The 56760-nt window shown below is 73.6% G+C and carries 47 protein-coding genes and 3 pseudogenes (1 of these 50 only partly in view); 24 read left to right on the forward strand and 26 right to left on the reverse strand.

Annotated elements, in window-relative coordinates; all coding sequences use genetic code 11:
- From AB0E07_RS28425 to AB0E07_RS28440, 4 genes and pseudogenes are all read left to right on the forward strand, one after another.
- Window positions 1–141: pseudogene (locus AB0E07_RS28425) on the forward strand (ABC transporter permease); the annotation flags it as partial.
- 8 nt (window positions 142–149) lie between these two features.
- Complete coding sequence (locus AB0E07_RS28430) at window positions 150–881, forward strand: sirohydrochlorin chelatase (protein WP_362258177.1); 732 nt, start codon at window positions 150–152, stop codon at window positions 879–881.
- Between the two features lie 123 nt (window positions 882–1004).
- Window positions 1005–2279: pseudogene (locus tag AB0E07_RS28435) on the forward strand (GTPase-associated protein 1-related protein); the annotation flags it as partial.
- A 272-nt stretch (window positions 2280–2551) separates the two neighbouring features.
- Window positions 2552–3574, forward strand: coding sequence for a GTPase-associated protein 1-related protein (locus AB0E07_RS28440; RefSeq protein ID WP_362258179.1), 1023 nt, complete (start codon window positions 2552–2554; stop codon window positions 3572–3574).
- On the opposite strand, the gene AB0E07_RS28445 is transcribed toward AB0E07_RS28440, so the two are convergent.
- A complete protein-coding gene (locus AB0E07_RS28445; protein ID WP_362258182.1) occupies window positions 3546–4094 on the reverse strand; it encodes a DUF1697 domain-containing protein in 549 nt (182 codons plus the stop codon). The genes AB0E07_RS28440 and AB0E07_RS28445 overlap by 29 nt on opposite strands.
- A 340-nt stretch (window positions 4095–4434) precedes the next feature.
- Between AB0E07_RS28445 and AB0E07_RS28450 the strand changes: the two genes are divergently transcribed.
- Window positions 4435–6702 (forward strand): MMPL family transporter, encoded by a 2268-nt coding sequence (locus AB0E07_RS28450; RefSeq protein ID WP_362258185.1) that lies wholly within the window; start codon window positions 4435–4437, stop codon window positions 6700–6702.
- 104 nt (window positions 6703–6806) lie between these two features.
- Here the strand turns inward: AB0E07_RS28450 and mgt are convergent.
- Window positions 6807–8067 (reverse strand): annotated as a pseudogene (mgt, locus tag AB0E07_RS28455) (macrolide-inactivating glycosyltransferase).
- A gap of 72 nt (window positions 8068–8139) precedes the next feature.
- Here mgt and AB0E07_RS28460 point away from each other — a divergent pair.
- Entirely contained in the window at window positions 8140–9003 is an 864-nt protein-coding gene (locus tag AB0E07_RS28460) for an aminoglycoside phosphotransferase family protein (protein WP_362258187.1), read from the forward strand.
- Between the two features lie 73 nt (window positions 9004–9076).
- Here the strand turns inward: AB0E07_RS28460 and AB0E07_RS28465 are convergent, their stop codons facing one another.
- Window positions 9077–9979, reverse strand: a complete 903-nt coding sequence (locus AB0E07_RS28465; protein ID WP_362258190.1) for a LysR family transcriptional regulator — start codon at window positions 9977–9979, stop codon at window positions 9077–9079.
- An 80-nt stretch (window positions 9980–10059) separates the two neighbouring features.
- On the opposite strand from AB0E07_RS28465, the gene AB0E07_RS28470 reads away from it, so the two are divergent.
- A complete protein-coding gene (locus AB0E07_RS28470; RefSeq protein WP_362258193.1) occupies window positions 10060–11085 on the forward strand; it encodes a DMT family transporter in 1026 nt (341 codons plus the stop codon).
- The gene (locus AB0E07_RS28475; RefSeq protein WP_362258196.1) at window positions 11025–11555 is read left to right on the forward strand and encodes a YbaK/EbsC family protein; all 531 of its coding nucleotides are present in this window, start codon (window positions 11025–11027) and stop codon (window positions 11553–11555) included. Before AB0E07_RS28470 ends, AB0E07_RS28475 begins: the two co-directional genes overlap by 61 nt.
- A 25-nt stretch (window positions 11556–11580) precedes the next feature.
- Here the strand turns inward: AB0E07_RS28475 and AB0E07_RS28480 are convergent, their stop codons facing one another.
- The 4 genes from AB0E07_RS28480 to AB0E07_RS28495 form a co-directional block, all read right to left on the reverse strand.
- Window positions 11581–12306 carry a 3'-5' exonuclease gene (locus tag AB0E07_RS28480; protein WP_362258200.1) on the reverse strand — a complete coding sequence of 242 codons (726 nt, stop codon included), beginning with the start codon at window positions 12304–12306 and terminating at the stop codon, window positions 11581–11583.
- Window positions 12307–12449: 143 nt separating this feature from the next.
- Window positions 12450–13700, reverse strand: a complete 1251-nt coding sequence (locus AB0E07_RS28485; protein ID WP_362258203.1) for an SAV2148 family HEPN domain-containing protein — start codon at window positions 13698–13700, stop codon at window positions 12450–12452.
- A gap of 112 nt (window positions 13701–13812) precedes the next feature.
- Window positions 13813–15135 (reverse strand): copper amine oxidase, encoded by a 1323-nt coding sequence (locus AB0E07_RS28490; RefSeq protein WP_362258206.1) that lies wholly within the window; start codon window positions 15133–15135, stop codon window positions 13813–13815.
- 55 nt (window positions 15136–15190) lie between these two features.
- Window positions 15191–16018 carry a Tat pathway signal sequence domain protein gene (locus AB0E07_RS28495; protein WP_362258210.1) on the reverse strand — a complete coding sequence of 276 codons (828 nt, stop codon included), beginning with the start codon at window positions 16016–16018 and terminating at the stop codon, window positions 15191–15193.
- A gap of 181 nt (window positions 16019–16199) precedes the next feature.
- On the opposite strand from AB0E07_RS28495, the gene glgX reads away from it, so the two are divergent.
- The 3 genes from glgX (at window position 16200) to AB0E07_RS28510 (ending at window position 22417) form a co-directional block, all read left to right on the forward strand.
- Window positions 16200–18317: a glycogen debranching protein GlgX gene (gene glgX / locus AB0E07_RS28500; protein ID WP_362258212.1), complete on the forward strand. Its 2118-nt coding sequence runs from the start codon at window positions 16200–16202 to the stop codon at window positions 18315–18317.
- A 72-nt stretch (window positions 18318–18389) separates the two neighbouring features.
- Window positions 18390–20732 carry a malto-oligosyltrehalose synthase gene (treY, locus tag AB0E07_RS28505; protein WP_362258215.1) on the forward strand — a complete coding sequence of 781 codons (2343 nt, stop codon included), beginning with the start codon at window positions 18390–18392 and terminating at the stop codon, window positions 20730–20732.
- A gap of 437 nt (window positions 20733–21169) precedes the next feature.
- Window positions 21170–22417, forward strand: a complete 1248-nt coding sequence (locus tag AB0E07_RS28510) for a M14 family zinc carboxypeptidase (RefSeq protein WP_362258400.1) — start codon at window positions 21170–21172, stop codon at window positions 22415–22417.
- Between the two features lie 40 nt (window positions 22418–22457).
- On the opposite strand, the gene AB0E07_RS28515 is transcribed toward AB0E07_RS28510, so the two are convergent.
- From AB0E07_RS28515 to AB0E07_RS28525, 3 genes are all read right to left on the reverse strand, one after another.
- The gene (locus AB0E07_RS28515; protein WP_362258219.1) at window positions 22458–22880 is read right to left on the reverse strand and encodes an SSI family serine proteinase inhibitor; all 423 of its coding nucleotides are present in this window, start codon (window positions 22878–22880) and stop codon (window positions 22458–22460) included.
- Window positions 22877–24229: a M14 family zinc carboxypeptidase gene (locus tag AB0E07_RS28520; protein ID WP_362258403.1), complete on the reverse strand. Its 1353-nt coding sequence runs from the start codon at window positions 24227–24229 to the stop codon at window positions 22877–22879. The genes AB0E07_RS28515 and AB0E07_RS28520 overlap by 4 nt, the downstream gene beginning before the upstream one ends.
- A gap of 153 nt (window positions 24230–24382) precedes the next feature.
- Complete coding sequence (locus AB0E07_RS28525; protein WP_362258222.1) at window positions 24383–24934, reverse strand: DUF1707 and FHA domain-containing protein; 552 nt, start codon at window positions 24932–24934, stop codon at window positions 24383–24385.
- A gap of 173 nt (window positions 24935–25107) precedes the next feature.
- Between AB0E07_RS28525 and treZ the strand changes: the two genes are divergently transcribed.
- On the forward strand, window positions 25108–26853 hold the full coding sequence (gene treZ / locus AB0E07_RS28530) for a malto-oligosyltrehalose trehalohydrolase (protein WP_362258225.1): 1746 nt from the start codon (window positions 25108–25110) through the stop codon (window positions 26851–26853).
- 28 nt (window positions 26854–26881) lie between these two features.
- Here the strand turns inward: treZ and AB0E07_RS28535 are convergent, their stop codons facing one another.
- From AB0E07_RS28535 to AB0E07_RS28550, 4 genes are all read right to left on the reverse strand, one after another.
- Window positions 26882–27820, reverse strand: coding sequence for an aminoglycoside phosphotransferase family protein (locus AB0E07_RS28535; RefSeq protein WP_362258228.1), 939 nt, complete (start codon window positions 27818–27820; stop codon window positions 26882–26884).
- A 52-nt stretch (window positions 27821–27872) separates the two neighbouring features.
- On the reverse strand, window positions 27873–28997 hold the full coding sequence (locus AB0E07_RS28540) for an aminopeptidase P family protein (protein ID WP_362258230.1): 1125 nt from the start codon (window positions 28995–28997) through the stop codon (window positions 27873–27875).
- A gap of 150 nt (window positions 28998–29147) precedes the next feature.
- Window positions 29148–29726 carry a PDZ domain-containing protein gene (locus AB0E07_RS28545; protein ID WP_362258234.1) on the reverse strand — a complete coding sequence of 193 codons (579 nt, stop codon included), beginning with the start codon at window positions 29724–29726 and terminating at the stop codon, window positions 29148–29150.
- Window positions 29727–29801: 75 nt separating this feature from the next.
- Window positions 29802–30683, reverse strand: coding sequence for a LysR family transcriptional regulator (locus AB0E07_RS28550; protein ID WP_362258406.1), 882 nt, complete (start codon window positions 30681–30683; stop codon window positions 29802–29804).
- A gap of 88 nt (window positions 30684–30771) precedes the next feature.
- On the opposite strand from AB0E07_RS28550, the gene AB0E07_RS28555 reads away from it, so the two are divergent.
- A complete protein-coding gene (locus tag AB0E07_RS28555; RefSeq protein WP_362258237.1) occupies window positions 30772–31485 on the forward strand; it encodes a hypothetical protein in 714 nt (237 codons plus the stop codon).
- A gap of 28 nt (window positions 31486–31513) precedes the next feature.
- Here the strand turns inward: AB0E07_RS28555 and cyc2 are convergent, their stop codons facing one another.
- A complete protein-coding gene (gene cyc2, locus AB0E07_RS28560; RefSeq protein WP_362258240.1) occupies window positions 31514–33670 on the reverse strand; it encodes a germacradienol/geosmin synthase Cyc2 in 2157 nt (718 codons plus the stop codon).
- A gap of 282 nt (window positions 33671–33952) precedes the next feature.
- Between cyc2 and AB0E07_RS28565 the strand changes: the two genes are divergently transcribed.
- Both AB0E07_RS28565 and AB0E07_RS28570 read left to right on the forward strand, forming a co-directional pair.
- Entirely contained in the window at window positions 33953–34783 is an 831-nt protein-coding gene (locus AB0E07_RS28565; protein WP_362258243.1) for an alpha/beta hydrolase, read from the forward strand.
- A complete protein-coding gene (locus AB0E07_RS28570; RefSeq protein ID WP_362258246.1) occupies window positions 34780–36036 on the forward strand; it encodes a cytochrome P450 in 1257 nt (418 codons plus the stop codon). Before AB0E07_RS28565 ends, AB0E07_RS28570 begins: the two co-directional genes overlap by 4 nt.
- 1 nt (window position 36037) lies before the next feature.
- Here AB0E07_RS28570 and AB0E07_RS28575 read toward each other — a convergent pair whose 3' ends face one another.
- From AB0E07_RS28575 to AB0E07_RS28585, 3 genes are all read right to left on the reverse strand, one after another.
- Window positions 36038–37297 (reverse strand): damage-control phosphatase ARMT1 family protein, encoded by a 1260-nt coding sequence (locus AB0E07_RS28575; protein WP_362258249.1) that lies wholly within the window; start codon window positions 37295–37297, stop codon window positions 36038–36040.
- Between the two features lie 36 nt (window positions 37298–37333).
- On the reverse strand, window positions 37334–37981 hold the full coding sequence (locus AB0E07_RS28580) for a ScbR family autoregulator-binding transcription factor (RefSeq protein WP_362258252.1): 648 nt from the start codon (window positions 37979–37981) through the stop codon (window positions 37334–37336).
- A gap of 70 nt (window positions 37982–38051) precedes the next feature.
- Window positions 38052–38966: a ScbA/BarX family gamma-butyrolactone biosynthesis protein gene (locus AB0E07_RS28585; RefSeq protein WP_362258255.1), complete on the reverse strand. Its 915-nt coding sequence runs from the start codon at window positions 38964–38966 to the stop codon at window positions 38052–38054.
- 176 nt (window positions 38967–39142) lie between these two features.
- Between AB0E07_RS28585 and AB0E07_RS28590 the strand changes: the two genes are divergently transcribed.
- Window positions 39143–39835, forward strand: coding sequence for a ScbR family autoregulator-binding transcription factor (locus AB0E07_RS28590; RefSeq protein ID WP_362258258.1), 693 nt, complete (start codon window positions 39143–39145; stop codon window positions 39833–39835).
- Window positions 39832–40692: an NAD(P)H-binding protein gene (locus tag AB0E07_RS28595; protein WP_362258261.1), complete on the forward strand. Its 861-nt coding sequence runs from the start codon at window positions 39832–39834 to the stop codon at window positions 40690–40692. The genes AB0E07_RS28590 and AB0E07_RS28595 overlap by 4 nt, the downstream gene beginning before the upstream one ends.
- A 91-nt stretch (window positions 40693–40783) precedes the next feature.
- Here AB0E07_RS28595 and AB0E07_RS28600 read toward each other — a convergent pair whose 3' ends face one another.
- On the reverse strand, window positions 40784–42577 hold the full coding sequence (locus AB0E07_RS28600) for a S8 family serine peptidase (protein ID WP_362258264.1): 1794 nt from the start codon (window positions 42575–42577) through the stop codon (window positions 40784–40786).
- A 377-nt stretch (window positions 42578–42954) separates the two neighbouring features.
- Between AB0E07_RS28600 and AB0E07_RS28605 the strand changes: the two genes are divergently transcribed.
- Together AB0E07_RS28605 and AB0E07_RS28610 are read left to right on the forward strand one after the other, a co-directional pair.
- On the forward strand, window positions 42955–43872 hold the full coding sequence (locus AB0E07_RS28605; protein WP_362258267.1) for a lytic polysaccharide monooxygenase: 918 nt from the start codon (window positions 42955–42957) through the stop codon (window positions 43870–43872).
- 447 nt (window positions 43873–44319) lie between these two features.
- Entirely contained in the window at window positions 44320–45720 is a 1401-nt protein-coding gene (locus AB0E07_RS28610) for a glycoside hydrolase family 43 protein (RefSeq protein ID WP_362258270.1), read from the forward strand.
- A gap of 49 nt (window positions 45721–45769) precedes the next feature.
- On the opposite strand, the gene AB0E07_RS28615 is transcribed toward AB0E07_RS28610, so the two are convergent.
- Window positions 45770–46729: an ABC transporter substrate-binding protein gene (locus AB0E07_RS28615; RefSeq protein ID WP_362258273.1), complete on the reverse strand. Its 960-nt coding sequence runs from the start codon at window positions 46727–46729 to the stop codon at window positions 45770–45772.
- Between the two features lie 251 nt (window positions 46730–46980).
- Here AB0E07_RS28615 and AB0E07_RS28620 point away from each other — a divergent pair, with 251 nt between their 5' ends.
- From AB0E07_RS28620 to AB0E07_RS28635, 4 genes are read left to right on the forward strand one after another with little or no spacing between them, the layout of a single operon-like run.
- Window positions 46981–49461, forward strand: coding sequence for an ATP-binding protein (locus tag AB0E07_RS28620; RefSeq protein WP_362258275.1), 2481 nt, complete (start codon window positions 46981–46983; stop codon window positions 49459–49461).
- On the forward strand, window positions 49458–49919 hold the full coding sequence (locus tag AB0E07_RS28625) for a roadblock/LC7 domain-containing protein (protein ID WP_362258278.1): 462 nt from the start codon (window positions 49458–49460) through the stop codon (window positions 49917–49919). Before AB0E07_RS28620 ends, AB0E07_RS28625 begins: the two co-directional genes overlap by 4 nt.
- Before the next feature lie 28 nt (window positions 49920–49947).
- Complete coding sequence (locus AB0E07_RS28630; protein ID WP_362258281.1) at window positions 49948–50364, forward strand: DUF742 domain-containing protein; 417 nt, start codon at window positions 49948–49950, stop codon at window positions 50362–50364.
- On the forward strand, window positions 50312–50929 hold the full coding sequence (locus tag AB0E07_RS28635) for an ATP/GTP-binding protein (protein ID WP_362258284.1): 618 nt from the start codon (window positions 50312–50314) through the stop codon (window positions 50927–50929). The genes AB0E07_RS28630 and AB0E07_RS28635 overlap by 53 nt, the downstream gene beginning before the upstream one ends.
- Before the next feature lie 76 nt (window positions 50930–51005).
- Here AB0E07_RS28635 and AB0E07_RS28640 read toward each other — a convergent pair whose 3' ends face one another.
- The 3 genes from AB0E07_RS28640 to AB0E07_RS28650 are packed head-to-tail and all read right to left on the reverse strand — an operon-like array spanning window position 51006 to window position 53475.
- On the reverse strand, window positions 51006–51680 hold the full coding sequence (locus AB0E07_RS28640) for an ABC transporter permease (RefSeq protein WP_362258287.1): 675 nt from the start codon (window positions 51678–51680) through the stop codon (window positions 51006–51008).
- A complete protein-coding gene (locus AB0E07_RS28645) occupies window positions 51677–52327 on the reverse strand; it encodes an ABC transporter permease subunit (RefSeq protein WP_362258289.1) in 651 nt (216 codons plus the stop codon). The genes AB0E07_RS28640 and AB0E07_RS28645 overlap by 4 nt, the downstream gene beginning before the upstream one ends.
- Complete coding sequence (locus tag AB0E07_RS28650) at window positions 52324–53475, reverse strand: ABC transporter ATP-binding protein (RefSeq protein ID WP_362258293.1); 1152 nt, start codon at window positions 53473–53475, stop codon at window positions 52324–52326. Before AB0E07_RS28650 ends, AB0E07_RS28645 begins: the two co-directional genes overlap by 4 nt.
- Before the next feature lie 272 nt (window positions 53476–53747).
- On the opposite strand from AB0E07_RS28650, the gene AB0E07_RS28655 reads away from it, so the two are divergent.
- Complete coding sequence (locus AB0E07_RS28655) at window positions 53748–54548, forward strand: methyltransferase domain-containing protein (protein WP_362258296.1); 801 nt, start codon at window positions 53748–53750, stop codon at window positions 54546–54548.
- Window positions 54549–55129: 581 nt separating this feature from the next.
- Here AB0E07_RS28655 and AB0E07_RS28660 read toward each other — a convergent pair.
- The 3 genes in view from AB0E07_RS28660 to AB0E07_RS28670 are tightly spaced (at most 10 nt apart) and all read right to left on the reverse strand, a layout consistent with a single transcriptional unit that may run on beyond the window.
- Entirely contained in the window at window positions 55130–55864 is a 735-nt protein-coding gene (locus AB0E07_RS28660) for an FAD:protein FMN transferase (protein WP_362258298.1), read from the reverse strand.
- Between the two features lies 1 nt (window position 55865).
- On the reverse strand, window positions 55866–56306 hold the full coding sequence (locus AB0E07_RS28665; protein ID WP_362258301.1) for an FMN-binding protein: 441 nt from the start codon (window positions 56304–56306) through the stop codon (window positions 55866–55868).
- A gap of 10 nt (window positions 56307–56316) precedes the next feature.
- A protein-coding gene (locus AB0E07_RS28670; RefSeq protein ID WP_362258304.1) for a ferredoxin reductase family protein crosses the window boundary here: on the reverse strand, window positions 56317–56760 show its end. The gene runs 897 nt beyond the window's last position; only the last 444 of its 1341 coding nucleotides appear in the window; its start codon lies beyond the right edge, outside the window; the stop codon is at window positions 56317–56319.

Genomic DNA, 56760 nt, shown 5'->3' on the forward strand with positions numbered 1-56760 from the left:
GGGCGCAACAACGCGAGCATGTCCCAGGTCTTCCTGGCCATCTTCCTGATCCTGCTCGTCGGCATCGCCATCGACCTGCTGATCTTCAGCCCGCTGGAGCGCAGGGTGCTGCGCGGCCGCGGGCTGCTGGCGAAGGGCTGAGGTACGCCATGCCGGTCCTCCTCGTCATCGCGCACGGCAGCCGCGACCCGCGGCACGCCGCGACCGTGCACGCCCTGGTCCGGCGGGTGCGGTCGACGCGCCCCGGGCTCCGGGTGGAGACCGGCTTCCTCGACTTCAACGTCCCCTCGGTGCCGGCCGTCCTGGAGTCGCTCGCGGCGGAGGGCGTCCGGGACATCGTCGCCCTGCCGCTGCTGCTGACCCGCGCCTTCCACGCCAAGGCGGACATCCCGGCCGTGCTCCGGGCCGCGCCGGCGCGGCTGCGGATCCGGCAGGCGGAGGTGCTCGGCCCCTCCCCGCTGCTCCTCACGGCGCTGGAGCGGCGCCTGTACGAGGCGGGCCTGACGCCCGCCGACAAGTCCTCGACCGGGGTCGTGCTGGCCTCGGCGGGGTCCACCGACCCGGAGGCGGGCGCGGTGATCGCAGAAATCGCGCGGGAGTGGCGGCACACCGGTTGGTGCGCCGTGCGGCCCGCGTTCGCCTCCGCGTCCCTGCCCCGCACCGAGGACGCGGTGCGGGAACTGCGCGCCCTCGGCTGTGCCCGGGTGGCCGTGGCGCCCTACGTCCTGGCGCCCGGGTTCCTGCCGGACCGCATCGCGCGGGGCGCCGCCGAGGCGGACGTCCTCGCCGAGGTGCTCGGCCCGGCACCGGAAGTGGCCCGGCTGCTGCTGGAGCGGTACGACGCGGCCCGGGTGCCGACGCTGGCCGCGCTCGGCGCCTGATCGCCCGGTCGGCCCGGTCGGCCGGCGGATCGGACCTGGGCGGATTCGGCGAAACTCCCCCTGTTCCGGGGGCCGTTCTGCTGGGATGGTGCCCCGAACGGCGATGCGAGAAGGAGCGGGCGAGTGACGCCGGCGCAACTGCACTACACGTCGGCTCCGGCCGGGCCGGACGGTCCGGGTCCCCGCTTCACGGCCGTCGGCCCCGAGGTGCCCCGGGACGTGCTGGCGGAGGCCGAGCTGCTGGTCCGGTACGAGCCGCCCGGGGACGCCCCGCGGCGGGCGGACGCCGAGCGGCTCAGGAGCTTCCCGAAGGCGCTCAGTTTCAGCGAACTCTCCGACGGCGGACGGCTGCTGAGCCGCTCCGTGCACACCGGTGCGGACGGATTCGGGAGCCGGGGCGGCTTCCACGCGCACGCCCTGTACCTGCCGCCCGGTGCGCGGCTCCCGGACGGCGCGCTGCCCATCACCGCGTGGGAGTCGGCCCGCTGGAGCGACACCGCGCCATCGGACGGACGTGCCGAACCGATCGGCCGGTTCGAGCCGTCGGAACCGCTGCGCACCGAGCGGCTGGTGTCGTTCGCCCGGTCCCGGGCCGCCCGGCTGGCGTGGTTCTTCGCCGACCTGCGCGCGGTGGCGGGCGATCCGGGCGCCGGGAGCATCGTGCTCGTGGAGCACGACAGCGCCGACGTGGCCCGGTGGATCGCGCTCGCCTGCTCGGTGCTGCCCCGGGAGCAGGCCCACCGGCTGACGTTCACCACGTACGCGCGGCGCCCGGGGGAGGCGCGCCAGCGGATCGTGGGGGCGCTGCCGTCGTCGGAGCGGGTGCCGGAGGGCCGCGGCCGCCGGGTGCACGACTGCACGGCCGAGTCGCCGTCCGGGCCGGTACCCGACGCCTGGGCCGACGTGTACGCCCGGGTCTGGCTCGCGGGCCGGCCCGACCTGCTGCGCGAGCCGGCGGACGGGCTGGGCGCGCTGTCGGTGCGGGCGCTGACGGCCGGTGTCGGGCTCCGGCCGGACGCGCGGGCCGCCGCGGCACGCTGGGCGGCCGGGCAGGAGCTGCCCGAGCCGACGCTGACCGCGCTGATCGGCGCGTTGTGCGCGGCCGTGGAGGACGACCGGGAGGAGACCGCGGCGGGCGCCGCGCTGCTGGAGCGGCTGGACGGGCGGGTGTCGGCCGCGGTGTCCGCTCCGCTCGCCGCGCGGGTGCTGGCCGCCGCGGTGCTCGGGGGCGGCGCGGTGCCCGCGCTGCGGGCCGGGGCCCTGACCCCCGAGGACCGCGCCGGGCTGGCCCGGCGGCTGGCGCCCGCCCTGCGGGCCGGTCTGGCGGACCCCGGCGCCGTCGACGGCCGGGCGCTCGCCCTGCTCCGGGTCGCCGATCAGCTCGACGTCGACTGTCAGGACCGACTCCCCGAGCTGGCGGACCGACTCGCCCGCGCCCTCATCCCGGCCCCGTCGCAGGCCCGGCCGGCCGAGCCGACACCGGACCACCCCCTGCCACCCCCCTCCTGGCCCACCCCGGAACGGACCGGCCGGACCCCGGGACGCCCCACGACACCGCCCACTTGGCCCGCCCCGGAACGGACCGGTGAGACCCCGGAGCCGCCCCCCGCGGCGCCCGTGCCGGAGGCAGTCGTCACGGGGGCGGCGGCGCGGGCGCGCTGCTCGACGCGGTGCGCGATCACCCGGCGCTGCGGATCGCCCTGTTCACCGCGCTGGACGCGCTCGCCGCCGCCGATCCCGGCGGCGCGGCAAGGGCGTTGGCCGGGTCGGAGCTGCCGGTGCGGTCCCAGCCGGCGTTCCCGCATCTGCGGATGTGCGTACTGCTGGAGGAGTCGAACGAGGGGGAACGCCCGGCCCGCTTCCACCACTTGCTGCGCACCGGCGGGGTGTCCCCGCACGCGGACAGCACGGTGCTGCGGACCGCGCTCGCCCTGGTGTGGGCCGGCGCGCTCCCGTCGGGCCGGGAGGCACGGCTGCTCCTCGACGAACTGGGGTCGGACCTGCACCGGTCCGCCGGCACCCGGGAGCGGCTGGTCGACGCGGCCCTCGGTGCCCCTTGCGACGACCCCGACGTCCCGGCGCTCGCCGCCGATCTGCTGCGCTGCTTCGGCCCGGAGCTGCCGCCGGGACAGCGGGCGGCGCTGCGGCGGCTGGAGTTCGCGGGCCTGCTGGGTACGCCCGCCGAGGGGGAGAACTGGGTCGAGCGGGCGCTGACGCCGGGCCCGGAGGGGGACGAGCCGGTACCGGACCGGATCACCGCCCGCGTCCACGAGGCCCTCGCCCGCCGGCTCGTCCGGCCGGACGCGCCCGAGAGCGAGCTGTACGCCCTGGCCCGCTCGGACCGGGCCGCGCCGCACGCGGCGTACGCGCGGGCGGGGCGCTCCGAGGAGGTGGGCGCACGGCTGCGTTCCGAGCCCTCGTACGTCGCCTTCTGCTTCTGTGCCTGGAGCGCCTGGCCGGGGACCAGCCCGGCCTGGGACAGGACCGGTCCTGAGCTGCTCCAGAAGGTGCTGCGGCCGGTGGTGCGGGCGCTGTCCGCCGAGGACCTGGCGGCGGTGGAGGCGGCGCTCGACCGGGCGGGGCGCGGGAAACTGGACGCCTTCCGCTCCTGGAACCGGCCCGGCAGGCTGGGCCGGCTGACGGGGCGTCTGTCCGGACGCGGGATCAGCCGGCGGTCAACTCCCGGAGCTTGACCACGGTGTTCCAGTTGCGGGTGGTGGCGACGACGCCCTTGTTCACCCGGGGCTTGGCGAGCTGCTCGGCGAGCTTGGAGCGGCCGAGTCCGTTGGGGGCGTGGAGGTACAGGCACCGGTCGCCGAGCCGGAACTCCTCGGGCAGGAAGGCGGCCGGGTCGATGCTGGCGAACCGGTCCTCGGTGACGGGCCCGGAGAAGTAGGTGACGTGCAGTTGCCTGGCCTCCAGTTCGGCGGCCGGGAAGGGGCACGCGTCGACGACGGCGGCGAGGTAGGCGTGGTCGCGCACGAGGACGTCGACCGTGAACCCGAAGTGCTTCTCGATCGCCTCCGAGATCGCGGCGGCCCAGGAGTCCTCGTCGCCCGTCGCGGCGCCGAACACGGCCTGGCCGCTCTGGAGATGGGTGCGCACGTCGTCGAGGCCGAGCCCGCCGAGCAGGGTGCGCAGCTCGGCCATGGGGACCTTCCGGGCGCCGCCCACGTTGATGCCCCGCAGCAGCGCGGCGTACGTCGTCGTCATCCGGACACCATAAGGCGGCCGTCGTGCCCCGTGGGGGTGGGCACGACGGCCGGTGCCGCGGATGCGGACTGCGCTGAACTCTGACCGATCCGGAGGGCGTCGATCAACAGCTACACGCACCTGTGACTTATTCAACAAGGTTTTGTAATAACAAAGAGGCCGGAAATAGATGTAAGGGGCCTCCTCCTCCCCAGTGGGGAGAAGCCGGGGTCCAGGGGGATGATTCCCGCCCCCTCCAGTTCACCGGGGAGCACGACGAGACGGCTTTATCCGCCCCATACCTTCGAAACGAAAGGTGGCGGCAGGGGGCTGCCACCGCACACAAGGGGGCAAGCCCGTCATGGGGAACGGAGACATACGGGTACGGGGCCTGGCCGCCCGGGCAGGCGGCTGGAGCGTCCGGCACCGATGGGCTGCCGTCGGCATCTGGGTGCTGTTCGTCGTCCTGGCGATGGGGCTCGGTTCGGCGGCGGGCCGGGTGGACGTGGACGAGAGCCAGTCGCTGAAGGGTGAGACCCACACCGCCGCGAAGATCATCGAGGACTCGGGGATCGAGGAGCCGGCCGGGGAGACCGTGCTGGTCCAGGCGGAGGAGGGCGGCCCGAAGGCCACCGACGCCGAGTTCCGCGCGGCGGTCACCGCGGTGATGGAGGCGGTGGAGGCGACCGGCGAGGTCACCGACGTCTCCTCGCCGTACGACCTGGACACCGTCTCGGAGGACGGCCGCAGCGCGCTGGTCCAGTTCGACATGCGCGGAGACGCGGAGACCGCGAGCGAGCGGGTCGAGCCGGTGCTGGAAGCCGTCGCCGGGGTGCAGAAGGACCATCCGTCGCTGACGATCGAGGAGATCGGCGCGGCGAGCATGATGAAGACGTTCGACGACGCGTTCGGGGACGACTTCCAGAAGGCCGAGTACTCGGCTGTGCCCGTGGCCCTCGGCATTCTGCTCATCGCCTTCGGCGCGCTCGTGGCGGCGCTGCTGCCGGTGCTTCTCGCGATCACCGCGATCATGGCGACGATGGGTCTGATGGGCATCGTCAGCCATGTGATGCCGATGGGCGACGTCGCCAACTCGGTGATGCTGCTGGTCGGTCTGGCCGTCGGTGTCGACTACTGCCTGTTCTATCTGCGCCGTGAGCGCGAGGAGCGGGCCGCGGGCCGGGACGCGCAGACGGCGCTGCGGATCGCCGCCGCCACCAGCGGCCGCGCGATCGTGGTCTCGGGTGTCACCGTGTGCGTGGCGATGGCGGGCATGCTGTTCACCGGTATCGCCGACTTCGAGGCGATGGGGCTGGCCTCGCTGATCGTGGTCGCGGTCGCCATGGTCGGTTCGGTGACCGTGCTCCCCGCGATGCTGTCGCTGCTCGGCCACCGGGTGGAGAAGGGACGGCTGCCCTACCTGCACCCGGAGAGCAAGCTGCGGCGCAGGCGCGCCGGGGCGAACCAGGACAGCCGGCTGTGGACGGCCGTGCTCGGCGCCGTGCTGAGGCGTCCGGTGGTCGCGGTGGTCGTGGCGACCGGCGCGCTGCTGGCGGTGGCCGCGCCCGCGGTCGGGATGAAGACCCAGAACCTCACCCTGGACCAGGAGTTCGGCGACTCGCTGCCGATCGTGCAGACCTACAACCGGGTCAACGACGCCTTCCCCGGCGGCTCGGAGCCGGCCGAGGTGGTCGTCAAGGCGGACGACATCAACTCCCCCGAGGTGCAGAGCGCGCTCGCCGCCTTCAAGAAGGAGGCCGTGGACTCGGGTGCCTCGCGCGGTCCGGTCGAGATCGAGCTGCACGCCGAGCAGGGCCTGGCCTTCGTGTACGTCCCCCTGGTCGGCGGCTCCGACCTGGACAAGGCGGGCGAGAGCCTGGTGAAGCTGCGCGACGAGGTCCGGCCGGCCACGCTGGGCGGGGTCGACGGCGTCGAGGCGCCGATCACCGGACAGGTCGCGGGCAGCCACGACTTCAACAACCAGCTGGCCGGAGCGGTCGTCCCGGTCTTCGCCTTCGTCGTGCTCTTCGCCTTCCTGCTGATGCTGCTGTCCTTCCGCTCGCTGACGATCGCGATCACCTCGATCGCGCTCAACCTGCTGTCGGTGGGCGCGGCCTACGGCGTCCTGGTCGCCGTCTTCCAGCACGGCTGGGGCGCCTCCCTGGTCGGGGCGGAGGGCGTCGGCGCCATCATCAGCTGGCTGCCGCTGTTCCTCTTCGTGATCCTGTTCGGCCTGTCGATGGACTACCACGTCTTCGTGGTCTCCCGGATCCGTGAGGCCTGGCTCAAGGGCCGTACGACGAACGAGGCGATCAAGCACGGTGTGGTCACCACGGCGGGTGTCGTCACCAGTGCCGCGGTCATCATGGTCGCCGTGTTCGCGATCTTCGGCACGCTGTCGATGCAGTCCATGAAGCAGATGGGCGTGGGTCTGGCGGTCGCGGTGCTGATCGACGCGACCGCCATCCGGGGCGTGCTGCTCCCGGCGGTCATGGCGCTGCTGGGCGAGCGCAACTGGTACCTGCCGAAGTGGCTGGAGCGGCTGCCGGACCTCACGCACGACGAGGCCCCGGAGGAGGTCGCCCGCCCGACGGCCCGGGACGACGAGGGCGAGCGCGTGCCCGTATAGGGCGTGTTGCGAAAGTCCCGGCCCAGGACAGAGGGCCCGTCGGTTCACGGGGGAACCGACGGGCCCTCTTCCGTCGTGCGGGCGTTCCCGGTCGGCGGACTCGTTCAGCGGGTGGGGAGTTCGGCCTCGATCAGGTCGGCGGCCCGGCGGGTGCCGCCCTCCTCCGCCATCTCCGCCTGGATCCCCTTCAGCCGCCCGGCGACCTCGGGGTCGTCCAGGAGGGCGAGCGCGGCCTCGCGCAGCGCCCCGGCGGTGGCCTCCTCGGTGGGCAGCTTCCGCGCCACGCCGAGGGCCTGGAGCATGTCGGCGTTGCCGAACTGGTCCACGGCCTGCGGTACGGCGATCATCGGGGTGGCGGTGGCCAACCCCTCCTGGCTGCCGCCCGCGCCGGCGTGGGTGACGAACAGGTCGGCCTGCTTCAGGACAGCCAACTGCGGTACCCACGACCGCACTTCGACGTTGGCCGGTACGTCACCCAGCTCGGCGGGGTCGACATGCCGGCCGATCTGGAGCACCAGGTGCCAGCCGGGGAGCCCGGCGAAGGCCCGGACGCACTCGCGGTAGAAGGCGGGCCGCTTGGTGAAGGACGAGCCGAGCGAGACGAGTACGACCTTCTCCGCCTCGGCGGGCCGCTGCCATTCCCCCTCCGCGGTGCGGTCGCCCTGGCAGGCGCCGACGAAGGAGTGCACCGTCCCGTCGACCCGGTCGGCGTTCGGCTGGAGTGCCCTGGGGATCAGGACCAGGGAGCGGTCGGGGCGGCCGACGAAGGGGTCGGGGTCCTGGGTGACGCCGTTCTCCTCCAGCCAGCCCCGGAAGCGGGCGTAGTAGGCGCGGCCCCGCTCGGTGCTCTTCGGCTCGGCCCACATCGGCTCGGCGATCTCCTCCTCGTACCCCTCCCAGGCGACCAGGTTCGGCGAGAGGGAGACGGCGGGCACGCCCCAGCGGTGGGCGAGGACCCGGGCCGGGTAGGAGGTGATGTCGTGCAGGACGAGGTCCGGTTCGTCGCCCTCGTAGGCGGCGAGGAGTTGCGGCAGCGCCTGGATCGCGTCGGCGAGGAACGGCTCGACGTTGTCCAGCAGGGTGCTGCCCCAGGCCTCGGGGTCCGCGTCGGGACCGGGCAGGGTGGAGTTCCACAGCCTGGGCTCGGCGCCGGTCTCGGCGACCTTCTCCGCGAACGCGGGCGGGATCGCGTAGGTGACCCGGTGCCCGCGCGCGACGAGTTCCCGGATCACTTCGAGGCTCGGGTTCACGTGGCCGTGGGCGGCGATGGAGAACATGGCGATGTGCGCGGGTGAGGTCATGTGATCGACAGTAAGCGAGACGAGACGTCTCGTGCAACTTCTTTCCGTGTCCTCGCCCGCGCACACCGCCCGACCTGTACGAATGCGAGACTGGCCGCCGCACGACCATTCACCGAGGGCGACACGGAGGCGGACGATGGACGAGACGCGGGCCCGGCGGGTGCTGGCCGCGGCCGGGGTGCTGCCCGGCCCGGCAGGGGACGCGGTGCTGCTCGCCCTCGGGGAGAACGCCGTGTTCGCCGCGGACGACCTGGTCGTCAAGGTGGGCCGCGACGCCGCGCTGCTGGACCGGGCCCGGCGCGAACGGGACATCGCGGTGTGGCTGGCCGAGTCGGGCGTACCGGCGGTCCGGGCGGCGGGGCCCGAGCCGCTGCTGGTCGAGGGACACCCGGTGACCGTGTGGCACCGGCTGCCCGATCCGGTGCGCCCCGCCGAACCCCGCGACCTGGCCGAACTGCTGCGGATCGTGCACGCCCTGCCCGCCCCCTCCTTCGCCCTGCCGCCGCGGGACCTGCTCGGCGGTGTGGAGCGCTGGCTGCGGCTGGCGGGGGACGCGGTCGACCCGGCGGACGCCGCGTATCTGCGCCGGCGGCGGGACGGCTTCGCCGAGGCGGCGGCCGCGCTGACCCCGAGGCTGCCGCTCGGGCCGATCCACGGGGACGCCCTGCCGCGGAACGTGCACATCGGCCCCGACGGGCCCGTCCTGGTCGACCTGGAGACCTTCTCCCTCGACCTCCGCGAGCACGACCTGGTCGTACTGGCCCTGTCCCGGGACCGGTACGGACTCCCGGCCGCTGCCTACGAGTCGTTCGTCTCCGCGTACGGCTGGGACGTGCGGGAGTGGGCGGGGTGCTCGGTGCTGCGCGGCGCCCGGGAGACGGCCAGCTGCGCCTGGGTGGCCCAGCACGCGCCGAGCAACCCCAAGGCACTGGCGGAGTTCCGCCGCCGGGTGGACTCACTGCGCGAGGGCGACGAGACGGTCCGCTGGTTCCCCTTCTGAGCCCCGCCGGCCCCTCGGAGCCCCGCCGGACCCCTCGGAGCCCCGCCGAACCCCTCGCCCCGGGTGGGCGGGCTCAGGGCCGCTCCTGGATCGACCGCGCTGCCGCGCGCAGCGCGCCGAGCACCGTGCGGACCGCCTTGCGCGCGGTGCGTTCCGGGCGGTACAGCGCGTCGATGTGACGCCGGGCCCGCACACCGCTGAGCGGCCGGAGCGTCAGGGCGGGGTGGGGGCGCATCGTCCAGCGGGGCATCAGCGCGATCCCGCCGCCGGCCGCCACCACCTCGGCCACCACGGCGAACTCGTTGATCCGGTGGGCCAGTCGCAGCCGGCGCCCGGCCGCCGCCGCGACGGCGTCGACGGTCGCCAGCACCGGGAAACCGTCGTGCACGGTGATCCAGGGCTCGTCGGCCACGTCCAGCGGGGTGAGCCGGCGCTTCGCGGCCAGCGGGTGCTCCCTGGGCAGCGCCACGTCCAGCGGCTCACGGAGCAGCGTGGTCACCGTGACCGTGTCCGGCCAGGGCGGGGCGTGGTCCAGGCGGTGGGCGAGGACGATGTCGTACTCCCGGGTCAGCCGGGGGAAGTCCTCCTGCGGGACGTCCTCGTCGGCGAGGCGCGGCACCGGGTTCCCCGGACCGGCGAGGGCCCGCAGCAGAAGCGGGAAGAAGGCGCCGCCCGCGCTGTGGAAGGCCGCCACCGACACCTCCCCGTCCGGCCGCTCCACGAACTCCTCGACGCTGCCCCTGGCCCGCGCCAGCGCCTGCTCCACCTCCACGGCCGCGCCTGCCAGCGCCTGGCCGGCGTCGGTCAGCACCAGCCGCCGGCCCTGCCGTTCGGTGAGCGGGACCGGGATCGCCCGCTGGAGCAGTCGGAGCTGCTGGGAGATGGCCGAGGGCGTGACCAGCAGCGCCTCCGCCACGGCCGTGACACTGCCCAGTTCCCCGAGTTCGCGCAGGATCCGCAGCTGCCGTTCGTCCATGCGGACAGTGTAGGAGTTCTAAAAGATCGTTTTAGGAACTGCCTCTGGGCTTCAGGGACGTTCCGGTGCACTGTGGGCGGGTGTCCGACGTCCGCCGTACCGATGCGGTACTCCTGCTGGTCGCGATCGTCTGGGGATCGAGCTATCTCTCCGCCCAGACCGCCACCGCCGCCCTGCCCGTGCTCCTGGTGCTGTTCGCCCGCTACGCCCTGTCCGCGCTCGCCTGCGCCGGCCTGGTCCTCGCCCGGCGCGGCGCGCGCCGGTGGACACGGGACGAACTGCGCGCCGGGGTGCCCCTGGGGCTGACCCAGGCGGCCGTCCTCGTCGTCGAGACGTACGGCGTCGCCCACACCACCGCCGCCAACGCGGGGCTCATCATCAGCCTGACCATCGTGCTGACCCCGCTCCTCGACCGCGCGGGGCGTTCCGGCGCCGGGCTGCCGGCCGCGTTCTACGCCGCCACCGGGGTGTGCGTGCTGGCGGTGGCCGTGCTGATGTCGGGCAACGGCTTCCACGCCCCGCGCCTCGGCGATGTGCTGATGCTCGGTGCCGCGCTGGTGCGGGCGGGCCATGTCGTGCTGGTCGGACGGCTCACCGTCGGCCGGGCGGTCCGCCCGCTGCATCTGACGGCGGTGCAGACGCTGGTGGGCACCGTGCTGTTCCTGCCCTTCGCCGGGGCCGGACTGCCGACGCTCGCCCGCGCCGACGCCGCCACCTGGACGCAGCTGGTGTATCTGGCCCTGTTCTGCAGTGTGTTCGCCTTCCTGGCGCAGACCTGGGCCGTCCAGCGCAGCTCCGCGAGCCGGGCCAGTCTGCTGCTGGGCACCGAGCCGCTGTGGGCCGTCGCGGTGGGCATCGCCCTGGGCGGCGAGCACCTGACCGCGCTGACCTGTCTCGGCGCCGCCCTGATGCTCACCGGCACCTACTGGGGCCAGGCCGTCGAGCGCGCCCACCGTACGGCGGTGCCCTCCGGCCCCGCCTCCCCCGGCCTCCCGCCCCCGCCCCCGACCCCGATCCCGGCGGACCGCACCGAAAAGGACCTCGTATGCCCGAGCAGGACAACCACGGCCAGGCCCCCGGCGAGCACGACACCTACGAGCGGCTGATCTCCCTGCTCGACTCCTCGGGTGCCGGCTACCAGCTTCTCGACCACGCGCCCGAGGGCGCCACCGAGGCCGTCTGCGCGCTGCGCGGCCACCCCGCCTCCGAGGCCGCGAAGTGCATCGTGCTGCGGGTCAAGGTCGACCGTCGCACCACCCGCCATGTGCTGGCGGTCGTCCCCGGTGACCGCCGGGTGGACCTGGACGCCGTCCGGGACCTGTACGCGGCGCGCTATGCGGGCTTCAGCGACGCGGAGACCGCCGAGCGGCTGGCCCGTTCGGTGCCGGGCACGGTCCTGCCGTTCAGCTTCGACCCGGAGCTGGAGGTCGTGGCCGATCCCGGGGTGGTGAGCCGGCCGAAGCTGTACTTCAACGCGGCCCGGCTCGACCGCTCGCTGCTCATGTCGGGCGCCGACTACGCGCGGCCGGCCGAGCCGCGGGTGGAGCCGATCGCCGCACCGGCGGCCACGGGCTGAACCGGGCCCGCCGCGCGGCCGGGGGTCAGACGACCCGCTCGTCCGCGGGCGCGCGCAGCGGCCAGGTGCCGTCCACCACGGCCTGCGGATCGCCCTTGCGGCGCAGGAAGTCCTGGAAGTCCGCCGCCCACGCCGCGTACCACTCGATCTGGCTGCGGTGCAGCTCCGCGGGTCCGAGGGCGGCGATCTTGGGGTGGCGGTCGGCTATCGCGCCGGCGAGCCGGGCGGCGGCCAGGGCGTCGGCCGAGGCGTCGTGCGCGGAGTCGAGCGGGACGCCGTACTCGGCGCAGACCGCCTCCAGGTTGCGCTTGCCCCGGCGGTAGCGGTCGGCCCAGCGGTCGATGGTGTACGGGTCGACGACGGGCGCCGGCTCCCGTCCGCCGAGCCGCTCGCTCAGCGACGGCAGCCCGTGGCGCCGCAGTTCGGCGGAGAGCAGGCTCAGGTCGAAGGCGGCGTTGTAGGCGACGACCGGGACGCCGGTCCTCCAGTAGCCCGTCAGGACCTCCGCGATGGCGTCCGCCACCTGGTCCGCGGGGCGGCCCTCGGCGGCCGCGCGTTCGTTGCTGATGCCGTGCACCGCCACGGCGTCCGCCGGGATCTCCACGCCGGGATCGGCCAGCCACTCCCGGCGCCCCAGCGCCCGGCCCCCTCTGACCTCGATCACGGCCCCGGTGACGATGCGCGCCTCGCTCGGGTCCGTCCCGGTCGTCTCCAGGTCGAACCCGATCAGCAGCTCACGGTGCCAGCCCATGGGCGGTCCCCCTTCTTGGTGGTGCTTTCCCCCAATGGTCTCCACCTTCCCATGAGCCACTGACAACCAGAGGGGCGCGTTCCGCTTGACCGGGGGACAGCTCCGGACAGAGAGGAGCGAATCACCCCCGCCACCCGGCCCGCTCAGGACACCGGCCGGGAGTCCGCCCAGGCCGCCTCGAACTCCTCGCGGTAGGTCGGGAAGAGTCCGCCCTCGTCCGCGTCGCCCGCCTTCACCACCCGGTTCCCGCCGCGCAGCACCAGCACCGGCGCCTCCATGCCGCGGGTCCGCCGCAGATAGGACTGCACCACGGCGACGCCGTCCGAGCCGTCGCCGTCGACCAGGTACGCCGTGAAGCGGGGCGTCTCGTCGTAGACCTGGATCTCGAAGGCGCCGGGGTCGCGCAGCCGGGCCCGGACCCGGCGCATGTGCAGGATGTTCATCTCGACCGAGCGGCTCAGCTCCCCGCGCTTGATGCCCAGCTCCCGCTCACGGCGCTTGACCGCGCTGGAGGCCGGGTTGAGGAACAGCAGCCGCACCCGGCAGCCGGACTCGGCGAGCCGCACCAGGCGGCGGCCGGAGAAGTTCTGCACCAGCAGGTTGAGGCCGATGCCCAGGGCGTCGAGGCGGCGGGCGCCGCCGAAGATGTCCTCGGCGGGGAACTGCCGCAGCAGCCGCACCCGGTCGGGGTGGACGGCCACCACGTCGCCGAAGCGGTCGCCGACCAGTTCCTCGACCGCGTCGACCGGCAGCCTGCGCGCGGAGGGGACGTCGCCGCCCGTGCCGAGGCTCTCCAGCAGCCGCGCGGAGGCCCGTTCGGCCTGGTTGAGCACGGCCTCGGACAGGGCCCGGTTGCGGGAGACGACGTTGCGGGTCACCTCCAGCTCGTCCAGGGCCAGTTCGACGTCCCGGCGCTCCTCCACATAGGGCTCGAAGCACGGCCAGTGCTGGATCATCAGCTCGCGCAGCTGCGGCAGGGTCAGGAAGCTGAGCACGTTGTCGTCGGCCGGGTCGAGCAAGTAGCCCTTGCGGCGGCTGACTTCACGGACGGCCACCGCGCGCTGCACCCACTCCTGGCCGGCCGGACCGGCCGCGGCGACCACCCACTCGTCGCCGTGGACGGGTTCGTAGATGGGGCGGAGCACGGCGGCCACGACCGCGCGCAGCCGCTGCTCGACGAGGTTCAGCCAGATGTAGGCCCGGCCGGCGCGCTGGGCGCGGGTGCGGACCTCGTGCCAGGCGTCGGCGTCCCAGTCCAGCTCCGGTCCGATGGAACCGGCGCCCGTACCGGCGTCCATGGGACGCGCCAGGGACACCGTGCCGGGCGGGACGTCTGTGGAGTTCCCCTCGTGACCCTCGTCACCAGGGGGCAGCTCCAGCCCTCCCGAGCCCACCCGCGCACCGCCTTCCGCTCCCCCGAGCACTCCCCGTGTCAACGATCAAGGAAGGGTACTCCGGGACCGGTCGGCGGTGCAGCCGGATGGACAGGGTCGTTTCTCAACTACCTCAGTCGAGGCGGCCGTTCGCGTCGGCCAGCTCGGCCGGAGTGAGCGGATTCATAGCGGTCACATCACGTGGGGCGAGCGAGAAGCCCTGCCAGTGGACCGGCATGGGCTGCTGGTCCTCGTCCCGGGCGATGTGGTGGAAACCCACGTTGACCCAGACCACCGGGTTCTTCAGGGGCTCGCCGTTCACCCACTTGTCGACCGACTTGCCGGTGTGTCCGGCCCCGCAGCTGAGCGGGTTGTTGCTGGCGTACTGCTCGCACTTGTTGTACTGGGTGAAGTACACGTCGTGCTTGGTGAATCCGCGGCCGGTGTACTTGGCGTTGGCGCCCGGGACCAGCTCGTAGGAGCGGGGGTGGCCGTCCTTGTTCTTGCCGGTCGCGCTGACCACCCGCCACCAGCGCATGTTCTTGGCGTCGCCCGCGAGTTCCTTGGTGACCTTGGTGCGGGTGGTCTTGTTGGTGGGCGTGCGCTGCCCCGGGGCGGCCGGGGTGATCTTCGAGTCGTACTGCTCGATACGGCCCTTGGAGGAGCCGTCCAGGCCGAAGTTGAGCCGCCAGAACACGTTGTGGTTGTGGCTGAGGGCCTTCGCCGCGGCTCCCTTGCCGATCGGCCAGCCCTGGCCGTCGGCGGCGTCGTAGTCCTGCGGGGCGAGGCTGCCGGTGGCGCCGACGTTCATGTGGATGGTGCCGTCGTCCTGGAAGCGCCACTCGGTGATGTACTCGTACCAGCTCACCTTGTTGACGGCGTACACCAGCAGGTCCTTGCCCTGCTTCTGGTACAGCTTCTGACCACCCGTCAGGGGCTGGTTCAGCAGGCGGTACGCGTGCCCGCGGGAACGGGTCGTGGTGCACAGCCCCTTGACGTTGCGGCTGTCGGTCGACTCCGGGAAGCGGACCTTGACGGTGCGGATGGTGCCGCCGGGGCACTCGCCCGCCGCCAGGTTCTCCAGGCCGTCGCCGAAGTAGTAGCTCGTGAGGTCGTCGAACTCCTCCGAGCCGTCGTCGTAGGGCACATGGATCTGGGCCAGCTTGGCGCTGTTGAGCACCTTGATCGGCCTGGCCTCGCCCGGCGGCTGGTAGGTGACGTCCTCCAGGATGATCCCGGCCATCGCCTCGTGGCGCCAGCACATGCGCCAGGTGGTGCCGTTGGAGAGCTTCTGCTCGATGCGGTAGGCCGCACTGCAGTCCGGGGCCGCGGCCGGGGCCGCCTCGGGCTGAGCGGCGGCCGGACCGGCGCCCGCGGTCGCGCCCGCCGCCAGTCCGGCCAGGGCGAGCGCCAGAGCCGTCCGCCCGGGGGCACGGCTCACTCGGTTCACGCGCATGAAGAAATGACTCCCTCGGATAAGGAGCGATACGGAAAGGGTGAGGTGAGCGGGGTCAGCGGTCGGTCTCGGCGACCGTGCGGGCGCTCAGGTCGATCACGAGGTGCCGGGTCTCGATCCAGGGGCCGTTGACGGCCTTCGGGAAGAGCCGGGCGCAGCGGTGCTCGCCGCACCGGTCGATCACCGCGGGCTGGGCGCCCGGAGTGGACCGGTAGACCATGCTGGACAGCTCCAGCTGGTCGGGCGAGGTCAGCTCCTTGCCGGTGGCGTCCTTGTAGTCGGCCTTCAGGCCCGCGCTGAGCGGGTCGGCCAGCAGGATGCGCGCGGCCTCGGTGTTCTCGGCCCGGCTCAGCGGCGGCTGCACGCCCCGCTGGGTGGCGGTCCGCTCGACCTTGCCGGTGTCGAGGTTCACGGTCTTCGTGACGAGCGTGTCGTCCTTGTAGTCGTAGAAGGTCACCTCGGCCCGGCGGGGCGCGGATGCGCCGTCCAGCTCGTCGGTCTCCGGCTCGGCCAGGCCGACTCCGAGCCGCTGCGGGCCGCGCTCCCCGTCCACGTTCTCACTGGACCGGGCCAGCTGCCGGTCCAGGGCGAGGTGCGCGACCCTGGTCAGCTCACCGTCGGTGAGCGGGTCGCGTCCGGTGCCCCGGTCGCCGTCCGCGGGAGCCTCCTGGACCACACCGGGTGCGACCGACGCGTCCTGCCCCTGCCCCTGTCCCTGTCCTCGCGCCTGCCCCTGGGCCCCCGCCCCGGCGCTCGCGCCTCCCGTCCCCTCGGCCCCCGCCGTCCCCGGCAGGGTGACCGCGACCATCGCCGCGGTCCCCGCCAGGGCTATCGCCGCACCCGCCACCACCTTGCCCAGATGGCGGTGCACTGTGTCGCGCACGTTGTTCCCCCTACTCCCCCTGGGTCATCGGGAGTATGTGTCTGCCCCACAAGTTCGGCATACGCCGTATGCCTGGTCGCCCGGTAAGAGGGACGTAAGGCAGGGGTGGTTCCCTCACTTTCGGGGAGACTCGGAGTCAAGGCGCCCCCGCGGGCGCGGTCCACCTGAAAGAGTCGTGTGCATGCAGGTCTGGCCTGGAGAGGCGTACCCACTCGGTGCCACGTACGACGGCGCCGGCACGAACTTCGCGGTCTTCACGGAGACCGCGGACCGAGTAGAGCTGTGTCTGCTGCACGACGACGGCTCGGAGACGGCGGTGGAACTGCGGGAGAGCGACGCCTTCGTACGCCACGCGTACCTGCCGGGCATCATGCCCGGCCAGCGGTACGGCTTCCGCGTGCACGGCGCGTACGCCCCCGAGCGGGGGATGCGCTGCAACTCCGCCAAGCTGCTCCTGGACCCGTACGCGAAGGCGGTCAGCGGCTCGATCCGCTGGGGCGAGGAGGTGTACGGCTACCACTTCGGCGCGCCCGACGAACGCAACGACCTGGACTCCGCGCCCCACACCATGTCCTCGGTCGTGGTCAACCCCTACTTCGACTGGGGCGACGACCGGCGGCCGCGCACCGACTACCACCACACGGTGATCTACGAGGCCCATGTCAAGGGCCTCACGATGAGGCACCCGGGGCTGCCCGAGGAACTGCGCGGCACCTACGCGGGGCTCGCCCATCCCGCGGTCATCGAGCATCTGACCCAACTGGGTGTCACGGCGCTGGAGCTGATGCCCGTACACCAGTTCGTGAACGACCACCGGCTCGTGGACATGGGCCTGAACAACTACTGGGGCTACAACACCATCGGCTTCTTCTCCCCGCACAACGCCTACGCGTCCTGGGGCGACCGGGGCCAGCAGGTGCTGGAGTTCAAGTCGGCGGTGAAGGCACTGCACGAGGCGGGCATCGAGGTGATCCTCGACGTCGTCTACAACCACACCGCCGAGGGCAACCACCTGGGCCCGACGCTGTCCTTCCGGGGCCTGGACAACCTCTCCTACTACCGGCTCACCGACGACCGCCGCTACTACATGGACACCACGGGCACCGGGAACTCCCTGCTCATGCGGTCCCCGCACGTCCTTCAGCTGATCATGGACTCGCTGCGGTACTGGGTCACCGAGATGCATGTCGACGGGTTCCGCTTCGACCTCGCGGCGACGCTGGCCCGGCAGTTCCACGAGGTGGACCGGCTGTCGTCCTTCTTCGACCTGGTGCAGCAGGACCCGATCGTCTCCCAGGTGAAGCTGATCGCCGAGCCCTGGGACGTCGGCGAGGGCGGCTACCAGGTGGGGAACTTCCCGCCGCTGTGGACCGAGTGGAACGGCAAGTACCGCGACACGGTTCGGGACCTGTGGCGCGGTGAGCCGCGCACGCTCGCGGAGTTCGCGTCCCGGCTGACCGGCTCCTCCGACCTGTACCAGGACGACGGGCGGCGCCCGCTGGCCTCCATCAACTTCGTCACCTGCCACGACGGCTTCACCCTCAACGACCTGGTCTCCTACCACCACAAGCACAACCAGGCCAACGGCGAGGACAACCGCGACGGCGAGAGCCACAACCGGTCCTGGAACTGCGGCGCGGAGGGCGACACCGACGATCCGGCCGTGCTGGAGCTGAGGGGGCGCCAGCGGCGCAACTTCATCGCCACGCTGATGCTGTCCCAGGGCGTGCCGATGATCAGCCACGGCGACGAGTTCGCCCGCACCCAGCGGGGCAACAACAACGCCTACTGCCAGGACAGCGAGCTGGCCTGGCTGAAGTGGCCGGACCCCGAGGAGGAGGACGGCGAACTGCTCGACTTCACCCGGGCGATGGTGTGGCTCCGCCGCGACCACCCGGTCTTCCGCCGCCGCCGCTTCTTCCACGGGCGGCCGGTGGAGGGCACCCACGACGACCTGTCGGACATCGCCTGGTTCACCCCGGAGGGCAAGGAGATGACCCAGCGGGACTGGGACTCGGCGCAGGCGTCCGCGCTGACCGTGTTCCTCAACGGCAACGCGATCTCCGAGCCGGGCTCCCGCGGGCAGCGCATCACCGACGACTCCTTCCTGCTGATGTTCAACGCGGCGCCCAGAACCCTCGACTTCGTCGTGCCGGTCAACCACGGCCGGCAGTGGCAGGTGGTCGTGGACACCGCCCGCGTCGACGGCGTCCCCTCCGGCACCGGCGCGAAGGTGCAGGCCGGGGACGCGCTGACGCTGGTGGACCACAGCATGGTGGTGCTCCAGCGGCCGGTGTAGAACGCCCGCGCGTGCGGGGGACGTGGGGGTCACCATGACAGGAAGCGCGGCCGGAGGGGTACGTAGCTCTCCATGACACCTGAGCGCTCTGTCCCGGTGACACCCACGTCCACCTACCGGCTCCAGCTCCAGCCCGAGTTCCCGTTCGGGGCCGCCGCCGAGGCGGTGCCGTACCTGGCCTCGCTCGGCGTCTCCCACCTGCACCTGTCCCCCGTACTGGAGGCGGTGCCCGGCTCGACCCACGGCTACGACGTGGTCGACCACGCGCGCGTACGGGAGGAACTGGGCGGCGAGGAGGGCCTGCGCGCGCTGTCGCGCACCGCGCGGGAGCACGGACTCGGCCTCGTCGTGGACATCGTGCCGAACCACATGGCGATGGCGCAGCGCCACAACCGCGCCCTGTGGGAGGTGCTGCGCGAGGGCCCCAAGTCGCCCTTCGCGCGCTGGTTCGACATCGACTGGGAGGCGCGCGGCGGGCAGGTGCTGCTCCCCGTGCTCGGCGGGCCCCTCGGCGACGAGCTGGACCGGCTGGAGGTCGACGGCGACGTCCTGCGCTACTACGACCAGCGCTTCCCGCTGCGCGAGGGCACCGCGGACCTGCCGCTGCCGCAGCTGCTGGACGCCCAGTGGTACCGCCCGGTGTGGTGGCGGCTGGCCCGGACGGAGCTGAACTACCGCCGGTTCTTCTCCATCTCGGAGCTGATCGGGGTGCGGGTGGAGGACCCGGAGGTGTTCGAGGCCACCCACGGCAAAATCCTCGCGCTGCTGCACGAGGGCGTCGTCGACGGCCTGCGCGTCGACCACCCCGACGGCCTCGCCGACCCGGACGCCTATCTGCGGCGCCTGCACGAGGCGACCGGGGGCCGCTGGACGGTGGTGGAGAAGATCCTGGCGGACGGGGAACGGCTGCCCGCCGCCTGGCCCGTCGCCGGCACCACCGGGTACGACGCCCTGCGCCACATCGACGGCCTGTTCGTCGACCCGGCCGGGTTCGGCGAGCTGCTCGGCCACTACCGGCGGTTCGCGGCCCCGCAGACCGACCGCGGCGGCCAGTGGGAGGCGACGGTGCGGCGGGCCGCGTACAAGGTCGTCACGCACGAGCTGGCCGCGGAGACGGACCGGCTGACCCGGGCCGCGGACCGGGTCTGCGCGGCCTCCCCCGACCCTGCGCTGCGCGACCGCGCGCCCTGGGCGCTGCGCACCGCGCTGGAGGAGCTGCTGGTCCGTATGGAGGTCTACCGGCCGTACGCCAGTGGCGACCCGGCCGCGGTCGTCACCGAGGAGGCCGCCGCCGAGGCCCGGCAGGCGTTCGTCGTGCCGGAGGAGGCGGGCGCCGTCGACGCGGTGCGCGCGCTGGTCCTCTCCGACGCCGACGGGCCCGAGCAGGTGGAGTTCCGCACCCGGTTCGCGCAGACGGCGTCGGCGCTGCGGGCCAAGTCCGTGGAGGACACGGCGTTCTACCGCTACGTACCGCTGCTGTCGGCGACCGAGGTGGGCGGGAACCCGGGCGCCCCGGCCGTGCCGCCGGCCGACTTCCACGCCTACTGCGCGCGCGTGCAGCGCGACTGGCCCGCCACGGGCACGGTCGTCTCGACGCACGACACCAAGCGCAGCGCCGACGTACGGGCCGCCCTCGCCGTCCTCACCGAGTGCCCCGAGCGGTGGGCGGACGTACTGACCGAGGTGACCCTCACCGGCGAGGGCGTCCCCGACGCCCAACTGGCCTGGGCCGCCTGGCAGACGGTGTTCGGGCTGGGCCCGGCCGACCCGGAGCGGGTGCGGCAGGCCCTGCTCAAGCACGTGCGGGAGGCGGGCATGTACACCAGCTGGACGGAGCAGGAACCGCCGTACGAGGAGGCGGTCTCGGCCTTCGTCCTGGCGGGGCCGTGCGGACCGGCCGGGGACCATGTGGCCGCCCTGCGCGAGCGGCTCGCCCCGCACGTCCGGGCCAACCTGCTGGGCACCGCGCTGCTCCATCTGACGATGCCGGGCGTGCCGGACGTGTACCAGGGCACCGAGGGCGAGTACCGGGCGCTGGTGGACCCCGACAACCGGCGCTCCGAGGGGTTCCCGCCCGCCGGGGCCGGCGAGAAGAACGCGTTGACGTCGGCGGCGCTGCGGCTGCGCGCCCGCCGTCCCGCGGCCTTCGGGGAGACGGCGTCGTACGGCCCGCTGACCGCCGAGGGCCCGGCGGCCGACCACTGCCTCGCCTTCGAGCGCTCGGGCGAGGTGGTCACCGCGGTGACCCGGCTCTCGCTGCGGCTCGCGGAGGCGGGCGGCTGGCGGGACACCCGGCTGACGCTGCCCCCGGGCCGGTGGACCGACGCGCTGGACCCGGAGCGGGAGTTCACCGGGGAGGTGGAGCCGGCGAAGCTGTTCGACCGGCTTCCGGTGGCACTGCTGGAACGGGCCTGAGGCGGGGCGGTCCCGGGTCGGCTGCGACCCGCACGCCGCGGCCCCGCCGGAACACGCCCGAGGCCGGCCGTCCGAGGGCGCGCCCGACCCGCTTCCCGGGGTGGGTGCGACCCCGCTTCCCGCGGCCCCGCCGGAACGCGCCCGGCGTGCGGGCTTGTGGCCCGCGCCGGTCGGTGGGTCCTGTGACCGGCACGTACCCGCGCCCGCTCCAGGCGCCCGCCCGGCCGGTCCGGCGCGTCGGCGACGGTGGTTCCCGCCCGGTCGGAACGGCCGGCGTCGCGCCCCGTCCGTAGCACCTGTCCCGGCGGGCCGGGGCCGGCCGGGGCGGGTGCCGCCGGATGCCATCGGGCGCCCCCCGGAGGCTCCCCCGGAGTCTCCTTGACAGCGCACCGCACGCGTGGGGTACTGCGGAGGGCGAGGCCGGGCGGATGACGGGGGTGAGTGTCCTGCCGGAGCTGCGCTACCCCACGGTGACCGAAGTCGTCTCGGCGGCACGGGCGTTGGCGGCCGGGCCGGGCCCGTGCGCCCTGCGGCGGGTGGGCGTGTCCCGGGCGGGCCGCCCGCTGCACCTGCTCTCCGTGGGGCGTGCCCCCACCGCCGTGCTGGTCGTCGCCGGCGCCCACGCCAACGAGCCGACCGGCGGTCCCACCGTCCTCGCGCTGGCCGAACGGGTCCTGTACGACCGGTCGTTGCGGTCCGGTGTCTCCTGGCACTTCCTGCTGTGCGCCGACCCCGACGGGGCGAGCCTGTTCGACGCCCCGGCGCCCCGCAGCCTCTTCGACTACCACCTCGGGTTCTTCCGGCCGGCCGGACCGGAGCAGCCGGAGTGGGCGCCCTCGGTGCTGCCGCCGGACCGGCTGCCGCCCGAGACGCTCGCGCTGACCGGGGTCATCGACGAACTGCGCCCGTACCTCCAGGCGACCCTGCACGGGACCGATCTGGGCGGCAGCTGGGTGCAGCTGACCGAGGAGGTGCCGGGGCTGGCCGGGCCGTTCGCGAGGTCGGCGACGGAGCTGAACATCCCGGTGGAGACGGGCGCCTCGGACGCCGCGGGCTGGCCCGCGTCCGGGCCGGGCGTCCATGTGATGCCTCCGCTGGGGGCGGGGGCGGCGTACCCGAGCATGCCGGACGACGCGCGGCACAGCACCTGGCACCACGTGCACCGGTACGGCGGTCTGACCGCGGTGGTGGAGGTGCCGATGTGGGCGAGCGACCTGGTGGACGATCCCGTACCGCATCCGGCGCCGGCCGCGGCCATGCGCCGGCTCGCCGAGCGGCTGGTGCGGGACGGCGCCGCGGTGGAGGACGTGCTCACCGAGGCGGGGCCGCGGCTGGAGGGGGTCGGCGGGCCGCTGCTGCGGGCCGCGCGGTGGGCGCTGGAGCTGGTGCCGGGGCTCGCCGACGACTGGGTCCGCACGGTGCCGGCGGACGACACGCGCGCCTACATCGGCAGTGTGGACGCCTTCGGGCGCCGGCTGCCGTTGCGGGCGGCGGCCATGCTGCTGCGGGTGCTGCGGGCGACCGGGGACCGGGCGGCTCCGGAGCTGGAGCGGCTCGTGGCGTCGTGGAGCGATTCCTTCGAGCAGCGGTTCAGGGCCCGCTGGGTGCCGTTGGAGCACCAGGTCGAGCATCAGGCCCGTACGGTGCTGGCGGCGGCGGTGCACGCGCGCGACCGGGCCGGGTGAGCCCCGGCGCCGCGGGCGCGGGCACCGCCGCCCGCGGCCGTCAGCCGTCCAGCGCGAACACGGCGCCCGTCAGCGCCTGCAGCTCGCAGGGGTTGCCGAACTGCCGCTCGTAGGCGACCGGTTCGCCGTTCCACCGGCCCTCGGCGCGGGCCGTGACGGGGGCGTAGAGCATCGCGCAGACGGCGTCCCGGGGGGTGAGGCGTGCGATGTCGCCGTCGACCCCGGTCAGCGCCTCGCACGCCTCGGCGGCCCGGGTGTGGCCCTGCGGCGGGTCGCACATCAGCAGGGTGCCGCGGGTGTCGCTGGACCGGCTGTCGCCCGTGGTGAGCGTGAGGTAGAGCCAGTTGCCGGGGATGGTCTCGCGGTCGGCGGCCCGTGCCGGGAGCGCCGCTGCGGCGAGGAGGCAGGCCGCCGCCAGGACGCCCAGGGCGCGTCCCGTCCGCACTGTGGTGGAGTGTGTCATTCCCGGTGCATCGGCACGGCGGCCTGCGAACCCCAGTCGGGCTCACTCGAACGGGGAGGCACCGGCGCGCGCCGCAGGGCCAGGTCGAACGCGGCGAGCACCACCCGGGACTGGTACTCGACCTGGCGCGCGACCGGGATCCAGCGGGCTCCGCAGCCGTCGCGGTAGTCGTCGCACCACAGGTCGACGAGGCGGTCCAGCTCGGGCAGCACGCCGGCCGGGTCGCCGTCCGTGCCGGAGACCAGCCGGTGCAGCAGACCGGCGGTGCGCAGCGCCAGCCGCCGCCCGGCGATCCGCAGGGTGGCGAGATGGGCGGTGGTCAGGGGCGGCAGCGGCTGGGCGTCGGCGGTCACGATGTCGGGGTCCCAGGCGTCGGCTAGGCCGGGGCAGACCAGTAAATAGTCGTCGACCGGGGCGAGGAGACGTTCGGTCTCGGGGGTGGCGGGCAGATGGTGCCGGGTCCGGGCGAGGAGGCGGGCGAGGAGCCGTGAGTCCTGCCGCAGGGTGCGGCTGACCGTGCGCAGGACGGCGGCCGGGTCGGCGGGGACGGTGTCGTCCTCCACCGCGGCCACGCCCCACATGGGTGCCTCCAGCACCGCGGTCACCGTGCCGTAGCGGTGGGGGTGGAACCAGGTCGACTCCACGGCGGCCTCGGTGATCGCGGCCGCCAGGTCGCCGCGGCGGGGCGGCGGGATGCGGTAGACGGCCGGGCCGAGACGCGGCCAGTACAGGGTGTCGTAGGGGCCGAGTTCGCGGGGGATGCCGAGGCGGGCCGCGATGTGGGCGAGGCGGCGCGGGAAGCCGGGCAGGTCGTGGGTGAGTTCGGCGAAGCCGCCGCCGACGTCGACGCCGTGCAGGGAGCACTGGAGGAAGGGCCGCAGTTCGTCCTGGAGGGCGAGCAGGGCGCGGGTCTCGGGCAGCTCCGCCCGGTCCGCGCCGTCGGGCAGCCACTCGGGCTGCTCCAGGAAGCCGGGCCGGAAGAAGTTCCGGAAGTAGCGGCCGAGGGTGTACGGGCCCTGGAGCCAGCCCTCGTTGCGGCGCAGGCCGTCGGGGTCGAGGCAGAGCAGGAGGTTCCAGGTGGTGTCGGCCCCGGTGTGGCGGCGGGGGTCGGCGAGGACGCGTTCGGCGAGCCGGAGGGCGGTGGCGCCGCCGACGGGTTCGTTGGCGTGCGGTCCGGCGACGACGAGGGCCTGGCGGCTGCCGCGGCCGACGGAGAGCAGCCAGAGCGAGGTGCCCGCGCGGGAGGTGCCGACCCGGCGCAGACGTGCCTCGGAGGGGTGGCGGGTCACCAGTGCTGCCGCCCGCGCGCCGAGTTCGTCGACGGTCGGGTAGCGGAGGAGTGGCAGCAGGGCGCACCTCCGCGTGCCGGTGCCGTCGGTTCACCTGATGTGCATGAGGTACGCACAGTCAGTCACGGTTGCGGCGGTACGTCAACACCCTGGTGGGGACGGGGATTCCACCCACCGCACCCTGTAAGGCCCAGGCCAGAGCTAAGGTCGGGCTCAGTTCAGGGCGAGGCGGAAGGCCATCCGGCCGAAGCCGACCTGGTCGCCCTCGCGGACGACGGCCGCGCCGATGACCCGCCGCCCGTTCACCGTGGTGCCGTTGGTCGAGCCGAGGTCGCGCAGCACCCACATACCGCCCTGGCGGGTCAGTTCGGCGTGCACCCGGGAGACCGTCTCGTGGGTCAGCCGGAGCCCGTTCGCCGGGTCCCGCCCGATCCGCAGCGGGTGGCCGCCGCCGGGGTGGGGCAGCAGCAGCTTGGGCAGCCGCTCGGCCTGCCAGGCCCGGCGCAGCCGCACCCCGAAGCCGGAGACCGCCTCGACGGTGCCGAAGACCGCGCGGGAGAGCCGGCTCTCCCGGGGCAGGTCGGCGGTGAGGGCGAGCAGCTCGTCCGAGCGGCGGGCGACGAGGGCCAGCTCCATGCGCCGGATGAACGTGTCGTGCGAAAGACGCCCCAGGGCGACGCCGTCACGGAGCACCTTCAGCGCCTTGTCGCGCTCCGCGTCCGAGAGCCGCGCGGGGTACGTGTTGAACTCGAAGGACGACGTCACGTTCGTGATTGTCGGTCAGCGGGGCCCGGGTGTCCAGAAGACGAGAAATCGGCCGCCACGCACGCGTACCCGACGACACCCGCCGCAAAAGGGAAGATTCAAAAGCGGATTGATCTCGTTTGAAGCACCATGGACGGGCTACATCACGGTGAGCAGACGAAGGGGAACCGTCCGTGCAGTTCGAGGTGTGGGCACCTGAGGCCGGCCGTGTGGCGCTCCATTGCGGGGACGCCACACGCGCGTTGGAGCGCGATCCGGAGCGAGAGGGGTGGTGGCGGGGTGAGGCGGAGGCGCGGGACGGCACCCGGTACGGGTACGCGCTGGACGACGGTCCGGTGCTCCCGGACCCCAGGTCCCGGCGCCAGCCCGACGGCCCGGACGGCCGCAGCGCCGTCGTGGACCACGGCGGGTACGCCTGGCGGGCGGACTGGGAGGGACGTCCGCTCCCCGGGGCGGTGCTCTACGAACTGCACGTCGGCACCTACACCCCCGAGGGCACGCTGGACGCGGCCGCCGAGCGGCTCGGGCACCTCGTCGAACTGGGCATCACCCACGTCGAGTTGATGCCGCTGTGCCCCTTCCCCGGCCGGCACGGCTGGGGGTACGAGGGGGTCTCGCTGTGGGCGGTGCACGAGCCCTACGGCGGCCCCGAGGCGCTGAAGCGGTTCGTGGACCGGGCGCACGGGCTCGGGCTCGGTGTCGTCCTCGACGTGGTGCACAACCACCTCGGCCCCTCGGGCAACTACCTCCCGGCGTTCGGACCGTACTTCACCGAGACCCATCACACGCCCTGGGGCGCGGCGGTGAACCTCGACGCCCCCGGCTCCGACGAGGTGCGCGACTACTTCCTCGGCAGCGCGCTGGCCTGGCTGCGCGACTACCGCGTCGACGGGCTCAGGCTGGACGCGGTGCACGCGCTGCGGGACACGCGCGCGCTGCACTTCCTGGAGGAGCTGTCGACGGCGGTGGACGCGCTCGCCGAGGACGTGGGCCGCCCGCTGTTCCTGATCGCCGAGTCCGACCTCAACGACCCGCGGGTCATCACCCCGCGCGCCGAGGGCGGTCTGGGCCTCCAGGGACAGTGGAACGACGACTTCCACCACGCCCTGCACACCGCGCTGACCGGCGAGTCCCAGGGCTACTACGCCGACTTCGGGCGCTCCCCGTTCCCGGCCCTCGCCAAGACCCTCACCGGCGGCTACTTCCACGACGGCACCTACTCCAGCTTCCGCGGCCGGCACCACGGGCGGACCCTGGACCGCTCCCGGGTGGCCGGGCACCGGCTGCTGGGCTACAGCCAGACCCACGACCAGATCGGCAACCGCGCCCAGGGCGACCGGCTCTCCGCCTCCCTCTCCCCCGGTCTGCTGGCCTGCGCGGCCGCGCTGACGCTGACCGCGCCGTTCACGCCGATGCTGTTCATGGGCGAGGAGTGGGCGGCCGGCACCCCGTGGCAGTTCTTCACCGACCACACCGACCCCGAGCTGGCCGAGGCGGTACGGCGGGGCAGGCGCCGGGAGTTCGCCGCGCACGGCTGGGCCGAGGAGGACGTCCCCGACCCGCAGGACCCGGCGACCCGCGACCGGTCCTGTCTGGACTGGTCGGAGCCCGACCGGGAGCCGCACGCGCGCGTGCTGGACTGGTACCGGCGGCTGATCGCCCTGCGGCACGAGCAGCCGGACCTCACCGATCCCGATCTCGCCGACACCAAGGTCGCCCACGACGGGCTGCGGCGCTGGCTGGCCTTCCGGCGCGGGGACGTGCGGGTGGCCGTCAACCTCGGCAAGGAGTCCGCCGAGATCCCGCTGGGTCCCCGCAGGGCCCGGGTCCTGGCCGCGTGGGAGCCGGTGGAGGTGCCCGGGGCGGACGGGGTGCTCCAACTGCCCGGGGAGTCGGCCGTGGTGCTGCTCCAGGAGTGAGCCGGGGGCGACGGGGAGGGCGGGCGGTTCAGGCCTCGCCGTCCTCCCTGAACTCGGTGACCCGCTCCAGCAGGATCGCCTCCCAGGCGAGGACGACCTGGCGTCGCAGCCGGGCGATCGGGGTGGCGCCCGGCTGCCCGCCGAGCGCCTCGGCGAGGCCGATGACGGTGTCGCAGCGCGCCAGCCACAGTCCGCGCAGACAGGGGCGGGCGCCGTAGCCGGCCAGGGTGGCGGCGCGGACGGCGGCCGGGGAGCCCACGGCGCGGGCGAGGCCGGCGATGTCCTCGGCGGGGTCGCCGAGGACCGTGTCGGCCCAGCCGAGGACGGCACGCACCCGCCCGTCGGCGCTGACCACGAGGTGCTCGCCGGTCAGGTCGTGGTGGACGAGGACGGCGCCGCCGGACTGCGCGGCCAGCTGGACGGCGGCGGGCTGGGTGAGCTGGTGCAGCTGTGCCGGGTCGAACTCGTCGGCCGCGGCGAGGCGCTCGGCGGCCCGCTCGGCGGTACGGCGCAGCGCCTCCAGGGAGCGCGGTCCGGTGCGTGGCACGCCGAGCGACTCGGCCTGCCGGGCGGGGACCTCGCGCAGCCCGGTGAGCAGCCCCGCCAGGTCGGCCTCGCCGACGGCGGACACGTCGTGCGTCTCGGCCGAGGCGCCGGGGACCTTGGTGTCGAGGGTGTAGCTCAGGCCGGGCGCCCACTCGCCGTGCGCGACGCTGGCCGGCACGGCGACCGGGAGATGCGGTCGCACCAGGTCGCGCAGGCGCAGTTCGCGGCGCTGGCGGGCGGCGGCGTCGCGGTCGGGCGCGAGGCGCAGCACATGGCGGGCGCCCACCCACCAGGTGACGGGTTCGGCGGCCTCGGCGACGGGCCGGACCTCGGGTCCGGCGGTGTCGTCCGCGGCGTCCTTGAGCAGGGAGCGGACCAGTCGGCGGACGGTGTCCGCGGTGGGTGTCGGTGCCTGGGTCATGGGTCGCGCCGTTTGCAGCTAGGGGGCTGGGGGACGGGACGGTCGGAGGGGGTCAGTCCACCATGACCATCTCGCGGGTGGTCGTGTTCAGCCGCCGCCCGCCGTCCTCGGTGACGGTGACGATGTCCTCGATGCGCACCCCGAACCGTCCGGGCAGATAGACGCCGGGCTCCACGGAGAAGCACATCCCGGGCACCAGGGGCCGCTCCTCGCCCTCGATCATGTAGGGCGGTTCGTGGGTGGTGACGCCGATGCCGTGCCCGGTGCGGTGGATGAAGTACGCGCCGTAGCCGGCGTCCGTGACGACCGCGCGGGCGGCCCGGTCGACGTCCTGGCAGGCGGCGCCGGGCCGTACCGCCCGGAAACCCGCCTCCTGGGCCGCGCGCACCACGTCGTGGACGCGGCGCTCCTCGTCGGTGGGTTCCCCCACGTGGACCGTGCGGGAGGTGTCCGAGCCGTAGCCGCCGAGGAGCCCGCCGAAGTCGAGGACGACCATGTCGCCGCGGTCGATGACGCGGTCGCCCGCCTCGTGGTGCGGGTTGGCGCCGTTGGGGCCGGAGGCGACGATCGTGAAGTCGACGGTCGTGTGCCCGTGCTCCCGCAGCAGCCGGGCCAGGTCGGCGGCGACCTCGGCCTCGCGGCGCCCGGAGAAACGGACCTCGCGGATCGCCTCGAAGGTCGCGTCGGCGGCCGCGCCCGCCGCCGTCAGGCGCTCCAGTTCCGCCGCGTCCTTGACGGCGCGGAGCATCGGCAGGACCTCGGTGAGGGAGGCGTAGGCGGATCCGGGCAGGGCGTGGGAGAGGCCGAGCAGGTGCATGGCCCAGGCGTTGTCGCTGATGCCGAACCTGCCGTCCGGGGCGAGGAGGGCGGCCGCGATGGCGTAGGGGTCCTTGCCGTCGGTCCAGTCGCGCAGGGCCAGCGCGGGCGCTCCGGCCGCCCGCGCGGCGTCGGGGGCCTCCAGGGCGGGCACGATCAGCTCCGGGTCCCGGCCGGGGACCAGGACGAGCAGGGTGAGCCGTTCGGTGACGGCGGGCTCGTACCCGGTGAGCCACACCAGGTCGGGTCCGGGCGCGACCAGCAGTCCGGCGAGTCCGGCCCCGGCGGCCTCCCGCGCGGCGCGCTCCATCCGGGCACGGTAGTCGTCGGCGGTGAAGGGAGCGGGCGTACGGGCGGTCATCCGGGCCTCCCTGGGCGGGTGAAGGTGACTACGGGCAGCATCCTGCCCCTCCGGCGTGGGCGGCGCGAGCCGGTTGGCCGGTCCCGTTCCCGTTCCGCCCCCGGGGGCTTCCTCCCGCGCACCCACGGGGCGCTCTCCCGGCCCGGGACCTCAGGTGACGAACCCCGGGACCGCGGTGAGCTGCTGGTAGCCGCCGCTCTCGTGACGCACGGTGAGCCTGATCTCGGCGCCGGGGCGGGTCCGGGCGACGGCACGGGCGAGGTCGGCCGCGCTGTCGATGCGGGTGGTGCCGAAGACCAGCAGGACGTCCCCGCGGACCAGGCCCGCCGCGTGGGCGGGGCCCGGCACGTGCACGCCGGTCAGCAGCGCCCCCGCCTTCTCCGCGTCGACGGCCTCCACGCCGAGGCTCGCGGCGGGCACCCCGGCGGGCTCCGGGGTCGGGGACGGGGTGGTCCGGGGCGGCGCCGAGGCCGCCATGGGGTGCGGCGCGTCGTCTCCGGGCCGGTCCGCCCGCTGGAGTTCGGCGAGTCTGCTCAGGCCGACGACCGTGGCGCCGACCGTGCCGAGTCCCACGCCCGTCAGGACCAGGACCGTCCCGACGAACAGCCCGGACAGCACGGTGGTGAGCCGGCGGCGGCGCCGGCGTGCGGCATGCGGGCGCCGGGCGGGCCGGCTGCCGCCGGGCTCCTGGCCGGGCATCGGCTTGGGACGCAACGCGGTCTGTTCCATGGATCGCCTCCGGCTGGAGGACTACCCGGAGTACCCGCGCGCGACCTGCCACGAACGAGTGAGACTGACCCGGCGTCAGGAGCCGGGCCGCCCGCCGCGCGCGGACGTCAGCGCTGCCGCCGCTTCCATCGCCGCGCCCCGGGGCTCGCCGGCGAGGACCAGTTCCGTGCGGTGCACCAGGCGCGGCGCGACGAGCGGGACGGCGACGCCGCCGGGCACGTCGGCGGCGGCCCAGCGGGGCAGCAGGGTCAGACCGTGTCCGGCGGCCGCGAGCGCGGTGAGGCCGCGGACGTCGGTTCCCGTGTAGCGCAGGGAGGGGCGGAATCCCCGGCCGGCGGCGGCGCGGAGCTGCGCGAGCGGCAGGCCCGCCTCGGGCGCGTCGAGCCAGCGGGCGTCGGCGAGGTCGTCGAGCCTCAGTCCGGCGCGCCCGGCCAGCGGATGGGTGCGGGGCAGCAGCACGCACACCGGCTCCTCGCCCGCGCCGCGGGTGGTCAGCGGGGCCACGTCGGGCAGCCGCAGGGGGTCGCTGGGCGCGGCGAGGCCGTCGACGAGTCCGAGGTCCGCGGCGCCGGTGGCGACCGCCGCCGGGATCTCGTCCCGGGCCGCCGAGCGCAGGGTCACCCCGGCGGCGGGGAGGGCGGCCAGGACCCGGGGGCCGAGGGTGGTGGGGGCGACGGCGAGGGTCAGACCGTGGGCCGGGGCGGCGGCCATCCGGGCGACGTCGGCGCGGGCCGCGTCCAGGCGCAGCAGCAGCGGACCCGCGTGCTCCAGGAGCCGTTCGCCGGCCGTGGTGGGGGCGACGGGCCGCCGGGTGAGCAGCGGGGTGCCCAGGTCCTGCTCCAGCGCGGCGATGTGCTGGGACACCGCCGACTGGGTGTAGCCGAGTTCCCGTGCGGCAGCGGAGAAGGAGGCGCGGCGGGCCACCGTGACGTAGGTGCGCAGCAGATGCGGGTCCATGGCCGCCAGGATCGCATCAGTTCTGCTGATCGGTGGTGCAGGGATCATCGTTGGACGTGAACTCGGCGGCGCGCCCAGGATGAGGGGCATGACCGAGACCCTCGCGCGGATCGCCCTGGTCGGCGACCGCTCCGCCCATGTCGTGTCGCACACCCGGGTGCCCGCCCTGCTGGAGGCCCTGGCCGTCCGGGAGCGGCTGCTCCTGGACGCGTACTGGATCCCCACCGAGGAGGCCGGCGAGCCGGGCGCGGTGGACGGGTTCGACGCGGTGTGGGTGGTGCCGGGCAGCCCCTACCGCAGCGAGGCGGGGGTGCTGGCGGCCATCCGCACGGCACGTGAGGGCGGCATCCCGTTCCTGGGGACCTGCGCCGGGTTCCAGCACGCGCTGCTGGAGTTCGCCCGCCATGTCTGCGGGCTCACCGACGCCGCGCACGCGGAGAACGAGCCGTCGGCGAAGGAGCCGCTCATCGCGCCGCTGGCCTGTTCCCTGGTGGGTCACGAGGGTGTCGTCGTCGTCGAACCGGACTCGCTCGCGCAGTCCGTGACGGGCGCCGAGCGGACGGTCGAGCGCTACTTCTGCGCGTACGGGCCCGTACGGCACCTGGACACGCTGCGCGCGCACGGTCTGCGGTTCTCGGGGCGCGACGAGGACGGCGGGGTCCGGGTGGCCGAGCTGCCGGGCCACCCCTTCTTCCTGGCCTCGCTGTTCCAGCCGGAGCTGTCCGGCGACAGGTCCCGCCCGCACCCGATGATCACCGCGTGGGCGCGGGCGGCGGTGGAGCACGCGGGCCGGCGGGGCTGAGCCCGGCCGGCCCGCGGCGCGCGGGGCGTCAGCCGACGGGGATCGCGGGCGGCCGGTCGGGGAGGAAGCCGTGGGTGCGGCGGGCCAGGTACTCGGCCTTGTAGCGGTCGACCTCGCGGTGCCAGTGGAGGATGCCCGCCAGCCAGTTGCGCAGGTCGGACACATAGGTGTCCATGGCCTCGCGGGCCCGCTCGGAGAGGGCGAAGTCGTCGTAGAGGACCGGCAGTTCATGGGCGACGACGTGCTCGAACTGCTGGAGGCGCTGGGTCATGAGGTCGTGCACGACGCGCAGCGCGGTCGGGTAGTCGCAGCCGAAGAAGTTCTGCACGACGAGGATCGCGTTGTGGACCTCGCCCTCGTACTCGATCTCCTTCTGGTACGAGAAGACGTCGTTGATCAGGCAGGCGTAGTCGACGGCGGCGTTCTCCAGCGAGCGCACGGGGCCGCTGCGGTAGACCTCGGCGGGCACGTCGGGGCCGTGGCCCATCCGGCACAGGGCCATGGTGAGGTCGGAGCCGAAGGTCGCCCGGCGCATCTCCAGGTAGTCGACCGGGTCGGGGACGCGGTGCTGGAGCTGGTTGGACAGCTCCCACACCCAGCTCTCGGTCATCACGTTCACCGCGTCCCGGAGGGTGGCGCGCTGCTCGGGTGTCATGCCGGCGGTGGTGCGTGCCCACAGGTCGAGGAGTCCGCGCTCCATCGCGTTGACCGGGACGAGGGGGGCCGGTGTGCCGTCGAGGGGCATGCAGTCGGCGAGGCGCCGGGTGGTGAGGCGGGCGGCGGCGAGGTCGCGGCGGTGGCCGAAGACGAGCGGGTAGTAGTCGTCGCCGTAGGTGCCCCAGGCCAGCCAGTGGGCGCTGAGGTCGAGCGCTTCGGGGGTCGCGTCCGGGTCGATGCCGGCCGAGCACAGCGCGAGGTCGGCGGCGGCGAGCCGGTCCTCGTCCCAGACGCCCTCCTGGAGGATGCCCATGCGGTGCGACCACGCGGTGAGCCGTTCCCGGGCGCCGGGCAGGTGCGGGCAGAGTTCCACGGCGAAGGGCATGTGGAGGTCGGGGATCACGGAGGGTCCGACCTTCTGGTACGGCAGATGCGTGTGGGCGCGCAGGCGCTGGGCCCCGGTGACGGCGAGCAGGGCGCCGATGTCGGCGGCTGAGGTGCCGGGGCCGGTGGGGCCGTGCCAGGGGTTGGTGGAGCGGGCGCCCTCGTTCATGTACCGGCTGGAGCGCAGATGCCATTCGTGGCCACCGGACTGCCAGTCCTGGAGGCCCAGGGTGTACGCGGCGACGGCGGCGACCTCGTCGGGGGTCAGGCCCCGGTCCAGGGCGAGGGCGGGCACCTCGGTGAGGGCGGTGTGCTCGAACTGGTGGAGCCGGGAGGTGAGGATGTCGTTGACGGTGTCGGCGGCCTGCTGGGTGGTGCAGCCGAAGAAGGTCTCCAGCACCAGGACGCCGTTGCTGAGTTCGCCCTCGTCCTCGACCTCGCGCTGGTAGGAGAAGAGGTCGTTGCGCAGGTGCACGGCGTCGGAGAACGTCTCCATCAGCACCCGCAGGGGCCGGGAGTCGGCGACGGACGCCGGCACCTCGGCGCGCGCGTACTCCACCAGCCCCGCCGACCAGGGGGCGCCGCCCACCTTGCGGCGCATCTCGATGTACTCGACGGGGTTGGAGATCCGCCCCTCGTTGATGTTGGACAGCTCCCACATGGACTCGTTCAGCAGATGCTCGGTGGCGACGGCGAACCGGCGGCGCCAGTCGGCCGACATCGCCGGGACCGTGCGCGTCCACAGGTCGGCGAGCCCCGCCTCCACCGGGTTCTCGGGCTCGGGCATCGGGGTCGCCGGGTCCATCGGCATGAAGAGGGCCAGCCGGTCGAGGTGGCTCTTGCCGGCGGCCCGGTCCTGGGTCCGCTTGAACATGTCCAGGAAGTGGTCGTCGAAGAAGAAGACCCACACGTACCAGTCGGTGATCAGGGACAGCGCGGGGCCGTCGCACTCGGGGTGGGTGTAGGCGCAGAGCAGGCCGTAGTCGTGCGCGTCGAGGTCGGCCTGCTCCCAGATCCCGGATCCCTCCAGCATGCCCATCTCGCGGGCCCACGCGGTCGAGTGGGCGCGGGCCTCGTCGACATGCGGGTTGAGCCGCGCGGGATACGGCATGTAGAAGTGCGGGAGTTCGAAGGGCTGCGTCATGGCCGGGCCCTACCCGGCGGTCCGAACGGCCATCCGCGGCGCGGGACATGATCACACCATCGCGTGAACCCGTCCCGAACCCGCCCTCTCCCGCCCGCACTTGTGGAGGCGCCGCGGCCCGTCCTTGAAAGGTGTCCCGGCTCGTCCTCGTGGGGTGCCACGGCCCGTCCTCGTGGGGTGTCCCGGCCGCCGACGGCGGGTTCCGGCCGCGTCCGGCCGGGACGCGCGGGCGGCGCGTCCCGTGCTCTTGCCGAGGCCGGGCGGGGGCGCCACCGTGTTCGCATGACCTCCTTCACGCTCCCCCATGAGCTGCACGGCGACGGTGCCCACAAGGTGTTCGCGGTGCACGGCTGGTTCGCCGACCGGTCCGCGTTCGCGAGCGTACGGCCCGATCTCGACGTCCGGTCCTTCACCTACGCGCTGGTCGACCTGCGCGGCTACGGCGAGGCGAGGGACGCCGCCGGGACGTACACGACGGCCGAGGCGGCGCGGGATCTGCTGGACCTCGCCGACCGGCTCGGCTGGGAGCGGTTCTCGGTGGTGGGGCACTCGATGGGCGGCTCGGTGGCACAGCGGCTGCTGGCGCTGGCGCCGGACCGGCTGCGCCGGATCGTGGGGGTCTCCCCGGTGCCCGCCTCGGGGCTGCCGCTGCCGGCGGGCCAGTGGGAGCTGTTCGCGGACGCGGCGCGGCTGCCGGAGAACCGCCGTACGATCATCGACTTCACCACCGGCGGGGTACGTCCGGCGGCCTGGCTGGACCGGATGGTGGCGCGTTCCCTCGCGGTGAGCGAGGAGAAGGCGTTCCGGGCCTGGCTGGACTCCTGGGCCGGGGAGGACTTCCACGCCGAGGTCGCGGGCGTCCGGGTGCCCGCGCTGGCGGTCGCGGGCCGGCTGGACCCGGCCCTGTCGGCGGCGCTGCTGCGGGAGACCTGGCGGCGCTGGTACCCGTACGGGGAGGTGCGGGAGCTGGCCGGGGCGGGGCACTACGCGATGGACGAGACACCGCTGGAGCTGATCCAGATGGTGGAGGCGTTCCTCGACGCGGACGAGGACGAGGGCGAGGACGCCGACGGGTGCGGGTACGCGCCGGCCGGGGCGGGCGAGGAGGCGTGACCGTCCGGCCGTCCCCTCCCGTTCCCGATGTCTTCGATCCCCGGCGGTACGCGGCCGGGGTGCCGCACGCCGCCTACCGGGTGCTGCGCGACCACCACCCGGTGGCCTGGCAGGAGGAGCCCGAGGTGCTGGGCTGGCCGGCCGGGCCGGGGTTCTGGGCGGTGACCCGGCACGCGGACGTGGTCCGGGTGCTGAAGGACCCGCTGGTCTTCTCCTCGCAGCTGGGCGCGACCCAGATCAGGGACCCCGATCCGGCGGACCTGCCGTTCATCCGGCGCATGATGCTCAATCAGGACCCGCCGGGCCACGGTCGGCTGAGACGGCTGGTGAGCCGGGCGTTCACCCCGGGCCGGGTGGACCGCTTCACCGCGGTCGCCGAGAAGCGCGCCCGGGACCTGTTCGCGCGGGCCCTGGACACGGCCCGGGACGGCACCGTCGACCTGGTCGGCGCGGTCACCGACGACTACGCCCTGCTGAACCTGGCCGACCTGCTCGGGGTGCCGGAGCGGGACCGCGGGCTGCTGCTGCGCTGGACGCAGCGGGTCATCGGCTACCAGGACCCCGAGGAGGCCGGTCCCGTCGTGCGGGACCGAGCGGGCCGGCCGGTCAACCCGCGCTCCCCGGCGCTGCTGCGGGACATGTTCGACTACGCCCGTGAACTGGCGGTGTACAAGCGCCGGTACCCGGCCGACGACGTGCTCACGATCCTCGCGCACGACGCCGAACTCACCGGGCCCGAGCTGGAGATGTTCTTCTTCCTGCTCACCGTCGCGGGCAACGACACCGTGCGCGGTGCCGCGCCCGGCGGACTGGCCGCCCTGGCCGAACACCCCGATTCCTGGGCCCGGCTGCGTGCCGGGGAGATCGGACTCGGGCCCGCCGTGGAGGAGTTGCTGCGCTGGCATCCGCCGGTGCTGTCCTTCCGCCGTACAGCCGCCCAGGACACCGAGCTGGCCGGGCGGCGGATTCGCGCGGGGGACAAGGTCGTCGTGTTCCACGCCTCCGCCAACCGGGACGAGCGGGCCTTCGCGGAGCCGGACCGGCTGGACCTGACCCGCGCGCCCAACCCGCACGTCTCCTTCGGGGACGGTCCGCACGTCTGCCTGGGCGCTCACTTCGCCCGGCTGCAACTGCGGGTGCTGTACGGGGAGGGGCTGCGCGCGCTTCCGGTGCTGCGCGGCGCGGGCCCGCCCGCTCGGCTGGTGTCGAACTTCATCAACGGGCTCAAGTCGCTGCCGGTGCGGGTGGGGTGAGTCAGGGCCGCACCTGGATCAGGGCATGGGTGCCGCCGGTCCGCCAGCGTGGTCCCTCGGCGGCGTCCAGGGCGGCCACCGTCGCGGCGTCCACCCCTGTGATCACCTCGGACTTCAGGGTGCGCAGCGCGGCGACCGGGCCGGGGAAGTGGCGGGTGACGTCGGCGAAGGGGGTCGTGGGCGGCCATCTGCGGTCCCCCACCAGGCGCCGGTAGTTGAGGTCGCCCTTGAGCACGGTCAGCGTGGCGTCCTTCAGCTCCGCGCGGAGGTCGTCCGGCATGTCCTCGTACGGCAGGGGCGCGCAGGAGAACGGGTGGGCGCGGACGGTGAGGCCGCCGTCGGTGAGCGCCGTCCACAGGGCCTCGCCGTACGCCCGTGCGGCTCCCCCGGCTCCCCCGGCTCCCCCCGCGCCCCCGGCTCGCCCGGCCGTCCTGATCCGGCCGACGGCGTCGAGGACGTCGGCGGGGGTGGCGTCGGAGACGAAGTAGGGGTGCGCCTTGACGTGCAGGACGGCGTGCCGGACGCGTCCCCGGGTCAGGAGGTGGGCGATCAGCAGGAGGTCGGGGACGAGTTCACCGCCCGCGTTGTCGGCGATCAGGCAGAGCAGGGGGGCGGTCCGGCCGGGCGGCAGCAGGGACCACAGGGCGTCGCTGTCGTCGGCGACCAGGGGTCCGGCACCGGGGGGTGTGGCGCCGCCCGTTGCGTCGTCCGTTGCGTCGTCCGTGGTGTCGTCCGCGGTGTCGTTGGCGCCGGAGAGGCGGAAGCCCAGGTCGGCCCGGTTGCCCCACAGGGAGCCGTGGAGCAGGGCGCGGTCCTGTTCCCGCTCGGTCAGCCCGGCGAGGCCGTCCAGGGCCGCCAGTTCGGCGTCGGTCCCGGCGGAGTCCAGTTCGGCGAGCTTGGCGGGGCGGAAGGGGTCGACGCCCTGCCAGACGCCGGGGGCGAAGTAGCCGACGGCGTCCAGGAGCCGGCGGTAGAAGTAGCTCTCCGACCACAGCCACGGGGCGTCGGTCCAGGGCCGGCCCAGATGGGCCTCGGCGCCCCACTCCCGCCACCGGCCGAGATCGTGGGCGTCGGCGGGGAGGGGCGCGACGACGCCCTCGGCGCACTCGTGCAGGAGCGCGTCGAGCGCGGCCCGGCGTCCGGGGTCGTACGGCAGGGCGTCGCGGACCTGGCGGATGATCGCCGGATGCCGCTCGGTGAGCACGGAGTGCGGGAAGGAGCCGGGTTCGTCGCCGAGGATCACGGGCGGGGTGTCGCGCATGCCGCGACCGTATCGCGGGCCCGGACGGGGCCCGGCTCAGCCGACGCGGATCTCGCGCTCCAGCTGGGTGGCGAGGGTGAGGTAGCGGGGGCGGCGGGGCACCGGGACGATGCCGCGGACCAGCAGGTGCCACATCTCCGCGACGCGTCTGGGCTGCCGGGCCACGGGTTCGGTGGTGCGGCCGACGACCCGGGTACCGACGAAGAAGCAGACCAGCGAGTGGGCCGCGGTGTCGATGTCGACGTCCGCGTGGACGTCGGACTCCTTGACCGCGCCGAGGAGTTTGCGGGAGGCGAGGTCCAGCCATTCCGCGAACGGGTGCTGAAGGGGGGCCTTCACCGCCACTCCCCCGGTGGCGAGCCGCAGCCCGGCCCTGGGGATCGGGCCCTCCACCGCCAGCCGGGCGACTCCGAAGGTGGTGCGCATCAGCGTCTCCAGGGAGGAGTAGCCGCGCGCCTCCAACTCGCCGGCGATCTGGCGGGACGCGTGGGACTGGAGTTCCAGGATCGCCTGCGCGAGGTCCTCCTTCGCCGCGAAGTGGAAGTACAGGGCGCCCTTGGTGACCTGGGCGTGCGCCACGATGTCGCTCAGACTCGTCGATTCGTAGCCCCGCCGGTCGAACAGATCGGCGGCGGCCGTGATGATCGTCGCTCGGGTCTGTTCAGCGCGTAACTGCCTCGCCATCGCCTGGACACTCCTGGGGAAGAAAAGAACGGGTCATGCCGTTTGTTTTTCACTCCCCGTACACGATAGCTCACCACGCGACGGTGCCCACCCGGCATGCGAAGACTGCCGAGTCCCCCTGGAGGCCGAGGACTTGGATCTCCTCTCCGGGCCCGCGCACCGCCTCGATCCAGGTGGGCCGGTCGAGTTCGGCGTACCGGGCGAAGGAGGCGTGGAAGGAGACCGGCGCGCGGGCCGCTCCACCGAGCGCGTGGGCCGCCTGGCGGGCCGCCTCCAGCAGCAGCATGCCGGGGACGTGGTCGAGGGGGTGGTCGAAGAAAACGGGGTGAGTGGTATCGACCCTCAACTGCCAGCGCCCGGGGCGCTCCTGCGGGGCCAGTACGACATCGGCGGGGACCGTGCGGTCCACCTCGGCGGGCGGCAGTCCGGGGGGCGGGGGCAGCGCGGTGACCGTGTCGGCGGTGCGTCCGCCGCGGAGTCTGCGGTACACGGACTCACTGGTCCAGGAGACCGCGATGTGCGCTTCGGCGACCTGGGTCCCCTCGATGCTGACGTCCGCGTCGTAGCGGAAGGCGGTGGCGCGGCCGGCCCGGTGCCGTACGTCGAAGACCTTGACGGCCAGGGCCGGTTCGGCGGGCGTGGGCCCGACCCGCAGGTGCTCGGGGCGCGTGGCGACCCGCAGCTCCTGGAGGACGAACCGCTGCCCCAGGGGCACCCCGTACTCGGCGTGGGCGAGCAACGCGCCGCTCTGCCGCACGGTTTCGGTGACCAGGAGCGGCTCGTATGCGGTACGGTCGCTCGTCACATGTAACTGGTGGGCCCGCGGCCACTGCGCGGCTACCGTGAACTGGTCCGTTCCCAGTCGGCGCCAGCCGGTGAGCAGGGTCTCGGCGACGGCCGCGCGGTGCACCAACTGGCGTGGCACGGTGGCCGTGAGGCCCTCGGAAGCTGTCGGGAGATCGGCGAGTCTCGGCAATTCAGGCATGTCTCTCCCTGGGTCCCCCGACAGTGATGACAGACGGCGAGGTGCCCGTGCCGTGAGCGCTAGAGTACGAGCCGACCGGTTTGTTTTCAATGAGACCAGGGTGACCAGCATCGGTGCGCGACCGGACCGCCGCGCTCCGGGCCATCCGGTCAACTCGGCGCAGCGGAGGGGCGCTTATGGCGAAGCAGGAGCGCGCCATCAGGACGCGCAGGGCGATCCTGGAAGCCGCGGGGGCGGTGTTCGACGAACACGGCTACACCTCGACGACGATCTCGATGGTGCTGGAGCGGGCCGAAGTCACCAAGGGCGCACTGTACTTCCACTTCCCGTCCAAGGAGTCCCTCGCCCAGGCCGTCCTGGACGAGCAGGTGCAGCTCGGCGCGGTGCCTCCGCATCCGTGCAAGCTCCAGGAGGTCGTGGACATCACCTTCGTCTTCGGCCGGCGTCTGCTGAGCAACTCGCTGTTGCAGGGCAGTGTGCGGCTGACGGTGGACCAGTGCGCGCCCCCGGGGGTGGATCACACCGGTCCGTTCCGGCAGTGGGCGGAGCATCTGATCGGCCTGCTGGAGGAGGCCGAGAAGCAGGGTGAGCTGCTCCCCACGGTCGTACCGCGGGACACGGTGGAACTGCTCGTGGGGTCCTTCGCCGGTATCCAGCTCATGTCCCGGGCGCTGACCGGGCGGGAGGACCTGGCGCACCGGATCGCGGTGCTGTGGCAGCACATCCTGCCGAGCATCGCGGTTCCCGGGCTGCTGGTGCGGCTGGACGCGGCGGCGGACCGCGGTGCCCGGATCCTCGCCTCGCTGGAGGAGGAGGACGAGGCCCCGCTCCTCGCGGACACCGCGTACGCGCGGGAGTCGGAGCGGTGATCCTGGTCACCGGGGCGACCGGCACGGTGGGTGGTACGGTCGCCGAGCGGCTGCGCGGCCGGGTGCCACTGCGGCTGCTGACCCGCGGGCCGGACCGCGCCGGCCATCTGGCGGGACCCCAAGTGGACGTTCGGGCGGGGGACTTCGACGATCCCGCGAGTCTGCGCCCGGCACTGGCCGGGGTGACGGTCGCGCTGCTGGTCACCGCCGACCCGCTGACGCACGCCCATGACGAGCGCTTCCTGGCGGCGGCGCGCGAGGCCGGGGTACGGCACGTGGTGAAGCTGTCGGCGCTCGCGGTGACCGACCCGGACGCCACCGACCTGATCACACGGTGGCAGCGCGGCACCGAGCGGCTGCTGCGGGAGTCGGGCCTGGCGTGGACGCTGCTGCGGCCGCGCGCGTTCATGACCAACACGCTCGGCTGGGCCATCTCCGTCCGGGCCGAGGGAGTCGTCCGGGCGGCGTGCGGCGACGCGGTCAACGCCACCGTCGATCCGCGGGACATCGCCGAAGTGGCCGCGCTGGTCCTGCTGGATCCCGAGGCGCACGCGGGCCGGGCGTATCCGCTGACCGGCCCGGAGGCCGTCAGCGCCGTGGAGCAGACGGAGATCCTCGCCGGACTCCTGCAACGGCCGGTCGCCTTCGAGGAGTTGACCGAGGCGGAGGCCAGGCGGCGGCTGCTCGTACGGTATCCGGCGCCGATCGCGGAGGCGCTCGCCGAGAGCGCGGCCCGGGGGCGGGCCGGGGCGAAGGCCCAAGTCGACCCGACCCTGGCGGAGTTGCTGGGGCGGCCTGCCGGGAGTTACCGGCAGTGGGCGACGGACCATCTGGCGGCGTTCCGGGGCGGGACATGACGGCGGGCCGGCCGATGCCCCATCCGCACCGGCCGGCCCGCCCGCTCCGAGGGAACGGTGGCTCAGAGGTTCAGCTCGCGCCCGCCCTCGCTCAGAAGGTCAGCTTCCAGCTGTTGAGCGTTCCCGTGTCCTGCGCGGCGGTGTCCTGCACCCGCAGCTTCCAGGTTCCGTTGGCGGCCTCCGCGGAGGCGTTCACGGTGTAGGTGGTGTTGACGTTGTCCGCGGAGTCCGAGGAACTCGCGGACTTCAGCCGGTAGCTCGTCCCGTCCGGTGCGATCAGGTCGATGACCAGGTCACCCCGGTAGGTGTGGGTGATGTCCACGCCGACCTGGAGGGCCGAGGGGGCGTTGCCGGTCCGGCCGGAGACGGCGATCGAGGACTCGACGGTCCCGCTGTCCGGGACGGCGACGGCCGAGGTGCTGGTGTAGGTGGTGCCCCCCGTGGAGCCGCCGCTCACCGCCTGCACCGTCTTGGCCGCGTCGGCCAGGCCCGCCCCGCAGCCGCCGGAGCACGTCCCGGGCAGAGCACGCGAGTTGGTCTTGATCGCGGACTCGATCTGGGCCGGGGTCAGCGTGGCGTTCGCCGACTTCAGGAGCGCGGCGAGACCCGCGACGTGCGGGGCGGCCATGCTGGTGCCCTGGTAGTACGCGTAGTTCTCGGCACCCGCGCCCTGCGTGCCGGCGTTCAGCGTGGACAGGATGCCGTTGGCGGTCACCGAGTTGGTCTCGCCGCCGGGAGCGGCGACGTCGACGACCGTGCCGTAGTTGGAGTAGTAGGAGCGGTTGCCCTGCCGGTCGGCGGCGGCGACGCTGATGACGTTGCTGCAGCTCGCCGGCGAGTAGTTGGCCGCGTTGGCGTTGCTGTTGCCCGCCGCGACGACGACCGTGGTGCCGCGGCCCACGGCGGCGTTGATCGCGTTCTGGGTGGCGGTGGTGCAGGCGCCGCTGCCGCCGAGGCTCATGTTGATGACCTTGGCGACGTTGGTGTTGGCCGGGACACCGGAGACGGTGCCGCCGGAGGCCCAGGTGATGGCGTCGATGATGTCGGAGTCGTAGCCGCCGCACTTGCCGAGGACCCGCAGCGGGGAGACCTTCGCGCCGTACGCGATGCCGGCGACGCCCTTGCTGTTGTTGGTGACGGCGGCGATGGTGCCCGCGACGTGCGTGCCGTGCCAGGAGGAGTTGTAGGCCGGGTCGCCCGAGGCGCACTGGTTCGCGGCCGTCCAGTCGCCCGGGTCGGCCGGGTTGCTGTCCCGGCCGCCTCCGTCGGCGGCGACGGTGGTGTCGGAGATGAAGTCGTAGCCGGCGACGATGTTCGCGGCGAGGTCGGAGTGGGTCACGTACCCGGTGTCGATCACGGCGACCGTGACCCCGGTGCCGGTGGCGACGTCCCAGGCGCCCGGCACGTTCATGCCGGCCGTGGTCTCGAACAGGTCCCACTGCTTGGTGTACTCGGTGTCGTTCGGCGTCGCGAGGGGCTTGTTCAGCCGGTCCGGCACGACGTAGGCGACCTGCGGGTCGGCCTGGTACGCGGCGACGACGTCGGCGACGTCCGCCTGGGTGAGGTCCTCGCCGAGGCCGACGAGGGCGGCGCCGGTGCCGAGGCGGCGCTCGAAGTCCAGCCGCTCGCCGGCCTTCTCGCCCTTGGCGGCGGCGTCGGCGTCGGCGGCCTTGTTCGACCTGGCCTCGGCGGCGCCGGACTTGTAGCCCACGATGAGGCGTTCGGCCGGGGCCCCGGGGGCGGCCTCGGTGCGGACTGCGGGGACGTCCGTGGCGGCCGCGGGCTCCTGGGCGGCGGTGGCGGTGGCGGTGGCGGCCGTGAACAGCGCGGCGGAGACCGCGGCGACGGATATCAGTTTCCGTCGCGTGGAGGGGGAGGTACGCAAGGGAGTGCCTTTCGTGGCCGTGCTCCGGGCAGCGCGGAGCGGCGGTCGATCGCTTCGTCCTCGAAGCGGAGGGGGGGTGAAAAGCCGAAAAGCGTGCGCGATGGCCGGCCAGGCGTGGTGGGGGCCGACCCGTCCGGGGTTACCTGTGGGTCGGTTGTGACGGAACGATAGGCAAACAGAAGGTCATAGGGATACAGGGGAAACCCTCGATCGGGCTGGAAACGAACCCTCTGCGTTGGCCGGTTGACCGGTTGTGACCTCTTTTGCTGGGGCTCGCTCCCGGCCGCCCGGCAGGGCTCGGCGGCTGAACAGGCCTGCCGTCCCGCCCGTACTGGGCGGAAGCAGTCCGTCCCGAACCGGCCGAGGAGGCCCCTCACATGACCCGGATCCGCGCCCGGCGCGTCCTCGCCGCGCTGGCGCCCGCGCTGCTCGCCCTGGGCACGGCCGCCGCCCCGGCCACCGCGCACGGCGCGCCCACCGATCCGGTCAGCCGGGTGCTGGCCTGCTCCCCCGAGGGCGGCGCCGCGGCACGGTCGGCGGCGTGCCGGGCGGCCGTCGCCGCGAACGGGGCGCCCTTCACCGCCTGGGACAACCTCCGGATCGCGAACGTGGGCGGCCGGGACCGGCAGACCGTCCCCGACGGCGAGCTGTGCAGCGGCGGCCTGCCCGCCTACCGCGGCCTGGACCTGGCCCGCTCCGACTGGCCGTCCACCCGCCTCGCCCCCGGCGCCGCCCTGACCGTGCGGTACGTCTCGACGATCCCGCACACCGGGACCTTCCGGCTCTACCTCACCGAGCAGGGCTACGATCCCGCCCGGCCGCTCACCTGGTCCGACCTGCCCGAGCGGCCGTTCGCCGAGGTGCGGGACCCGGTGCTGACGGACGGCGCGTACCGGATCCGGGCGACCCTGCCGAAGGACCGCACCGGACGCCATGTGCTGTACACGGTGTGGCAGAACAGCAGCACGCCGGACACCTACTACTCCTGCTCGGACGTGGTGTTCCCGGCGGCGGCCGGGAAGAGCGCGGAGCCGGCGGCGTCCGCGCCCGCGTCCCGCGCTCCCGAGTCGCCCCCGGTGAAGTCCCCTTCTCCTGAGCCGCCGTCGGCCTCCGCGTCCCCCTCCCCCTCACCGGCGCGGGACCGTACGGCCTCCGCCCCCGCCGACGCCACGCCGGTGGCCTCGGCGGCGGAGTCGGCCTCGGGACCCTCGGCCCCGCTGCTGGCGGGCGGCGCGGCCGCCGTGCTGGCGCTCACCGGGGGCATCGCCCTGGCCGTGCGGCTGCGCCGCGGGTGACCCCCGCGGACGGGGGCGCCGGCTGGCACCGAGCACCAACACGCCCTGCGCACAGCCTTCTTGACCCTCAAAAGTAACCCCGGGTAACTTCCTGGACGCGGCAGGAGAAAGCGCTTCCGGGTGCCCCGGCCGGGGCCGCCGGGAGCGGGACGGGGGAGTCCGCCTGAACCGGGCTCCCCCTTTTCCGTGCACCGGACCACGCGCCCCCGCGCCACCGGCCACCAGACACCAGTCGCCAGCCACCGCCCACCGCCCATCGGCCACCGGCGACCGGCGACCGGCCACCACGGCGCCGTACGAGCGGAATTCGGCCAAGGCCGCCCACCCCGTTGACGCACCCGCGCCACCCTCCTACCTTCTGACCGCTCCACCGAACCAGGTTCGATATATCGACCGTTCGACATATCCACCATCGCCCCGCATCGGCCACCCGCCCCTGGAGTCCGGATGACCCCGCACCCGCAGCCGCACCCGCACCCCTCCCGCAGAACGCTCCTCGGCCTGGCGGCGACCGTCCCGCTGGCCGCCACCGGAGCGCTGACCCTCGGATCCGGCACCGCGCACGCCGCGGACTCGGCCTATGTGATGGCCTACTTCACCGAGTCCACCACCATGCTGGAGGCGAACTACGGTCTGCACCTGGCCGTGAGCACCGACGGGCTGCGCTGGACGCCGCTCAACCAGAACGCCCCGGTCGTCACCCCGACCGGCGGGGCCGGCGGACTGCGCGACCCCTTCGTGCTGCGCAAGCAGGACGGCACCTTCGTGGTCCTGGCCACCGACCTGAGCGGCACCGACTGGAGCCGCACCAGTGTGTACATCCACGTCTGGGACTCGGCCGACCTGCGCACCTTCACCGGCTACCGACTGCTGAAGCTGCACGACATGACCACCACGCACAGCTGGGCGCCGGAGGCGTACTGGGACGCCGGGCGCGGCCAGTACGGCATCCTCTACTCGTCGGTGAACAGCAGCGGCCACAACGTGATCATGGTGAGCTACACGACCGACTTCCGGACCACGGTCTCCCCGCAGGTCTTCTTCGACCCCGGGTACGACGTGATCGACGGCAATCTCACGGTCGGCGTGAACGGCGTCAACCACCTCTACTACAAGAGGGACCAGACACTCGTCGGGGCCCGGTCGGTCTCCCTGGCACCGGGCAGTTTCACCCCGTTCAGCACGCCGGTCGCACACGGCGGCACCGAGGCGCCGACGGTGGTCAAGTCACTGACGAACGGCGGTTATTACCTGTGGGGTGACACCTACACGCCCAACGGTGTCTTCTACGTCTGGCAGTCGGCCGATCTGGCCTCCGGCACCTGGACGCCGGTGGACCAGCGGCTGTACACCCAGCCGCTCAACTCCAAGCACTGCGGCATCCACCCGATCACCTCGACCGAGTACACCCATCTGCTCGCGCACTGGGGCGCACCCGCCTGGAACCGGCTCAAGTCCTACAACTTCCCCGACCGTTACGTCCGGCACAGCGGTTTCGCGGGGCGCATCGACGCCTACCCCTTCGACCCGTTCCCCGACTCCCAGTGGAAGCTGGTGCCGGGACTCGCGGACTCCGCCGGGGTGTCCTTCCAGTCGGTCAACTACCCGACCCGGTATCTGCGGCACTACGACTACGCGGTCCGCCTGGACGTGAACGACGGCACCTCGGCCTACGCCGGGGACGCGACCTTCTACCGCACGGCGGGGCTGGCCGACGCGTCCTGGTCGTCCTTCCGTTCGTACAACAACCCCACCCGGTACCTCCGGCACTACGGGTACGCCCTGCGGATCGACCCCGTCTCGACGGCGACCGAGCGGCAGGACGCCACCTTCCAGGTGGGTCACTGACCCGCCGGGGCGGGCCCGTGGCGCGCACGGCCCCGCCCCAAAGCGGCCGTCAGTCCAGGCCGGCCGACTTCAGCCAGGCCTTGGCCACGTCGAGCGGGTCCTTGTTCTCCAGCTGCACCTGGGAGTCCAGGTCCAGCAGAGTCTTGGTGTCGAGCTTGGCGGAGACCGCGTTCAGGGCGTCGACGCCCTCCTGCGAGAGGCCCGACTTGTAGACCAGCGGCGTCACGTTGGCGAAGCCGAAGAGGTTCTCCGGGTCCTGGAGAACGACGAACTTCTCCTTGGTGATCGTCGGGTCCGTGGTGAAGATGTCCGCGGCCTGCACGGTGTTCTTCGTCAGCGCCGCCTGGGTCAGCGGGCCGCCCGCGTCGAGCGCCTTGAAGGACTTGAACTCCAGCCCGTACACGTCCTTCAGGCCCAGCAGGCCCTGTTGCCGGGTCTGGAACTCGGGCGAGCCGCCGATGACCAGCTCGGGCGCGATGTCCTTGAGGTCCGCGAGGGTGGACTCGCCGGTCAGGCTGTACTTGGCGGCGGTCTCCGCGTTGATGCTGACGGAGTCCTTGTCCTCGGCGGGCGAGGACTCCAGCAGGGTCAGTTTCTTGTCCAGCTTGGTCTTCACCGCCGCGTTCACCGCGTCGGCGTCCTTCTGCTCCGCCTTCGGGTCCAGGTACGCCAGCAGCGAGCCGTTGTACTCCGGCAGGACGGTGATGGAGCCGTTCTTCAGCAGGCCGTAAGTGGTCTCCCGGCTGCCGATGTTGGGCTTGTAGGTGACCTTCAGGCCCTTGGCCTTCAGTGCCTCGCCGTAGATGTCGGCGAGCAGGATGGACTCGGCGAAGTTGTTGGAACCGACGACAACGGTGTCGCCGCTCGCCTTGTCGCCGGCCAGGGGGTCGTCGTTCTCGTCGTCGGAGGAGCCACATCCCGCGAGCAGGGCCGCGGCCGCGGCGAGCGCGACGACGGCCGCGCCGGGATGGTTCCGGATGGACCTGCTGCGTGGGGCGGTAGAAGTCACGATTCCCGTTCCGGACTGTGTGGTTGGCGGACGGTAGTTCTCCAGTTCTTGAACTGATCCAATCCAGCGGCTTCTTGATCAGTCAAGGGAATCCGGGTCACCGATTGGACTCGATGAGTAGTCAGTTGTGATCGCATGTGAAGACGGATGTCTCAAGAGGCGATAGTCTCCGCACAGTTGACGCCAGGCGTTCCGTGAGTTGTCAGTGCCGATGCTCAGCCGGTCAACAGTCGATCAATCGAGGAGGAAAGGTGTCCACGAAAGAGGTGGACGCGTCCACCGCTTCACCCGGCTCCCCTCTCGGCCTACGCCGCCTCGTCGACCGCTGGCCGTTCCGGCGCAAGCTCAACCTCCTGGTCGGGGTGCCGCTGGCCGTGGTGGCCGCCCTGCTCGCCTACCTGATCAGTGATCAGCTGGAGCAGTCCTCGTCGGCCTCGGAGGCCGCGCGCCTGGTCCGGGACAGCGCCGAGGTGGCCACCCTGGTGGACCGGGTGGAGGCCGAGCACCAGCAGGCGGTCCTGCTGTCCGTGCGGTACGAGGCCGCCCACGGCGACGCCGTGCCCTCCACGGACGCCTACGACCGCTCGCAGGCCAGGGTGGACGCCCAGGTCGCCAAGGTCCGCGAGACCTTCGGCGACCGGCTGCCGGAGACCGAGGCGCAGGCCCTCAAGGAGATCGACGCCCTCGGCAGCCTCCGCGACACCATCGAGCAGGGCTATCTGCCCGCCGACAACATCGACCCGGCGTACACCAGTGCCGCCAAGGGCGTCATCGACGGCCTCGGCCTGGACCGCAACACCGCCCTCGCGGGCACCTTCACCGGCAACCTGCTCGACTCGCTGCTGCGTGCCGACGCCGCCCACAGCGCCTTCGAGACCGGCGTGTTCTCCGCGGCGACCGGTGACTCCAACGCGCTCATCGAGTTCATCGGCGCCGTCGGCTCCTACGAGGTGTACACCTACCAGGCCGACCGGTTCTCCCGCTTCGCCACCGAGGGGCAGGCCGAGGAGCTGCGGGGCATCGAGCACTCCTCCCCGCAGGCCACCATCCTGCGACAGTACGCCGAGCTGCAGATCGACCCCAGCTCGCTCCAGTCCGACTCCCCCGGAGAGATCCGGCAGTCGTTCAACACGGCGCTGGAGTCCTACCCGGCCTACCGGGCCCAGGCCACCATCCGGCTCGGTATCACCGCCTCCCTGATCGACCAGATCGCCGACCGCGCCGACAACGCCTCCGACGAGGCCGCCTGGCGCGCCGGACTGCTCCTCGGACTCGCCCTGCTCGGCTTCGCGCTGTGGCTCGCGCTGTCGGTCGTGGTGCGCCGCTCGGTGGTGCGGCCGGTGCAGGCCCTCACCGGCGCCGCCCGCGAGGTCGCCGAGGTCGCGGACCGCGAGCTGGCCCGGGTCGCCGACGACGACGCCGAGGACGCCGGCCCGCCCCGGCTGCGCAAGGTGCCGGTCACCGCGCGGGACGAGATCGGCGACCTCGCCACCGCCTTCAACCAGGTGCAGGCCACGGCCGCCGCGCTGCTGGAGCGCCAGGTGCTCAGCCGCCGCAACGTCGCCGAGATGTTCGGCAACGTCGGCCGCCGGGTCAGCAACCTGACGACACGGCAGCTGTCCCTGATCGACGCGGTGGAACGCGGGGAGACCGACCCCGAACTGCTGGAGCGGCTCTACAGCATCGACCACATCGCGGTCCGTCTGCGCCGCAACGCCGACAGCCTGATGCTGCTCGCCGGTATCCGCGAGGCCGGTCTCGGCTCGGGCCCGCTGCCGCTGACCACGGTCGTCCGGGCCGCGCTCGGCCAGATCGAGGGCTTCCAGCGGGTACGGCTCCAGGCCCGCTCCGAGATCGCGGTGGAACCGGACGTCATCGGCGACCTCACGCTGATGGTGGCCGAACTCCTGGAGAACGCCGTGTCGTTCTCCCCCGCGGGCAGCCCCGTCGAGGTGACGGTGTCGGCCGGCGAGGACGACTTCGCCTCGGTCGTGATCTCCGACCACGGTCTGGGCATGAGCGCCGAGCGGCTCGCCGAGGAGAACGCCCGGCTGATCCGCCGCGAGCGCCTGGACCTGGTGCCGACCAAGGTGCTGGGCCTGTTCGTGGTCGGCACGCTGGCGCGCCGCTGGGAGATCGGGGTCGAGCTGACCCGTACCCCGGGCGGTGGTGTCACCGCCGAGGTGAGCGTGCCGTCCGCGCTGCTGCTGCCGGAGCCCGAGGTGCCGGCGGCGACCCCGGCCGAGGTCCCGGACGCCAGGGCCGGCGGGCCGCTGCCCGCCGCCGTGGCTCCCGCCGGGGCGGCCCTCGACTCGATGGTCCCGTCCTCCGCGGCCGCCGAGGACGCCGGGCCCCTCCCCCGCCGGGTCCCCCGACGCGAGACCCCGGCACCCGCACCCGCCCCGGTCCCCGCGCCCGCGCCCGACCACACCCGGGCCGGCCGGCCGGACGCCTCTCCCCGGCCCCACACCGAGTCGCCCCCGGCGGCCTCCGGGTCCCGCCCGCTGCGCCGCCGGGTCCGCGGCGCGACCCTGCGCGGCTCCGAGGAGACCGGCTCCCACCAGGCGCTCCACCAGGCGCCCCGGCCCGCCGACGCCGACGCCGTACGGTCCGCGCTGGAGGAGTTCGAGGCGGCCGTGGCCCAGGCGCACCGCGACACCGGTACCACCGAAGAACACCCGACCCCCGACCAGCAACACGGACAGCACCTCCCGGAAGGAGCGGAGCAGTGAGTACGTCGACAGGTGGCACATCGCCGGCCGAACTCAAGGCGGCGGCGGCCGACTTCACCTGGCTGTTGAATCGCTTCGCGACCGAGACCGCGGGTGTCGTGGACGCCATCGCCGTCTCCTCCGACGGGCTGCTGATCGCCGTGTCGGAGCTGCGCGAGCACGCCGACTCCGAGCGGCTGGCCGCGATCGTGTCGGGCATCACCAGCCTCGCCGCCGGGGCCTCCGGCAACTACGGGCTCGGCGGCCTGAACAAGGTCATCATCGATCTGGAGGGCGGCCATGTGCTGGTCTCCGCGATCGGCAACGGCGCGGTCCTCGGCGTGGTCACCGACAAGGAGGCCAAGCTCGGCAACATCGCCTACGAGATGACCCTGTTCGCCAACCGTGCCGGTGCCGCGCTCAGTCCGCAGCTGGTGCTGGAGCTGAAGAACAGCGTCGGCGCCGCGTCCGGCCGCTGACCCGGCCGGGAAGGACGGAACAGGACCCATGGCGGACGGCACCCCACCCCCGGGCGCGGACCCGGTCGGCCCCGCCCCCGCCGTGAGACCGTTCCTGGTCACCGCCGGCCGGGTGGCGCCCAGCACGGCCGGCCGGACGATGCCCGTCGAGACCCAGGTGGTCGCGACCGCCGAGGGGCTCGCCGCGCTCGCGCTGCTCTCCTTCGAGCAGCACGACATCATCGCGGCGTGCAGGCAGCCGCAGTCCATCGCGGAGATCGCGGCACGGCTGCGGCTGCATCTGAACGTCGTGCGGGTGCTCGCCGAGGACCTGCGGGCCGAGGGCCGGCTGACGGTGCACGTGCCGAACGCGGCCGCCGTCCACGATTCATCCGTACTGCGAAGAGTGATCGATGGCCTGCGCGCCATCCCCGACTCCCGGGGGGTACTCCGTGACACCGACTGAACCGGCCGCCGCCGTACGACCGCCGCTGCCGGTCAAGATGGTGATCGCGGGCGGATTCGGGGTGGGCAAGACGACGGCCGTCGGCTCCATCTCCGAGATCGAGCCGCTGACCACCGAGGCGGCCATCACCGAGGTGGCCGCCGGGGTCGACGACCTCACCCACACCCCGGACAAGACGACCACCACGGTCGCCATGGACTTCGGGTGCATCACCATCGACCCGACCCTGAAGCTCTATCTGTTCGGCACACCCGGGCAGGAGCGGTTCGGCTTCATGTGGGACGACCTGGTCGAGGGCGCGGTGGGCGGGCTCGTCATCGTCGACACCCGGCGGCTGGACGACTGCTACGCGGCCGTCGACTACTTCGAGCACAAGGGGATCCCGTTCGCGGTGGCCGTGAACGCCTTCGACGGGAAGGTGGAGCACGAACTGGACGATGTGCGCTGGGCCCTGGACGTGAGCGAGGGCGTGCCGGTGGTCGTGTTCGACGCGCGGGAGCGCGGCTCCGTGCGGGACGCGCTGCTGGTCGTCCTGGAGCAGGCGCTGGCCCGCACCGGGAACTGACCGGAAGGCCGAACAGCGGACGGGCCCCGGGGGATTCCTCCCCCGGGGCCCGTCCGTTCGGTCCGTCGGGTGCCGCCTAGCCGACGCCCGCGCGGCGGACACCGCGGGAGACGGTCAGCCGGGCCACCGCCCAGAACAGGCCCAGGGTGGTGAGCGCCATCGCCGCCACGAGGGTCGCGCCGCCCACGACCTTCTCGTAGTTGCGCTGGTAGAGGCCGTCCACGATGTAGCGGCCCAGGCCGCCGAAGCTGACGTAGGCCGCGATGGTGGCCGTCGAGACGATCTGGATCGCCGCCGAGCGCAGTCCGCTGAGGATCAGGGGCAGCGCCACGGGGAGTTCCACCCGGAAGAGGACCTCCGTCTCGGCCATGCCCATGCCGCGCGCGGCGTCCACGGGGGCGGGGTCCACCGAGCGCATGGCCTCGTAGGTGGTGACGAGGACCGGCGGGATCGCGAGGACCACCAGGGGGATCATCACGGGGGCCATGCCGAGGCCGAGCAGGATGAACATCAGGACCATCAGGCCGAAGCTGGGCAGGGCGCGGCCGGCCGTGGCGATCAGCGCCAGGGTGTTGCCGCCGCGGCCGGTGTGGCCGGTGAGCAGGCCGACCGGCAGGGCGATGGCGGCGGCGATACCGAGGGCCATCAGGGTGTAGCCGACGTGTTCGGCCACCCGGGTGGGAATGCCGTCGTAGCCGTGCCAGTGCGCGCTGTCGCTGAAGAAGGCGTCGATGTGGTTGAGGACGTTCATCGCGTGGCCTTCCGGGGCATCCAGGGCGTCAGCAGGACGCGTACGGCGATGAGGAGCGCGTCCACCAGGATCGCCAGGACGGCGGTACCCACGACCGAGAGCCAGATCAGGCGGGGCTGGTTGTAGATCAGGCCGCTGTTGAGCATGTTGCCGAGGGCGCCCTGGTTGCCGATCAGCATGCCGACGCTGACCAGGGAGATGCTGGAGACGGCGGCGACCCGGAGTCCGGCGATGATGGCGGGCGCCGCGATCGGCAACTGCACCTGGAAGTAGCGGCGCAGCGGTCCGAAGCCCATCGCCGTGGCGGCGGCCAGTGTCTCCTGCGGTACGGAACGGACGCCGTCGACGATCGCCGGGACCAGGACCACGAGGCTGTAGACCGCGAGCGGGATCATCACGGTCAGCTCGGACAGGCCGGTGTAGTCGATGAGGATCACGAAGAACGCGATGGACGGGATCGCGTACAGGACGGTGGTCACCCAGAGCACCGGTGGGTACAACCAGCGCAGCCGGATGCAGAGTTGGGCGACCGGCAGGGCGAACAGGAGTCCGGCGAGGACGGGGAGCAGCGCCTCGCGCAGATGGAGGCCGATCAGTCCGAGGTAGGTGTTCTGGAGGTCGCTCGGCAGGTCGAAGAACTCACTCATCGCGCGGCCTTCTCGGTCTTCGCGCCCACCGGGGTGGTCCGCGCGCTGCGCGCGTGGGCGCCGCGGATCGCCTCGCCGATGGTCTGCTGCGAGACGACGCCGGCCGCCCTGCCCTCGCCGTCCACAGCGACGGCCCAGCCGGTCGGGGAGAGCACCGCGCAGTCGAGCGCGGCCCGCAGGGAGTCGGTGCCGGCCACGAACGGGCGTCCGTGCGCGAGGAGTCGGGCGGGGTCGATCCGTCCCGCCGTCAGGTCGCCGGGCTCCGCCCAGCCGAGCGGCCTGCCGTCCAGGTCGGTGACGAGGAGGTAGGGGGCGCCTGCCTTGTCGCGGGCGGCGATCTGCTCGGCGGTGGAGTCGATCGCGGTGATCGGCGCGGTGAGCAGGTCGAGCCCGGCGGAGGAGAAGAAGGACAGCCGCCGGATGCCGCGGTCCGTGCCGAGGAAGTCCTCGACGAAGGCGTCGGCGGGGTCGGTGAGCAGTTCCGCGGGGGGCGCGTACTGGGCGAGGTGTCCGCCGGTGCGCATCACGGCGACCATGGTGCCGAGCTTGACCGCCTCGTCGATGTCGTGCGTGACGAAGACGATCGTCTTGCCCAACTCGGCCTGGATGCGCAGGAGTTCGTCCTGGAGACCCTTGCGGACGATCGGGTCGACGGCGGAGAAGGGCTCGTCCATGAGGAGGACCGGCGGATCGGCGGCGAGCGCGCGGGCCACGCCGACGCGCTGCTGCTGGCCGCCGGAGAGCTGGTAGGGGTAGCGCTTGGCGAGGGCGCCGTCGAGTCCGACCCGGCCCATCAACTCCCGTGCGCGGGCGCGGGACTTCTCCTTGCTCCAGCCCAGCAGGCGCGGCACGGTGGCGATGTTGTCCAGGATCGTGCGGTGCTGGAAGAGCCCGGCGTTCTGGATGACGTAACCCATCGAGCGGCGCAGGGTGTTGACGGGCTGCTGCTGGATGTCCTTGCCGTCGAGGAGGATGCTGCCCTCGCTGGGTTCGACCATCCGGTTGATCATGCGCAGGGTCGTCGTCTTGCCGCAGCCCGAGGGGCCGACGAGGACCGTGATCGCACGGTCGGGTATCTCCAACGACAGCCGGTCGACCGCCACCGTGCCGTCCGGGTACCGCTTGGTGACTGAATCTATCCGTATCAAAACGCCGAATACCCTTCGGGTCTGGCAGAAGTCGCCCGCTTCCGGCCGGGGTTGAGCGAGCCGTTGCGGGGAGAGTCTAGACCTCCTGTGTTGCGGGTCCTTGGCGGGTGCGTGGCGTGAACCGTGCGGGTCACCCGGGGCTTACCGCCGGTCGACGGCCCGGCCGGTCGCCGGTCGCGGACGGCGTCCTCGCCTTCCTCCCCCGGCGCGACCCGATTTCGCCGGGGCCCGGGATGTCGGCCGAATCCGCCCGGTTCCCGCATGGTGGAGCCATGAGCGAGCAGCAGCGGTTCGACGTGTGGCAGGCCGGTCCCGCCTACGAGCGGCACATGGGCCGGTGGAGCCGGAGGGTCGCCGAGCGGTTCACCGCCCTTTCCGGCCACGCCGACGGACTGCGCTGGCTGGACGTGGGGTGCGGCACCGGCGCGCTGGCCACGGTGCTGGCGACCCGGTGCCGTCCGGCGCTGGTGCTCGGCTGCGACCGGTCCGAGCGGCTGGTGACGGCGGCGCGGGATCTGAGCCACGGGCCGGTGCGGTTCGCGGTGGCGGACGCGCGGGCGCTGCCCGTGCCGGACGGCTCGTTCGACGCGGCGGTGAGCGGGCTGACGCTCAACTTCCTTCCGGATCCGGCCGAGGGGGTCGCCGAGATGGCCCGCGCGGTGCGGTCCGGCGGCCGGGTCGCCGCGTACGTCTGGGACTACGCGGAGGGCATGGAGGTGCTGCGCCGGTTCTGGGACGCGGCCGTGGCCACGGACCCGGAGGCGGCCGAACTGGACGAGGGACGCCGGTTCCCGCTGTGCCGTCCGGACCCGCTGCACGCGCTGTGGACGCGGGCGGGGCTGCGGGACGTGTGGGTCACCCCGCTCGTGGTGCCGACCGTCTTCACCGACCTCGCCGACCTGTGGTCGCCCTTCCTCGCCGGCCAGGGCCCCGCGGCGGGCTACGTCGCCGACCTGGCGCCCGAGGCCCGCGACCGCCTGCGCGACACCCTCGCCACGTCCCTCCCCGAGGCCCCGGACGGCACGATCCCCCTCCTGGCCCGAGCCTGGTCGGTATCCGGCGCCAAGCCGTGACGCGGGCCGCCGCCGAGGGCGGGAGTGCCGGGGCACCGGCGCCGACCACCGAAGGCACGTCCGCGACCGCCTCGCGCCCCCGGCACCCCGCGTCAGGCCGCACCGGCCTCCGCCGACCGGTGACAACGGCCACGGACCCCGCCTCTCACCGCCACCGCCCCGCGCCCCCGGCGCCGAACAACGACATCGTCCTCACACCTCCGGCACGAACGGCAGCCCGCAGCCCGGCGTCCGGCATCCGGCATCCGGCATCCGGCATCCGGCGTCCGGCGTCCGGCGTCCGGCGTCAAGCCCACCATGCCCCCGCACGACCCCCGTACCCGGCGCCGCCGACACACCCGCGCCAGGCCGCACCCGCCGCCGACCGGGGACAACGGCCACAGGCTCCACCAGCCACCGCACCGCCCCCGGCGCCGGACCATGACATCAGCCTCACACCTCCGGCGCGGGCCGCAGGCCACAGCCCGGCGTCCGGCGCCGAGCCCGCCATGCGCCCGCGCCACCCCGTGCCCCTCTCCGGTCGGACCCGCCTGCGACGGCTGGCCGGGGGCCCGCCCCTTGCCGCCGCGCAGCCCCCCGCCTCAGGCGGCGGCAGCCGTCGCCACCGGGAGGCCCGGGGTGCGCAGGACCTTGCCCTCCTCGTCCACCGCGAAGACCTCGCAGTCCGGGCGGGCGGCCGCCCAGGCGACGCCGGCGCGGCCGAGGGCGAACGCCGCCGTGGCCGTGCCGTCGGCCTCCGTCAGGGTGGGGGCGACGACGGTGAGGCTGCGCAGGCCCGTGGCGGGCAGGCCGGTGCGGCCGTCGAGGATGTGGGCGCCCCGCTCGTAGAGCGCGGAGGTCGCCACCGCCCCGTCGGTGATCTCCAGGACCGTGCACAGCCGGTCGGCGCGCTCGGGGTGCCGTACCCCCACCCGCCAGGGCCCGCCCGCGGCGACCACGTCACCACCGGCGTTCAGACAGAACCGCCGGACACCGGCGGCCCGCAGCAGGTCCGCCGCCCGCTGCACCGACCAGCCCTTGACCACCGCGCACGGATCGAGTCCGCGGCCGGGCAGCCGGACGTCGAAGGCGCCGCCGGTCGCGACCCGGTACTCCTCGCAGCGGGCGAGGACCTCGGCGAGGTCGGCACTGACCTCGCCGGGGCCGATCCCGCCCCGGTCGAGCCGGGACACCTCGCTGTCGGGGCGGAACGGACTGAACCGCTCGTCGACCTCGCGCAGCCAGGCGAAGACCGCGTCGGCGGCCCCGGCGGGCACCCGCTCGTCGTCCACCCGGAGCGAGACCGGGAACCCCATCACGTGCTCGACGCGCCGCATCTCAGCCGCCGTGCGCGTCGAGCGCGGCCTGGAGCGACTCCTTGTAGCCGTCGCTGGTGACCGTCGCGCCGGAGACCGTGTCGATGTCCGCGCTCTGCGCCTGGAGCGTCTCCTCGATCAGCGTCGGCACGGCGGCCGTCGTCTGGGGGTGGTTCGGCTGCTGGAGCATCCGCACGGAGGCGATCTCGTCGCCCTCGAACGTCACCTCCACCTGCACGACGCCCTTCTCGGTGCTGACCGCGGTCCCCTCCACGACCAGGGCGGAGCTGCCGGAGGAGGCGTCCCCGGCGGAGGCGTCCCCCGAGGAGGCCGAAGCCGACGGGGTCGAGGCGGGCGCTGCCGCCTCCGCGGAGGAGGCCGGCACGTCCACGGACGGCTCGTAGCGCCACAGGGGCACCAGACCGACCGCGGTCAGGACCAGGACGGGTATGGCTCGCTTCACGGTGTCCCTCTCATCCCGCCAGGCTGAAACGCTCGAAGTGGATCTGCGGCCGGGGCACGCCCAGCTCGCGCAGGCTGCCCAGGACCGCGTGCATCATCGGCGGCGGCCCGCACAGGAAGACGTCCCGGCCCGCGATGTCCGGCACCATCCGGGCCAGTTCGGCCGGGGCCAGCCGGTCGGGGCTGACCGGACCGGTCACCAGGTGCAGCTCGGCGCCCTTGGCGCGGGCCAGCTCCCGCAGCTCCCCGTAGAGGACCGCGTCCTTGTCCGTGGCGACGCGGTAGACGACCACGGCGTGGCCGTCCAGCTCCTCCAGCAGCGCCCGGATGGGCGTGACCCCGACCCCGCCGGCGATCAGCACGGACTCCGGGCGGGTGCGGTGCAGGGCGGTGAAGGCGCCGTAGGGGCCCTCGGCGAAGACCCGGGTGCCGACCTGGATGCCCCGCAGGCCCGC

It is taken from the genome of Streptomyces sp. NPDC048002 (assembly GCF_040653275.1).
GTDB lineage: Bacteria > Actinomycetota > Actinomycetes > Streptomycetales > Streptomycetaceae > Streptomyces.

Coding starts and splice junctions, on each gene's coding strand:
- AB0E07_RS28430 (WP_362258177.1), top strand. CDS start 150: ATGCCGGTCCTCCTCGTCATCGCGCACGGCAGCCGCGACCCGCGGCAC.
- AB0E07_RS28445 (WP_362258182.1), bottom strand. CDS start 4,094: ATGACGACGACGTACGCCGCGCTGCTGCGGGGCATCAACGTGGGCGGC.
- AB0E07_RS28450 (WP_362258185.1), top strand. CDS start 4,435: ATGGGGAACGGAGACATACGGGTACGGGGCCTGGCCGCCCGGGCAGGC.
- AB0E07_RS28460 (WP_362258187.1), top strand. CDS start 8,140: ATGGACGAGACGCGGGCCCGGCGGGTGCTGGCCGCGGCCGGGGTGCTG.
- AB0E07_RS28465 (WP_362258190.1), bottom strand. CDS start 9,979: ATGGACGAACGGCAGCTGCGGATCCTGCGCGAACTCGGGGAACTGGGC.
- AB0E07_RS28475 (WP_362258196.1), top strand. CDS start 11,025: ATGCCCGAGCAGGACAACCACGGCCAGGCCCCCGGCGAGCACGACACC.
- AB0E07_RS28480 (WP_362258200.1), bottom strand. CDS start 12,306: ATGGGCTGGCACCGTGAGCTGCTGATCGGGTTCGACCTGGAGACGACC.
- AB0E07_RS28490 (WP_362258206.1), bottom strand. CDS start 15,135: ATGCGCGTGAACCGAGTGAGCCGTGCCCCCGGGCGGACGGCTCTGGCG.
- glgX (WP_362258212.1), top strand. CDS start 16,200: ATGCAGGTCTGGCCTGGAGAGGCGTACCCACTCGGTGCCACGTACGAC.
- treY (WP_362258215.1), top strand. CDS start 18,390: ATGACACCTGAGCGCTCTGTCCCGGTGACACCCACGTCCACCTACCGG.
- AB0E07_RS28515 (WP_362258219.1), bottom strand. CDS start 22,880: ATGACACACTCCACCACAGTGCGGACGGGACGCGCCCTGGGCGTCCTG.
- AB0E07_RS28535 (WP_362258228.1), bottom strand. CDS start 27,820: ATGACCCAGGCACCGACACCCACCGCGGACACCGTCCGCCGACTGGTC.
- AB0E07_RS28540 (WP_362258230.1), bottom strand. CDS start 28,997: ATGACCGCCCGTACGCCCGCTCCCTTCACCGCCGACGACTACCGTGCC.
- AB0E07_RS28545 (WP_362258234.1), bottom strand. CDS start 29,726: ATGGAACAGACCGCGTTGCGTCCCAAGCCGATGCCCGGCCAGGAGCCC.
- AB0E07_RS28550 (WP_362258406.1), bottom strand. CDS start 30,683: ATGGACCCGCATCTGCTGCGCACCTACGTCACGGTGGCCCGCCGCGCC.
- AB0E07_RS28555 (WP_362258237.1), top strand. CDS start 30,772: ATGACCGAGACCCTCGCGCGGATCGCCCTGGTCGGCGACCGCTCCGCC.
- cyc2 (WP_362258240.1), bottom strand. CDS start 33,670: ATGACGCAGCCCTTCGAACTCCCGCACTTCTACATGCCGTATCCCGCG.
- AB0E07_RS28565 (WP_362258243.1), top strand. CDS start 33,953: ATGACCTCCTTCACGCTCCCCCATGAGCTGCACGGCGACGGTGCCCAC.
- AB0E07_RS28575 (WP_362258249.1), bottom strand. CDS start 37,297: ATGCGCGACACCCCGCCCGTGATCCTCGGCGACGAACCCGGCTCCTTC.
- AB0E07_RS28580 (WP_362258252.1), bottom strand. CDS start 37,981: ATGGCGAGGCAGTTACGCGCTGAACAGACCCGAGCGACGATCATCACG.
- AB0E07_RS28585 (WP_362258255.1), bottom strand. CDS start 38,966: ATGCCTGAATTGCCGAGACTCGCCGATCTCCCGACAGCTTCCGAGGGC.
- AB0E07_RS28590 (WP_362258258.1), top strand. CDS start 39,143: ATGGCGAAGCAGGAGCGCGCCATCAGGACGCGCAGGGCGATCCTGGAA.
- AB0E07_RS28605 (WP_362258267.1), top strand. CDS start 42,955: ATGACCCGGATCCGCGCCCGGCGCGTCCTCGCCGCGCTGGCGCCCGCG.
- AB0E07_RS28610 (WP_362258270.1), top strand. CDS start 44,320: ATGACCCCGCACCCGCAGCCGCACCCGCACCCCTCCCGCAGAACGCTC.
- AB0E07_RS28630 (WP_362258281.1), top strand. CDS start 49,948: ATGGCGGACGGCACCCCACCCCCGGGCGCGGACCCGGTCGGCCCCGCC.
- AB0E07_RS28635 (WP_362258284.1), top strand. CDS start 50,312: ATGGCCTGCGCGCCATCCCCGACTCCCGGGGGGTACTCCGTGACACCG.
- AB0E07_RS28640 (WP_362258287.1), bottom strand. CDS start 51,680: ATGAACGTCCTCAACCACATCGACGCCTTCTTCAGCGACAGCGCGCAC.
- AB0E07_RS28645 (WP_362258289.1), bottom strand. CDS start 52,327: ATGAGTGAGTTCTTCGACCTGCCGAGCGACCTCCAGAACACCTACCTC.
- AB0E07_RS28655 (WP_362258296.1), top strand. CDS start 53,748: ATGAGCGAGCAGCAGCGGTTCGACGTGTGGCAGGCCGGTCCCGCCTAC.
- AB0E07_RS28660 (WP_362258298.1), bottom strand. CDS start 55,864: ATGCGGCGCGTCGAGCACGTGATGGGGTTCCCGGTCTCGCTCCGGGTG.